Origin of the sequence: Microbacterium sp. MEJ108Y, from assembly GCF_000834175.1 — a bacterium.
Classification (GTDB): domain Bacteria; phylum Actinomycetota; class Actinomycetes; order Actinomycetales; family Microbacteriaceae; genus Microbacterium; species Microbacterium forte.
In genome coordinates, this window is the sequence record NZ_JXQX01000019.1 from 1 (window position 1) to 55,576 (window position 55,576).

Sequence of the window (55,576 nt, forward strand, 5' to 3'; positions counted from 1 at the left end):
GCTCGGAGATGTGGATGCCGGGAACGCTGAAGTGCTTTCCCTCGTGGCCGATCGGGTGCACCTTCGCCGGGTCGGTGAAGATGCCGCGCTCGCGGTCTTCGACGACGGCGTCGTCTTCCCACGATCCCTCCCACAGCTTGTAGAGCACCTCGACGTACTCGTCGGCGTGGTCGTAGCGGTCGTCGTGCGCGAGCTGATCGTGCTGGCCCATGTTGCGGGCGGCGCTGGGCAGGTACCCGGTGACGACGTTCCAGCCGACGCGTCCGTTGGTCAGGTGGTCGAGCGTGCTCAGACGCCGTGCGAACGGATAGGGGTGCTCGAAGGCGGTGCCGGCGGTGATGCCGAAGCCGAGGTGCTCGGTGACCGCCGCCATCGCGCTCACGAGCAGGATCGGGTCGTTCACGGGAACCTGTGCGCCGTTGCGGATCGCCGCCTCGTTGGTGCCGCCGTAGACGTCGTAGGTGCCGAGCACGTCGGCGATGAAGATGCCGTCGAAGGTCGCGCTCTCGAGCAGCTTCGCAAGATCCGTCCAGTACGAGATGGTGTTGTACTGGCGCGAGCGGTCGTCCGGGTGTCGCCACAGACCGGACGACTGGTGGGCGACGCAGTTCATGTCGAAGGCGTTGAAGCGGATCTGACGGGTCATGGGGTCAAGCAAAACCTGCGGAGGCGCCCCGTGTCAGCCCCCGCGACACGGGGCGACACATTCGTCGGTCGAGTCCGGCCGGGTCAGCTCCGGTCGCCGTCGACGGTCTTCGTGGTGGAGGTGATCGGGCGCGGGTCGGGCATGATCGTCTCGACCTGCGGTTTGGCGTTCGCCTGCGCTCGGCACCAGACGACGAATCCGACCGCGGTGAAGACGCCGTAGAACACGTACATGAGCCCGGTGGCGTAGAAGCCCGAGCTGAACAGCAGCGGCACGCCCACGACGTCGACGGCGATCCAGATCAGCCAGAACTCCGTCCACCCCTTGGCCATGCCGTAGGTGGCGAGCAGGGACCCGACGAAGGTCCACGTGTCGGCCCACACCGGCTCCCACGAGCCGAGGGCGCGGAACAGGGGAGTGAGGGCGATCGTGCCGATCACCATCACGAGCACCAGGCCGATGCGCGCGCTGTTCGGTGCCCACCGGGGCGTGACGCGACCACCCGACGACGAGGCCTGCCGCCAGCGCACCCACCCGTAGATCGCCACGATGATGAACATGACCTGACGACCGGCCTGGCCGAGCAGGTGCGGCAGCTCATGATCGGGATTGAGGATGGATCCGAGGAAGACGGTGAGCAGCAGCACGTTGCCGACGATGCCGACCGGCCACGCCCAGATCTTGCGCTGCATGCCGCCGAGTGCGCTGGCGAGGCCGAATGCGTTGCCGACCACCTCGCGCACGAGCAGCACCTGGCCGCCGGGCAGCATCCACTGCGAGTTGAAGGCGTCGACCAGCCAGAGGAAGACGTTCACTTCGTCTCGTCGGGGAAGGGCCGCTGATCGAGCACCAGCTGCAGGAACGTGAGGTCGAGCCAGCGATCGAACTTGGTGCCGACCTGCGGCATGCGCCCGACCTGCATGAAGTCGAGGCGCTTGTGCATGATGATCGACCCCGTGTTGCTGCTCTCGATCGCGGCGACCATCACGTGCTTGCCGAGGCTGCGGGCGCGGTGGATGAGCTCGATCATCAACGCCTTGCCGATGCCGCGACCCCGCTGGCCGTCGCGCACGTACACCGAGTGCTCGACGGTGTGCCGGTAGCCGCTGTGCGGGCGCCAGTCCCCGAAGGTCGCGTACCCGAGCACGCCGGTCTCGTCGACCGCGACGATGACGGGATAGCCGCGGCCCGTGCGCTCCGCGAGCCAGGCGGCGCGGTCTTCGACCGTGACCGCCTCTTCATTCCAGATCGCGGTGGTGTTCAGCACCGCGTCGTTGTGGATCGCCGTGATCGCTTCGAGGTCGGCGGTCTCGGCATCCCGGATCTGGGGGTCGCTCATCGGCTGTCTCCTGCATCTGCGCTCGGGTGCGCACTGCACGACGGTAGCAGGATGCCGGGGCGGGGGCTCTCGGGCACCCGCTTCGCCTCACTGCGACGAGTTCCAGTAGGTGAGCTTGGCGGGGTTGAGCACGATCCACAGCTGGGTGATCACACCCGCCTCGACGTGCAGGTTCATGACCGAATGCACGTTCTCTCCGTCGCGGAACACCAGGCCGAGACCGTCGCCGAAGTGCTTCTCCTCGGCGGTGAAGTGTGGGTTCTTGGCCGCGATCCCGAGCAGGAAGCGCGCGACGTTGTCAGCGCCGCTCACGACATTGCGGGCGGCGCTGACCACGCCGCCACCGTCGCTGCGCAGTTCGACGTCTGGTGCCAGGAACTTCAGCAGCGGAGCGACCTCGCCCGTGCGCGTCGCCTGCTGGAAGGCCCGCACCACGCGGTCGTGCTCGGCGCGAGGCACGGCGGTCGCCCGGTTCTCGCGCACGTGACGACGAGCGGATGACGCGAGCTGCCGCACCGCCGCGGAAGATCGCCCCACGGCCTCGGCGATCTCGTCGAACGGCACGGCGAAGACGTCGTGCAGCACGAAGGCGACGCGCTCGGCGGGAGTCATCGCCTCGAGCACGACCAGCAGCGCGGTCGAGACGTCGTCGTCGAGAGTGATGCGATCGAGAGGATCTTCGGGCGTCGAGGCCGTGCGCGATCCGATCGCTCCGGCGAAGAGCTCGGCCGGAACGGGCTCGGGCAGCCACGGCCCGACGTACTGCTCGCGCCTGTGGCGGGCGGAACCCAGAAGGTCGAGGGCGACGCGTCCTGCGACGGTGGTGAGCCAGCCGGCGGGGTTCGCGATGGTCTCGCGCTCAGCTTCGGTGAGCCGGTACCAGCGCAGGTAGGTCTCCTGCACGACATCCTCGGCATCCGCCAGAGTGCCGGTCATCCGGTATCCGAGGGCGAGCAGGCGTCGCCGCTCGCGGAAGACGTCGTCGAGGTCGTCATCCATGGGGTGCCTTTCGGATGCGGGTGCGAGTGTGCTTTCGCAGGATATGACGACGGAGCAGGGTGGAGTGTGAGGCCTCACGTTCTCGGGTGCTGATTCGTCATCTGGTGCAGGAGGCGTGGACGTCGCCCCGGAGCGGAGAGGGAATCGGATGAGGATCGCGGTCGCAGGAGGAACAGGGGTCGTCGGTCGGCACGCCGTGGAGGCGGCGCGAGCGGCCGGTCACGAGGTGGTGGTGCTGTCGCGGTCGTCCGGAGCCGATGTGCTCACCGGCGCCGGACTGGCCGAGCGGATGCAGGGGGCGGATGCCGTCATCGACGTCACGAACACGACCACGCTCTCGGCTGCGAAGGCGGTGAAGTTCTTCGAGACGGCGACCCGCACTCTGCTGGCTGCGGAGTCGCGTGCGGGTGTCACGCACCACGTCGCTCTGTCGATCGTGGGGATCGATGGCATCGACGCCTCGTACTACGCGGGCAAGCTGGCGCAGGAACGCGCGGTGGCTGCAGGGTCGGTGCCGTTCACGATCGCGAGGGCCGGTCAGTTCCACGAGTTCGCCGGACAGCTGCTGTCGGGGATGTCCGGCCCGGTGGCGGTGCTGCCGAAGCTGCTCATGCGGCCGGTGGCTGCGCGCGAGGTCGGGGAGCATCTGGTGCGTGTCGCCGAGGGCGCGCCGGCCGGGCGTGCGTCCGACCTGGTCGGGCCGAGAAACGAGGTTCTCGCGGATGTGGCGCGGAGGCAGCTGGCGTTCGACGGAGTGCGCCGGCGGGTGCTGGGGGTGCGGCTGCCCGGCGCCTATGGGCGAGGGCTGGCGTCGGGGTCGCTGCGCGGAGGGGCGGATGCTCTGCAGGGTCGGATCACGTTCGATGAGTGGCTGCGGGGTGACGACCACCTGCCTTCATGAGCTCGATCTCCTGCTCCAGCGGATTCCGGCATCTCGCTCGATATTCGAACATCTGTTCTAAAATGGAGACATGCCCTCATCCCGCCTGATGCCGCTTCTCGAGGCCTTCGAGCGCCTCGGCGACGTCTGGGGTGACGCCGAGGAGTCGGCGGAGCTCTCGCGCATCGAGCTGCTCGACGCGCATCGTGCGGTGAGCCAGGCGCAGCGATGCCTCGACGGGCTCCACGCCGAGCTCGCGGCGACGATCGCGCACGAGTCGCGGTCGGAACTCGGCCCTGACGGGTTCGCGAAGCAGCATGGATACCGGAGTGCTGCGGCGATGATCGCCGCGCACACGGGTGGGTCGGCCGGCGACGCCAAACGACTCATCGCGGTGGGGCAGGCAGCGGCGCCGCGGACGAATCTGTTGGGTGAGGTCCTGCCCGCGCGGTATCCGGCGCTGGCGTCGGCGCTCGCCGCAGGGGAGATCTCCGTCGCGGCCGCCGCGCTCATCGTCAGCCTGCTCGAGCGGATCCGACTCAAGGTGGGGTCGGCTCGGGTCGAAGAGGCCGAGCGTCTCCTCGTCGGCAGGGCAGCGGGGATGTCCCTCGCCGACGTCGGCAAGCTGGTGGCCCGTGCCGAAGCCTGGCTCGACCCAGACGGCGTCGCACCCAGAGAGCGAGAGGCCCGCGACCGCCGTTCCCTGACGATGTTCGAGCGCGACGGCTCGCTTCACCTCGTGCTGCAGACCGACATCGCCTCAGGGGCGCCGATCAAGGCCGCGATACAGGCCTACGTGGCGGCGTCGTTTCAGTCGCGGATCACCGCGACAGACCCTGACGCGCCGGATGCCGATCGCCGTTCGGTCGCGATGATCCAGGCCGATGCGTTGACCGCCATCTGCGAGCACGCGATCGCCTGCGACAACGGCGGGATGCCCGCATCGGGTGCGACAGTGGTGGTGCGCGTGAACCTCGACCAGCTCATGTCGGGCGAGGGCCGCGCGACGATCGACGGCAGCGACCAGCCCGTGAGCGTCAGCACCTGGCGTCGCATGGCTGCGGGTGGCGGCATCATCCCGGTGGTTCTCGGATCAGCGGGGGAGATCCTCGACTGGGGGCGCGAGAAGCGGTTGTTCACCCGGGCGCAGCGATTGGCACTCGTCGAGCGAGACGGCGGCTGCGCCATGTGCGGTCTCCCTCCGCAGATGACCAAGGCCCACCACATCAGGTGGTGGCAGCGAGACACCGGACCCACCGACCTGAACAACGGCGTACTGCTGTGCGAGTCGTGTCACCATCGCATCCACGACAACGGGTGGGATATCCGCATCGAGGGGATCGGAGCCGCGGCACGGGTATGGCTGATCCCGCCGCGAAGCATCGATCTCGCGAGGGCTCCGCGCCTCGGGGGTCGGGCCCGCTATGACATCGCTGCCTGACGTCGATTCCGTGGTGCGCGGTTCAGACGTGCACGTCGGCGGGCGATTCCTCGCCCTCGTGGAAGTTCGGCTTCTTGCCGATCAGGCGGCCGATGCCCAGGATGATCCCGACGATGATCAGACCCGCGATCAGGCCGGCGATGGCCGAGAAGAGGGTGTCGCCGATCCAGACGATGACAGCGCCGAGGGGCTCGAGCGCGTGCTCGATGGCATGCAGGATGTCCTCGCCGAAGTGCACGCCCACCTCGCCCAGGTTCACGAGCAGCAGGTGGCCACCGACCCACAGCATCGCCACGGTGCCGAGGATGCTGATGAAGCGGAAGACCGCCGGCATCGAGCGCACGATCCGCATTCCCGTGTGGCGGACGCGTGCGACCGGGTTCTTGGCCATCTTCAGACCGATGTCATCGATCTTCACGAGCAGGGCCACGGCGCCGTAGACGACGCCCGTCATGAGCAGGGCGATCACCGCGAGGATCGCGAGGGTCGTCCAGATGTCGAGACCGGCCTCGAGGTTCGCCAGCGAGATCAGCATGATCTCGGTCGAGAGGATCAGGTCGGTGCGCACGGCGCCGAGCACCAGCTTCTTCTCGTCGCGGGCGCCTTCATCGGCGTGACCGTGCTGCACGCCGAACCACTCGAGCACCTTCTCGGCGCCTTCGAAGCACAGATAGGCACCGCCGAGGATCAGCAGGTACGGCAGCACCCACGGCGCGAAGGCGGTGAGCACCAGCGCGATCGGGATGATGATCACGAACTTGTTGACCAGCGAACCGAGCGCGATCTTCGCGACCACAGGCAGCTCGCGCGCCGGCGTGATGCCCTGCACGTACTGCGGGGTCACCGCGGCATCGTCGATCACGACGCCCGCGGCTTTCGCCGAGGCCTTCATCGCCGCGCTGAGGATGTCATCGACGACGGCGAGCAGTCCAACCGACATGTGCGTCTCCCTGTGGTGTGTGTGGCTGAGCAACTCTATCGACTCCTTTCAAACTCACAGCCCGCTCACAGTCCTGCGGGACCAAAACAGGCGCCCGCCTGGTTCTCCTCTAAGACGCTGCAGCCAGCCGCGTCGGACAAGGAGTCAGATCATGTCGAACGAGTACCGCAAGAACCCCGCGGCGGTCAGCGACCTCACGCACCTGCAGTACGAGGTGACGCAGGAGGATGCCACCGAGCCGCCCTTCCGCAACGCGTATTGGAACAACCACGACGACGGCATCTACGTCGACGTCGTCTCGGGCCAGCCGCTCTTCGCGTCGACCGACAAGTTCGACAGCGGAACCGGATGGCCGAGCTTCACCAAGCCCATCGAGGCCGATGCCGTGACCACGCGCACCGACCGCAAGCTCTGGATGACGCGCACCGAGGCGCGTTCCACCGGCGCCGACAGCCACCTGGGGCACGTCTTCGACGACGGACCCCGCGATGCAGGAGGGCTCCGATACTGCATGAACTCCGCCGCCCTGCGCTTCATCCCGGCTGACAGCCTGGAAGATGAGGGGTACGGTCGCTACCGTCACCTCTTCCCCACCACCCCCACCTCTGAGGAGCAGTCATGACCGACACCGGAACCATCACCCGCACCCCCGGAGCCGAGACCGCCCTGCTGGCGGGCGGCTGCTTCTGGGGCATGGAAGACCTGATCCGCCGCCAGCCCGGCGTGCTCGACACCCGTGTCGGCTACACCGGCGGCAGCAACGACCACGCCACCTACCGCAACCACCCGGGTCACGCCGAGGCTGTGGAGATCGTCTTCGACCCCACCAAGACGACGTACCGCGACATCCTCGCGTTCTTCTTCCAGATCCACGACCCGTCGACGAAGGACCGTCAGGGCAACGATGTCGGCTCGAGCTACCGCTCGGCGATCTTCCCGCTCAGCCCCGAGCAGGAGGCCGTCGCCCGCGACACCATCGCCGACGTCGACGCCTCAGGCCTCTGGCCGGGCAAGGCCGTGACCACGATCGAGCCCGCGGGCCCGTTCTGGCAGGCGGAGGAAGAGCACCAGGACTACCTGATCAAGTACCCCAACGGCTACACCTGCCACTTCCCGCGTGCGGGATGGGTGCTGCCGAAGCGCGAAGAGAACGCGACGGTCTGACCGTCACCCCGAGAGCCCTTCGTCACCTCGTGACGGAGGGCTCTTCTCGTGCCTGCGGTCAGCCCTCCGACAGGAACGCCAGCGCTGCTTCCTTGAACGCGCGGGACCCCGGAGCGTTGAAGTGGTTACGATCCGGGATCTCGAAGAACCGCCCCTGAGGGGCTGCGGATGCGAGCGCGCGCGAGCCTTCGATGATCGCGTCCTTCGAGCCCGTCGCGAACAGGATCGGGCTCGAGGGGGCGTTCGACGGATCGGGGTCGATCGTCCGTGACGACCGCATCCCCTCCGCCAGTGCCACCAGGGCTCCGAGGTCGTTGCCCGGCACGCGCTCGGTCAGCGTGATGTAGTTCTGCGTCGTCGCATCCGACACGGGCGTGCCGTCCGCCAGGTACGCGCGCACCTGATCGAGATCGAGCCGGGCGAGAGGGATGCCGTCGGGCACGCCGCCGAGCACGGCACGACCGATGCGATGCGGAAGATCACGCACGACCTCCCAGCCGACCCGCGCGCCGAGCGAGTATCCGACGTAGACGGCTTCATCGACGAGGTATGCGTCCATGACCGTCTCGACGTCGGTCGCGAGGGTGCGGATGCCGTACGCGTCGGCCTGATGCGGCTTCTGACTGAGGCCATGGCCCCGCTGGTCGAGCGCCAGCACGCGGTATCCGGCCTTGGTGAGTTCGCGCACCCAGCCCGTGAGCACCCAGGTGTCGCGGGCGCTCGACGCGAAGCCGTGCACGATCACCACCACCGGCGCATCGATCTCGCCCCATGTGTACGTCGCGAGGCGAGTGCCGTCAGCGGCGTACACCTGCTGGGGTTCGGGCATGTTGGTCAGGTCGGAGAGAGGAACAGCCACGGCATCCATTGTCCTCCTCCTGCGATGCCCGGAGACGCCGAGACCCACCGGCCCCGAGGGAACGGTGGGTCTCGGTCGTCAGCAGCTCCGGCTCAGAAGCGAGCGCGCAGGGCCTCGCCGAGCGAGCCGTCGACGTTCGTCCAGTACTGGAAGAAGCGCTCGCGGATCGCGTCGATCGTGATGGCCTGTCCCTGACCGGTCAGCGTGTCGAGGAAGCGCGCGCGCTGCTCGTCGTCGAAGACCGTGCGGTACAGCGTGCCCGCCTGACCGAAGTCGTCGTCATCGAGGTGCAGGGTCGCCGCGGCGCGGATCAGCTCGCCGTCCGACTCCCAGCTCGCCTCGACACCGGCGGCCGGGTCGGCCGTCGGTCCACCGGCGGGGCCGTACGAGTTCGGCGTGTAGACGCGGTGCTCGGCCGGGTTGAACTTGTACTGCATCTGGCCTTCGTGCATGTAGTTGCGCACCTCGGCCGCATGCGGCTGGTTGACCGGAAGCTGGTTGTAGTTCGCGCCGATGCGGTAGCGCTGTGCGTCGGAGTAGGCGAACACCCGAGCCATGAGCATCTTGTCGGGCGAGATGCCGGTGCCGGGAACCTGGTTGCCGGGCGAGAAGGCGGCCTGCTCGATCTCGGCGAAGAAGTTCTGCGGGTTGCGGTCGAGCGTGAACGTGCCGACCTTGATGCGCGGGTAGTCCTTCTTCGACCAGGTCTTCGTCAGGTCGAACGGGTTGAAGCGGTAGGTCTTGCCCTCGTCGTAGGGCATGACCTGCACGTAGACATCCCAGGAGGGGGCGTCGCCGCTCGCGATCGCGTCGAACAGGTCGCGACGGTAGTAGTCGGCATCCGATCCTGCGAGCTTCTCGGCCTCTTCGGCGCTCATCGCCTCGACGCCCTGCTTCGACAGGAAGTGGTACTGCACCCAGAAGCGCTCGCCTGCGGCGTTGACCCACTGGTAGGTGTGCGAGCCGTAGCCGTTCATGTGGCGCCAGCTGCGCGGCAGGCCACGGTCTCCCATCAGGTACGTGACCTGGTGGGCGGACTCGGGAGAGAGGGTCCAGAAGTCCCACTGCATGTCGGCGTCGCGCAGACCCGAGTCGCCGAGGCGCTTCTGCGAGTGGATGAAGTCAGGGAACTTCATGGCGTCGCGCAGGAAGAAGGTCGGGGTGTTGTTGCCGACGATGTCGAGGTTGCCCTCGGACGTGTAGAAGCGCAGCGCGAAGCCGCGCACGTCGCGCCAGGTGTCGGGCGAACCCTGCTCGCCGGCGACCGACGAGAAGCGCAGCAGCGTCTCGCTCTGAGCGCCGGGCTGGAAGGCTGCGGCACGGGTGTAGGCCGACACATCCTCGGTCACGGTGAAGGTTCCGAAGGCTCCGCCGCCCTTGGCGTGCGGGTTGCGCTCCGGCACACGCTCGCGGTTGAACGACGCGAGCTTCTCGACGAGGTAGCGGTCGTGCAGGACCGTGGGTCCGTCTGCTCCGACGGTGAGCGAGTGGGCGTCGCTCGCGACGGGAGTGCCCGTCTGGGTGGTGGTCGATGGGTCGGTCATGTTCTTCTCCTTCTGCGCACAGGGACGACGATCACCCCGGGTGCCCGGGATCGGACGTCGGATGCTACTGCGCGGCGTTCTGGCAACTGGGGCACAGGCCCCAGAAGGTCACTTCGGCTGTCTGGACGGTGAATCCCCCCGCCGAAGACGGGGTGAGGCACGGCGCTTCGCCGACGACGCAGTCCACATCGCCGATCGCACCGCACTGGGTGCACACGATGTGGTGATGGTTGTCGTCGATGCGCCGTTCATAGAGCGCCGCGGAGCCTGCCGGTTCGATCCGGCGGATCAGACCCGCCGTCGTCAGGTCCGCGAGGATGTTGTGCACCGACTGGATCGACGTCGTCGGAAGCACCTCGGAGACGGCGCGGAAGACCCGCTCCGCATCCGTGTGGGCCATGGATTCCAGAGCCTCGAGAACGGCGACGCGGCCCGCGGTCGCACGCAGCCCGGCACCGCGAAGTGCCGAGTCGAGTTCTGTCTCCATGCCTCGACTCTAGCGTCTCTTTTGAGTAATTCAAAAGAATGGCGTGTCGGCCGCGCGGGTGGCATCCTGCACACGTGCACGTAGCGTGAAGGGATGTCTACGACAAGAGCGGCAGCAGTGGGACTGATCCTGATGGCGGGCGTCGCGCTCGCCGGATGCAGTGGCGAACCCTCAGGGTCGGGCGAGGGGTCCCCGTCGCCCTCCGCCTCGGCGTCGAGCCCCACGCCGACCCCGACTCCGGACGCCGAGGCGGATGAAGCGCTGCTCCCGGTGCCGGTCGAGGAGATCGCCGACTGGGCGAAGACTGCCGTTGCCGGCGGAGACGCCGACGGATACGTCTTCGGCTTCTCCGGGTGGATGAGCGAGAACAGTTCGGCCCACGACGTGACGTCCTTCACGTCACTCCCGCCGGGGTCGTACCAGGCTCAGTTCGCCTGCAGGGGTGACGGCACCATCACTCTCGTGACCAGCGAGCTGGACGAGGGAGACCCGACAGAGCCGGTCGTGTGCGCGAACGAGACGATCGCCTTCGACGTCACGAATGCTCGCACCGGGATTCGATTCGCACTCGCTCTCGAGGGCGCCCCCACGGTCCACGCGCTGTCGCTCGTCGAGGCGTCCTGAGCGCGCGGTCGTCCGGATCCACTGCGGGCGTCAGGACTCCGACGGCGCGAGAGGCAGCTCGAGGCCGTAGTTCCAGGTCAGGATCGCCGGCTGCTCGCGGTAGAAGCTCAGCACCGACACCGATCCGGCGTCCAGCGTGATCTGAGCGCCGAAGCGCGGCGCGAGGCGCAGATAGACCGCGGTGAGGATGCGGAGGAAGTGCCCGTGCGCGACCAGCGCCACATCACCCTCGGTCAGCTTCGGCAGAACCCGGGTGAGCACGCGGGATGCGCGGGCCGCGACCTCCTCGACGGTCTCGCCCGGCGTGGCGCCTCGGATCACTCCGTGAGTGAATGCGCTCCAGTCGTAGCCGAGCTCCTCGCGGATGTCCTTCGTCGTGCGGCCCTCGTATCCGCCGTAGTCCCACTCGACGAGCAGCGGATCGATCTCGGCGTGCAGACCGGCGAGCTCGGCCGTGCGCCGGGCGCGCTCGAGCGGCGACGACAGCACGAGCGAGAAGTCGTAGTCGGCGACCAGCTGTCCGGCACCCCGGGCGAGGTCCTCGCCCCGCGCTGTGAGCGGGATGTCCGTGAGGCCGGTGTGCAGGCCGGCCTTCGACCACTCGGTCTCGCCATGGCGCAGGAGCACGAGCTTTCCCGTCGGGTTGTCGGGCGCGGGGCGGTCGGGCAGCTGGTCATAGACAGGGATCGCAGGCACACCGCAACCGTAGCCCGACGTCGGGGCCCGGTCACTGCGTGATCGTGAACCCGCCCCCACGCACGCGCACCTTTCCGCCGGCGACGGCCTGGCCGCGCTGCGATCCGTCCGCCTCGTAGGCTCGGCCGGCACCGGGTGCGAGCGCAGCGACCCGCTGGTCCCGTCGAGTCCCGTTCGCATAGAGCACCGCCGCGCCGGAGGTCGTCGAGTACACCGCGTTCGCGACGGCCGGCTGGATCACGAGAGCATCGAGCCGCACGTCGCCGGTGCTCGTGCATCGCACGGTCACCGCCTCCGCAGGCAGCTCGCCACCGAGCAGCTGCGGCACCAGCATCCCGTCGGCTTCGGTGAGTCCGCGCTCGCCGGTGCCACCCGCGGGCGTGCGAGTGCTCCACAGACGCCGGCGACCGCGAAACACCTCCCACACCGCTTCGCCCGCATCCGCCGCCTGTCTCCAGACGAGGCCGTGCAGGATGCCGTCGGCCTCGGTCACATCGAACTCAACCGACTCGCCCGCGGGAACGCGCACGTACGCGCCACCCGAGAGGTTTCCCTCGCCGGTCCAGGCGCCGCCCTCGGGGCGCACGACCACGCAGCCCGCCGAGAGCCGGGCGCCCCCGGCATCGATCACTCGCAGCCCCGAGAACGACGACAGCCCGGTGATCGACGTCGCGATCCGGGCGATGTCACGGTTCGCATCCAGCAGCAGCATCGTGAGCAGTCCGTGGATGGTGGACTCGGCTCCGGAGTTCCGATTCACCCGTCCATCCGTCTCGACACCGTCGAAAGTCACACCGGTGGCCGGGTCGTAGACAGGGATACCCGCCGTGTTCGCGCCGAAGAACCACCCGGCGGCGAGTCCTGCGAGCACCCGCAGTCCCTCTCCGCCGACGGATGCCGCCTGCACCGCCGCCGCGACGCGACCGTGCGCGCCGTAGGCGATCTGCGCCTCCGCGGGCAACGGCGCCCAGGCGTTGTGCGGACCCCCCGAAGCGAGCACCTGCGGGGTGAAGGTCCCGGCATCCGCCACGGCCGCCGCGGTCCACTCGCGACGTCGCAGCAGCGCACCGGCGCGAGCGAGGGCCTCGGGGGCGGCCGCACCCCAGGCGTGCCAGAATCCCAGCGACCCGGTCCAAGGCAGCACGGCGCCGAACGGCCAGCCCTTCGCAGGATCAGTGGCCATCGCCGCGACACCTTCTCCATACGTCTGCAGAGCCTGTCGGCTTCGGGCGTCTCCGGCCTCGGTCGCGGCGGCGAGTCCGAGCATGGCCTCGGCCGTGGCATCCGCTCCACCGGCGATCAACCAGGCGGGCAGGTCGCGTCCGTCGCTGCGCACCCACTGCCCGGCGCGCGACAGCGACTCGCGACCGAGCGCATCGAGGGCCAGATGCAGCCGCGAGAGCAGGAACGCCGCGAACTCGGCATCCTCCCGTCGGAAGGCCGCGTAACCCTCACCGAACGCCCACACCGTGCGCGCCAGCCAGTACGACTCGGCGGAGTCCGACGGATCCGGCAGTTCGACGGGGATCGCGCTGGGATTCAGCGTGCCGTCCTCCTGCTGCCACAGCACCACGCGGCCGGCATTCGGCCCGCTGGTCGTCTGCAGGAACGCCAGCGACCGCAGCACATCGCGTGCCTCGTCGCGGGCCTGCGCGTCGCCGGTCGCCTTCCATTCGCGCAGGAACACGATCGCGGCTCGGGCGATGTCATCCGCGTTGTACGCGCCCTGTGTCCAAGAGCCGGTCACGGCGTCGCGAGTGCCGCCACCCACCGGTCGGTAGCCCCCGGCGCCGTCGGCGTCGGCATACGTCCATGGCGCGAGCACGCGCGGCGAGATGTCGATGTCGAACGTGGTGTGCGTGACGCTCGCCACGACCGGCACCTCCGCGAGCAGAAAGCGCAGGTGTGCGAGGTTCGTGAGTCGCGCCCCGGCACCCGCCCCCGCAGGCGGAGACCCGAGAGGCAGTCCGGCAGCGGACGCCGATGCCTGCGCCCCGGCCGAATCCAGCGGCAGGAGCGCCAGCGCCGAGGTGGCGGCTGCCGCGGTCAGGAAGGTCCGTCGGGAGATGGCCATGGTCTCATTCCTCGCCCGTGTTCGAGTCGGCGCCGTCTCGCAGTGCGCGGCCCCACGGCTGGGCGGGGTCGTGGATGGCGACGGCCAGCGTCGTGTCCGACTGCCCGTAGTACGCGAACCACCGGCCCTGGAACTTCACGAGTCCCTCGACGAAGGTCACGTTCGAGACGAGCCCGTGCATGTCCTCGAAGGTCTGCGGACGCAGCCACGGCTCCTGCAGCCGCGCGAGCACCTTGGTCGGCTCATCGGGGTCGATCGCGATCTGGCCGCAGCGGTAGTCCACGTCGACCGAACCGTCTTCGTGCACGGTCCTGGTCGCCCCGTTCGTGAGCATCACGAGCAACCCGTTGTCGGTGACGACAGGCGAGGTGCCGATCTCGACGAGCGCTTCGTCCCAGGTGCCGGGGGTCGGCGAGTACATCGGCTCGGTGTCGGGGGTGCCGGGCGTCCAGCGGAGGAGGTCGTCGCTGGTGGCCCAGTAGATGCCGCCCTCGCCGAAGTACATCCACCACTTGCCGTGCATCTTCTGCGGCACGATGACCCCCGCCTTCGACCAGTTGAACCCGCGGGGGTCCATGGTCTTGAACGTGTCGAAATCGTCGAACAGCGGTCCGTGCTTGGTCCAGGTGCGCAGATCGGTCGAGGTCGCGAGGCACAGCTGCGCGCTGCGCCGATCCCAGCCGGTGTAGGTCAGGTAGTAGGTGCCGTCGATCAGCGCGATGCGCGGATCCTCGCATCCGTAGCGCTCGTAGTCCTCGGAGGGCGAGAGGATCGGTGCGTCCTCGCGGGTGAAGTTCACGCCGTCGCTCGAGCGGGCGATGCCGATGTGCGAGACGATGTCGTCGGCGTGCGCCCGGTAGAGCAGCACCACTTCGTCGCCGTCGACGAGAGCCGCCGGGTTGTAGAGATTGGCCGACTCCCAGCTGTCGCCCTTCGGACGCAGGATCGGGTTGCCCTCGTAGGGGGTGAACGGGCCGAGGGGGAAGGATGCTCCGGTGAACATGGGGGTCCTTTCGGGGATTCTGGGGAGGGGCCGGTCAGCCCTTGACGGCCGCACCGAGGTCGGTGGCCCGGAAGAAGCGCTGGAAGACGATGAACAGGATGACGACGGGGAACGCCAGGGCGGTCGCTCCGGCGAGGATCGCGCCGTTGGGGTTCGCCGTGGACTGCGCCACGTTCGAGATGTAGTTCGCGAGGGACACGGCGAGCGGTTGCAGCGATGCGTCCTTCGTGATCAGGAACGGCCAGAGGAACTCGTTCCACGGGCCGATGAAGGTGACGAGCACGACGGTCACGAGCACCGGCTTGATGAGCGGGATCGCGACCGAGGTGAGCAGGCGGATCTCGCCGGCGCCGTCGATGCGGGCGGCCTCGAAGATCTCGACGGGCAGCGCTTTGAAGAACTGCACGAAGATGAACACCGCCGTCGTGTTGATGAGGAACGGCAGGATCATGCCCATGTACGAGTCCCCGAGCCCGTAATTGCGCGTGATCTGCACGTACAGCGGGATCATGAGCAGCTGGAACGGCACCATCTGCACCAGCAGCATGAGCACCCAGATCACTCCGCGACCGCGGAAGTCGAGCCGTGCGATCGCATACCCGGCGAGCAGTCCGAACACTACGGTGCCCAGCAGCACGCCCGCCGTGAAGATCAGCGAGTTGAGCAGCGAGCCGACCAGGTCGATGCGGGAGTCGATCGCGAGGAAGTTGTCGATCGTCCAGCCGCTCGTCGGGAAGAGCTCGTCGGGCGAGTTCGTCGGGTTCTCCTGGAACGCCCCGACCAGCATGAAGTAGAACGGGAACGCGAATCCGATCGCCGCGACCGTGAGCAGGATCACGCTCAGGATGCGGGGCAGTGAACGCTTGCGTCTCATGGTCATCGCTCCCTGGTGGCGCGGTTGGCGGCGAGCGACAGCATGCCGACCAGGATCACGAGGATCATGCCGATCGCGGCCGCGGTGTCGGGGTTCTGCTGCTGGATGCCCAGCTGGTAGATGAGCAGCACGGGTGTCGAGGAGGCGCCGTCGGGGCCGCCGCCATTCGTGAGCAGGTACGGCTCGGTGAAGAGGTTCGCTCCGGTGATGATCGACAGGATCAGCACGAGCGTGGTGGCGCTGCGCACACCGGGAACGGTGACGTTCCAGAAGCGCGAGAACGCGCCCGCGCCGTCGGTCTCTGCCGACTCGTAGAGCTCCTTCGGCACGTTCTGGAGTGCGGCGAGGTAGAGCAGGATGTAGAACCCCAGCTGCTTCCACGTGACGTACAGCGCGATCATCGGCATCGCGAGACCGCTGTTCACCAGCCACGACGGATCGGGGGCGAGTGGCCCGAGGATCGTGTTGATCAGGCCGTTGCCCGAGAACAGCAGCATCCACACGCCGACGAGCGAGACACTGGCCGTCAGATACGGCACGTAGAACGCCACCCGGTAGGCGGCGACCCAGCGGATGCCGGTGTTCAGCGCCGCCGCGAGCACGAGCGAGAGAACGGCGGTGAGCGGCACGTTGATGACGAGGAAGATCAGGGTGTTGCGGAACGATCCGAGCACCCTCGGGTCGGTGAGCACGGTGACGAAGTTGTCGAAGCCCACGAACGGCCGGTCGACGTCGACATTGGGTGCGGTGAAGAAGTAGTCGTGGAAGGCGATGTAGACCGCGAATCCCAGCGGGAACGCGAAGATCGCCAGCACGAAGACCAGATACGGCAGGGCGAAGAGGCCGCCGATCGGCTGTGCACCCAGCAGTCGGTTGCGTAACCGCGCCCTCGGTGACCGGCCCGCGGACGGGGCCGGGGCGGTGGTGCCCCCGGCCACGTCCGCGACGGCGTCGTCTCGGAGAGTCATATGCGGCTCATCACTCGGCGACGAGATCGTCGATCTTCGTCGCGGCGTTCTTCAGGAAGTCGTCGATCGACTCCTTGCCGAAGATCACGGCGGCGGAGTACTCGTCGCGGAACGCCTGCCAGGCCTCCACGGAGTTCGGGATGCTGGGCACGTCTGCCGTGGCCTCGGCCTGCTCGGCGAACGCCACGTAGTTCGGGTTCGCGTCGAAGTAGTCGGCGTAGGTCTCGGTGAGGTCGGTGCGCATCGGCATCTGGCCCGTCGCCTCGAGCAGCTGACCGTCGCTGTCGACGCTCGTCGAGAATTTCAGGAACTCCCATGCGGTGCCCTGGTTCTCGCACGCGGTGAACATCGAGACGCTCTTCGAGTCCGCGAACGTCGTCGGGTTCTCGCGACCGTCGCTGGTCGGCACGGGCATGAACCCGACGTCCACGGTCTCGGCGTACGAGGGGATGGCCCACGGACCGGCGAGCTGCATGGCGGTCGTCCCCGCGGACATCGCGTCATCGGTCGACGCCTCGTTGGGCGAGAGCTTCTCGTCGTAGAAGGTCTTCCAGAACTCCGCGACCTCGCGCCCGGCATCCGAGTCGACCGTCGCCGCGCCGTCTTCGACGAGCATGGTGCCGTCGGTCTCGGCGAGGTACAGGGGATAGAAGTCGAACCAGGGCTGGTAGAACTCGCTGGTGGGTGCCGGCCAGATCGCACTCTGCACTCCGGATTCGACGATCGCGCGTGACCCGGCGAGGAACTCGTCGTACGAGGCCATCTGGGGGTCTTCGGGATCGATGCCTGCAGCCTCGAACAGGGCCTTGTTGTACATCACCATGACCGGGTTCGACTTCCACGGCAGCTGGTAGAAGCTTCCGTCGGTGGCATACGAGTCGACCTCACCACCGCGCTCGGTGATGTAGTCGCTGCCGCCCTCCATGGTGCTGAGGTCGACGAGCCCGCCCTGCTTGACCCAGCCCGAGACCGCCGCCGGAGCCACGTTGTAGACCAGGCAGGGTGCGGTGCCGGCGGTGATGGCGGCGGTGATCGCCTCTTCCGACGACGAGCCGGCGGGGATCTCCTGCGCGTTCACCTTCTCGTCGGGGTGCTCGGCGTTCCAGGCCTCGACGACGGCGGTGCCCCAGGCGACCTCCTGCTCGTTGTTCGACAGCCAGATGTCGATCGAGCCGGTGCCCTCGCCCGAGGCATCGCCGCCTCCACCTCCGGATGAGCATCCGGTGGCGACGAGCGCGACGGCTCCCAGGAGCGCTGCTGCGCGGATCTTCTTCTTCATGTTGTCCTCCTTGACGCGATGGTTCGGGTGATCGTCTAGCGGGCTGTGCTCTCCCGGAAGTGCACGACGTTGCAGTCGACGACCTCTGTGCGCGGCTCGGCGCCGAGGATGTCGGCCTGAATCAGGCGGGCGGCAGCGCGTCCTCGCGCGGCGGGGCCCGACGAGACGCTCGTGAGTGCGGGGGAGAGGTGGGCCGAGAGATGGTCGTCGTCGAAGCCGGCGATCGCGAGATCGCGGGGGATGCTGAGGCCGCTCGACCGCGCGAACGACAGCCCGGCGATCGCCATGGTGTCGTTGGAATAGAGGATGGCGGTCGGGCGATCGGGCAGCGCGAGCAGCTCGGCGGTGCGCTCCCGGCCACTCGAGGCGGTGAAGTCGCCCTCGCGCAGCAGGGCATCGCCGCCCACGGCATCGGTGTAGGCATCGGCCCGCACGCGCGAGTGCACGTAGTCGAGCGGACCCGAGACATGAGCGATGCGTTCGTGGCCCTCGGCACTCAGGTGAGCGATGATCTCGCGCACGGGCGCATCGTCGTCGGTGCGCACGCACGAGAATCGGGTCGGCTGCTCGTAGGCGCCGACCAGCACCGAAGGGAGGTCGAGCTCTTCGAGCAGCGGCACGCGCCAGTCGTCGTTCCGCAGGTCGAGCAGCAGGGCGCCGTCGGCGCGCCCGTGGCTGAGCGACCGGTAGGCCCGCTCCTCGGCCGCCCGATCGGGAACGACCTGCAGGATCAGCGCCGTCTCGGTCTCAGCCAGCACCGATTCGACGCCAGCGATGAACGCGGGGAAGAACGAGTCGTTGGCGATGACCTCGGGGTCACGGGCCAGCACCACGGCGATCGCATTGGCCTTCTGCGTAGCCAGCGCGCGGGCGCTCTGGCTCGGCACCCAGTTGAGCTTCTCGGCGGCGGCGAGCACCTTGGCCCTGGTGTCGTCGGAGATGGGCCGCTTGCCGCTCATCGCGTGCGAGACGGTGGCCTTGGTGACGCCGGCCTCGCGGGCGACGTCGGCGATCGTCGTGCGGCTCATGCCACCTCCTCGTGGAACTTCCGGGTTGATCCCTGAACACTCGACACGGCACGATTTAACCGGTTTGACGAATGCGGGTGAAGCGAGTGTAAACCGGTTTGACAACCGCGGTCAAGAGCGGCGGTCGATCTCAGGGATCCGTGTCAGACGAAGGTGACGGTCTGCTGCAGGCGTGTGCGCACGTCGAACAGCTCGTTGCCGCCGATGGCGCGGGCACCGGGGACTCCCTGGCGCAGCACCATCGCGAGCGCGCTGCGACGCACGACGACCACGGGAACGCCGCGGCTGCTGCCGAGCGGGGTGACGGCCTGCGCGAGATCGTCGTCGGGGAGCACCATGATCAGTCCGCCGAACTTCACCCGCGCGGCCTTGGCCACGGTGCGCATGCGCGAGAGTGCGGCGGTGACGGGCGCGCGTGTGCCCAGACTCGGGCCCGTGATCTCGCCCCGACGGAACCCGACGACTCCGCCGAAGTCCTCCGACATGACGCCGTAGAGGCCCGAGGGGCTGAGCACGACATGGTCGAGCTTGTCGTCGGCATCCGCTCCTGTGGCGACGTCGTGCCACACCGTGAAGCCCATGCCGAGCGCGCTCACCGTGCGGGCGGTCGCCTCTTCGGCGAGAGCATCGGCGAGCAGGCGTCGCAGGTCGCGCGGGGCCGAGCGCACGAGCGCCGGGTCATAGGGGTCGGGCACCTCGACGCCACGGCCGGCCCATTCGCGGATCAGCGACAGGTAGCGCTCGCGGCGCCAGCCGCCGGGATGCCCGTACGAGCGAGCTCGGGGGCGGGTGTCCGTGCGGGCGGCCGACTGCGGTCGCCAGCCGTTCCACTCAGGCTCGGCCGGGATGCCGGGGTGCGCACCCGAGCGACGGTCGTAGGCGGCGCGGCCCTCAGGGGTGCCGATCAGCTCCCATGCTCGCTGCACCTGGATGAAGACGGCCGCGTCTCCGCCCGTGTCCGGGTGGGTCTGCCGCAGGCGCAGGCGATACGCACGCCGCAGCTCGCCGTCGTCGACGGTCGGGTCCACGCCGAGGATCTCATAGGCGGAAGCCGAGAGCGGGCTGTCGAACATCGCTCTCCTTCCGAGATCGCGGCATCCAGAATATCCGGATGCTGTTGTGGATCAGCCGGGCGCGTCGGCCGGGGTCAGGCCGGCACGTCGACGACGCGCTCCACGCCGATCACCGGCACCACGGAACCGGCGGATGCCGCTGCGATGTCATCCGCGAGCCGGTCGAGCTCCTGCGCAGGCACCCACACCTCGAGAGTCGCCAGCGCTGCGTACCGGGGCTCGCCGAGCGTCGCGCCGTGACGCGGCACCCAGTCGCGCAGAAGGTTGTCGAAGCGTCCGGCATCCGCCTGCGCGACGTCGATCGTCACCTGGGTCAGAGACTGCCGGTGCACGAGCGATGCGAGATCGAGGGCTTCCGAGACAGCGGTCGAGTAGGCCCGCACGAGCCCGCCGGCGCCGAGCTTCACGCCGCCGAAGTAGCGGGTCACCACTGCCACGACGTCCGTCAGCTCGCGCCGTCTGAGCACTTCGAGCATCGGCACCCCCGCAGTGCCGGACGGCTCACCGTCATCCGACGAGCGGGCCTGATCGCCGAGCAGGCCGGTGACCATCGCGCTGCAGTTGTGCCGCGCATCCCACCACTGCTTGCGCAGGCGTGCGATCACGGCATCCGCGTCCTCGACCGAGGTGACCGGCTCGACGGTCGCGATGAACCGCGACTTCTTGATGATGAATTCATGCTCCACGGGCGCGGCGATCGTGGCCGGGTAGGTGCGGGGCGGAGTCATCCGCCTCAGACTACCCAGCGCACGCCGCTGCTCAGCGGTCGACTCAGATGTCGACTCAGCGGTCGACGAACGACATCTGCTGCGGGTTGTACCGATCTCCCTGCACGCCGACCCGGTCGGCGAGCTGATCGAGGTCGGCGAGTTCGTCGGCCGACAGGGCCACCGTGGTGGCTCCCGCATTCTCGGCGATCCGCGACGTGCGCCTCGTGCCGGGAATCGGCACGATCCACGGCTCCCGAGCGAGCAGCCACGCGAGGGCGATCTGGCCGGGGGAGGCCTCCTTGGACTCCGCGAGCGAGGCGACGTGGCCGACCAGCGCCTCGTTCGCCGCCCGGTTCTCCTCGCTGAAGCGCGGGATCGTGCCGCGGATGTCACCGTCAGCGAATGAGGTGGTGCGATCGACCGTGCCGGTGAGGAACCCCTTGCCGAGCGGGCTGAACGGCACGAAGCCGATGCCGAGCTCGCCGAGTGTGGGCAGGATCTCGGCCTCAGGGTCGCGCGTCCACAGCGAGTACTCGCTCTGCAGCGCCGTGACGGGCTGCACGGCATGGGCCCGGCGGATCGTCGAGGCCGATGCCTCGGACAGCCCGAAGTGCCTCACCTTGCCCTCGGCGATGAGCTCGGCCACCGTGCCTGCGACGTCGTCGATCGGCACATCCGGGTCGACACGGTGCTGGTAGAAGAGGTCGATCACGTCGGTGCGCAGGCGACGCAGCGACTGCTCGGCGACGCGTCGGATCTGCTCCGGCCGGCTGTCGAGCCCGACGCTCTTGCCGTCTTCGATGCGCCAGCCGAACTTCGTCGCGATGACGACCTGGTCGCGGATGGGCTCGAGAGCCTCGCCGACCAGCTCCTCGTTCACATAGGGGCCGTAGACCTCCGCGGTGTCGAAGAAGGTGACGCCGAGGTCGAGAGCCGACCTCAGCACGCCGATCATCTCGTCGCGGGTGCCCGGGTTCGGCCCGTAGCTCTGCGACATCCCCATGCATCCGAGCCCGACGGCGGAGACCTCGAGGCCCTGTCCGAGTGTGCGAGTGTGCATTGCGTGTCCTTTCGTCGAGACCGACGCTACGCGCGGCCCCGACGATGAGGGAGGGGCTGTCAGAACCTCCCTCGGCACGAGCAGGACTACTCCGGGGAGTCGTCGCGCAGGTACGCGATGTGCTCCGCGTGACGGGTCAGATGGTTCTGCGACGTGCGCACGAACATCCAGGCGACGAGCAGCAGCACGAACCAGATCGGCGTCACGAGCAGCGCGATCAGGGTGTCGGGCTGCGTCGTGAGCGCCCAGAGGATGAACACGAAGAACGCGAGCACCACGTAGACCATGAAGATGCCGCCCGGCATGCGGAACTTCGACGCTGCGACCTTCTCCGGCCGCCGACGGCGGTACACGAGGTAGCTGCAGAGGAAGATCGTCCAGACGAACATGAAGCACACGGCTGAGACCGTGGTCACCATGTCGAACGCGGTGCCGATGTCCTTGCCCGCGTAGAGCAGCACGACGCCCGAGAGCAGCAGGATGCACGACAGGAACAGAGCGTTCTGCGGCACACGTCGCTTCGACAGCCGGCCGAAGATGCGCGGGGCGTCGCCGTCCTGCGCGAGGCCGAACACCATGCGCGACGTCGAGTAGATGCCCGAGTTGGCGCTCGACATGGCCGAGGTCAGCACGACGAGGTTCACCACCGTCGCGGCGATGCCGAGACCCGCGAGGGCGAACATCGCGATGAACGGGCTCTCGCCGGCGACGTACTCGGTCCACGGGGTGACCGCCATCAGGATGATGAGCGCGCCCACGTAGAAGAGCAGGATGCGGATCGGGATCGCGTTGATCGCCTTGGGCAGGTTCTTCTCGGGGTCCTTGGTCTCGGCCGCGGCGGTGCCGACGAGCTCGACGCCGACGAAGGCGAACACGGCGATCTGGAACCCGGCGACGAAGCCCATGAAGCCGTGCGGGAACATGCCGCCGTGGTCCCACAGGTTGCTGAAGCTCGCGGTTCCCGCATCGTGCTGGAAGCCGGTGAAGATCATCACGAGACCCGTGACGATGAGCGCGACGATCGCGATGATCTTGATCAGCGCGAACCAGAACTCCATCTCGCCGAACGCGGCGACCGTGGGCAGGTTCAGTGCGAGCAGGATGACGATCACGAGGACGCCGGGGATCCACAACGGGATGCCGGGGATCAGCGCATCCGTGTACCCCGCGATCGCGATCACATCCGCGACTCCGGTGACGACCCAGCAGAACCAGTACGTCCATCCGGTGAAGAAGCCGGCCCACGGGCCGAGCAGGTCGCTCGCGAAGTCGCTGAACGACTTGTACTTGAGGTTCGACAGCAGCAGCTCGCCCATCGCCCGCATCACGAAGAAGAGCATGAAGCCGATGATCATGTAGACGAAGATCACCGAGGGGCCGGCGACCGAGATCGTCTTGCCGCTGCCCATGAAGAGGCCGGTGCCGATGGCGCCGCCGATCGCGAGCAGCTGGATGTGACGGTTGCTCAGGGCCCTCTTCAGGTGCTGGTCGTCGCCGTCGGCGGTTCCGTCCACCCCGACGGATCCCCGTGTTCTCTCTGTCGTCATCGCTCGAACCTCCGGTGTTGGGCGCCGCGTCCCGCTGCGGCATCCTTCCGACCGTAATGGCCGATCGGGGATGGCAGTTAACCGAATCGATTCGATATCCTGGTCCGACCCCCGATCATCCCCCCAGTTCTGCGAGCCGCTCCCACCATGGCCACCTCTCTCACCACGGGCCGCCCGTGGCGTGTCATCCTGTCGTTCTCGATCCCCCTGCTGCTCGGCAATGTCGTGCAGCAGATGTACCAGTTCGCCGATGCCGTCGTCGTCGGCCGGCACCTCGGTGTCGAGTCCCTCGCCGCCGTCGGCGCGACCGGCAGCCTGCTGTTCCTGCTGATCGGCTTCGCCTGGGGCCTGACGAGCGGTTTCGCTATCCCGATCGCGCAGGCGTTCGGCGCGGGAGACGGCGCAGCGGTGCGTCGCTCGGTCGCGACGGGCGTGATCCTGACCGGCATCACGAGCGTGGTGCTCACGATCGTCGCGCCGCTGATCGCGGCGCCGACGCTCGCCCTGCTGCAGACGCCTGACGAGCTCATGGCCGAGGCGACGATCTTCACGCAGATCAGCTTCATCGGCGCCAGCGCGACGATGTTCTTCAACTTCCTCTCGGCGATCATCCGTGCCATCGGCGACTCGCGCACGCCGCTGATCTTCCTCACGGTGTCGTGTGCGCTCAACGTCGGCCTCGTGATCCTCATGGTCGGCCCGCTCGACTGGGGCGTGGCCGGTGCGGCTCTCGCGACCGTCGTCGCCCAGGCCGTGTCGGTCGTGCTGTGCCTCGAGTTCGTGCGTCGCCGGCTGCCGATGCTGCAGCTGCGTCGTGCCGACTGGCGCGTCACCCGCGACGACATCCGAGAGCACCTGCGCCTCGGCCTGCCGATGGGCTTCCAGGCCTCGATCATCGCGATCGGCACGCTCGTCGTGCAGGTGGCCCTCAACACCCTCGGCTCCGAGGCCGTCGCCGCCTATACGACGGCGTCCCGTGTCGACGGCCTCGCCGTGGCCTTCCTCTCGTCGCTGGGTCTCGCCTCGTCGATGTACACGGCGCAGAACCTGGGCGGACGCCGACCCGACCGCATCCGCCGCGGTGTCGTGGAGGGCACCTGGATGGCGATCGCCGCCGGCATCGCGCTCGGAGGCGTCATCATCGCGTTCGGGGCGCCGCTGGTGCGGCTGTTCGTCGGCGAGGGCGCGGCGGCGGATGGGGTCGTCGAACTCGCGCACCTCATGCTGATCATCAACGGATGCGGATACTGGGCGCTCGGCGTGCTGTTCGTGCTCCGTGGTGCGCTGCAGGGCCTCGGCCACACCCTGGTGCCCACCGTCACGGGTGTGATCGAGCTGGTGATGCGCGTGGGCGCCGCGATCGTGCTCGGCGCGCTCATCGGCTTCGAGGGCGTCGCGCTCAGCAACCCTCTCGCCTGGCTCGGCGCGATCGTGCTGCTGGTGCCGGCGTACGTGCGTGCGCACCGGTCGCTCGGCCGCATGCGCGTCGACCCCGTCGAGGCCACCGAGACCTCGGCGATGGCGATCATCGGACCCACCGACGGCTCGATGGTCGTGGACGCGGTCGTCACCCAGCCGGTGCGAGTGATCAGGACCTCGCGTTTCGCGCGGTTGACGCGCCGCTGAACAGCTCGTCACAGTTGCAGAACATCATCCTTGAGATGGATGCCCGGCATGCCGACACTTCGTAATGTTGGTGATGCGGAGATTCCGCAGACCGGGGGGTCGTGATGACATCGTCAAGGGTGGCAAGCGAACTGGCATCGATTCTGGTGCCGATCGGAGTGGTGGGGGCTGTGCTCGCAGCGCTGTGTGCGCTCATCGCAGGAATCGCGATCATGCGCGGAGCGGCGGGTCTCGCCGGCGGAGCGGTCGGTCTGTGGATTCCGAGCGCGATGCTCAGCTCCACGGCATCGTTCGCGAATCAGTGGACGCCGCTGCTGATCTCAGGCGCCGCGCTCGTCGCGATGCTGGTGATCGGAGCCGTGGGTCGCGGCATCGTGAACACGGGTGAGCCGGCACGAGAAGCGGCCCGTGCCGCGCGCGTCCAGGCGCTCATCGACGCACCGGACCCGGTCGTCGTGCCGCGCGGCACGACGGTGACGCCGAGCACAGGCAGTCAGCCCGCGCTGGCAGGCTGAGAGCTCGTCAGCGGTAGTCGCGGTCGCGGTGCTGTGCGGCCTCGTCTCCTGAGGTCACGCGCTCGGCCTCTCTGGCGCGCAGCTCGACGCGGCGGATCTTGCCCGAGATCGTCTTGGGCAGCTCGGGAACGAACTCGATGATCCGCACCCAGAGGTGCGACGACAGGCGGTCGTGGGCGTAGGCGAAGATCGAGCGGGCGGCGTCGGCTTCGGCGCCGACCGCGTCGGGGTGCAGGCACACGTACGCCTTCGGAACCGCGAGTCGCGTCGGGTCGGGGCTCGGGATCACCGCCGCCTCGATCACGAGGTCGTGCTCCAGCAGCACCGATTCGAGCTCGAACGGCGAGATCTTGTAGTCGGAGGCCTTGAACACGTCGTCCGCCCGGCCGATGTAGGTCAGGTATCCGTCGGCATCCCGCTGGGCGATGTCTCCGGTGTGGTGGAAGCCGCCGACGCGGGATTCGGCCGTCTTCTCCGGATCGTCGTAGTACCCGGCCATGAGCCCGACCGGAGGGTGGGCCAGGTCGAGCGCGATCTCGCCCTCGTGCTCGGCGATCTCTCCGGTGGCGGGGTCGAGCAGCACGACCGGGTACCCGGGCAGCGGGCGCCCCATGGAGCCGACCTTCACGACCTGACCGGGGGAGTTGCCCACACAGGCCGTCATCTCGGTCTGCCCGAAGCCGTCGCGGATCGTGCCGCCCCACGCCGCGCGCACCCGGTCGATGACCTCGGGGTTCAGCGGCTCGCCCGCTCCGACCAGCTCCCGCGGCGGGTGGGTGAGTCGTGCGAGATCGGCCTGGATCAGCATCCGCCACACCGTCGGCGGAGCGCAGAACGTGGAGACGTGGTGGGTGTCCATGACCTGCATCAGGGTGTTCGCGTCGAACCGGTCGTAGTTGTAGACGAACACCGTCGCCTCGGCGAGGAACGGCGAGTAGAAGCTCGACCACGCATGCTTCGCCCAGCCGGGTGACGAGATGTTGAGGTGCACGTCATCGGGTCGCACGCCCAGCCACCACATGGTCGACAGGTGTCCGACGGGATACGAGACGTGCGTGTGCTGCACGAGCTTCGGGCGGCTGGTCGTGCCGCTCGTGAAGTAGAGCAGGGCCGTGTCGTCGGCCGGTGTGGCGGCGTCGGGCTCGAAGGTCGTCGGGGCGTCGGACGAGCCGTCGAAGCGGGTCCATTCGGCGGGGATGCCGTCGCCCACGCCGATGCGCAGCACGTCGGCGTCGATGTCGGCGATGCGCTCGGCGAGGCTGCCGAGCGTGACGATCGCGCGCGCCCGGCCGTGCTCGACGCGGTAGGCGAGGTCGGATGCCGAGAGCAGTGTCGACGTCGGAATCGACACCGCGCCGATCTTGGTGATGGCGAGCATCACCTCCCACAGCTCGATGGTGTTGCCGAGCATCACGATGACGTGGTCGCCTCGTCGGATGCCGAGGCCGGTCAGCCAGGCCGCGACCTGATCCGAGCGGGCCGACAGCTCTCCGTATGTCCACGACTCGAGACTGAGATTGGCCGAGACGATCTGCACGGCCGGGCGGTCGGGCGTCTCGCCCGCGATGACGTCGAACCACTCGAGCGCGAAGTTGAACTCCGTGGGCGTCGGCCAGACGAACCCGTCTCGCGCCGCCGCGTAGTCGGTGGCATTCGCGAAGAGGAAGTCGCGCATCTCTCTGATCGCGGACGTGGCTGCGGTGGCGCTGCGGCTCATTCTGGGCTCCCTTGCTCGGCAGACGTGTCCATCCTCGCCCACGATCCGCTCAGCGCGCGAGCAGGCCGGCGCCGTCGCGGAGCTCGAACACCAGCTGCGTCTCGGTGCCGCGGACGACGGGGTGGATCGTGATGTGCTCGAGCACGATGTCGCGCAGGGCGGTGGCATCCTGCACCGCGACGTGCACGAGGAAGTCGTCGACGCCCGCGACGTGGAACACCTGCAGCACCCGCGGGATGGCCGCCAGCGCGTCGAAGAGCGCGGTGACCTTGGGGCCCGTGTGATTCGCGAGGCGCACCTTGATGATCGCCTGCAGAGGCAGTCCGAGAGCCGATCCGTCGACCCGGATCCGGGTGTCGCGGATGATCCCGCGCTCGCGCAGTGCGCGCACGCGGTGGGCGCATGTCGACTCGGCGAGACCCAGCCCGTGCGCGAGCGCCTTGTTCGTGACCTCGGCGTCGCGGGTGAGCACGGCGAGGATCTCGAGATCGATCTCGTCGAGCTGTGCTTTCGCCAATGCCCGCACCTCCTCGTATCGCTTCCTTGCTCAGAATATCGAGAACGAGCCAGAATCCGACGGATACTGTCGAATCCCTGCGCATCCATCGCGTTTCGGGCAACGTGGCAGACATGACTGCACCGTTGCATCCAGACACCGTCGCCGTGCACAGCGGCCGCTCAGACCTCGAGGCACTGGGAGTCCACGCACTGCCGATCGACCTGTCGACGACCAACCCGCTGCCCGACATCGAGCGCGGCGGCGACTCGTACGAGGCGATGGCGACGGGTGGGCGGCCGCCCGCCGACGGCAGCATGGTCTACGCGCGGCTCTGGAACCCCACCGTGGGGCGGTTCGAAGACGCCCTCGCCGAGCTCGAGCACGCCGAGGCCGCCGTCGCCTTCGCATCGGGCATGGCGGCGATGACCGCGGTGATCCTCGCGCACGGCCCCGCAGCGGGGAAGAACCACGTCGTGGCGGTGCGTCCCCTCTACGGCGGCACCGATCACCTGCTCGGCTCCGGCCTGCTGGGTGTGGAGACCACCTATTGCCACCCTGCCGAGGTCGCCGCATCGATCCGTCCGGACACGGGACTCGTGGTGGTGGAGACCCCCGCCAATCCGACGCTCGAGATCGCCGACATCGCCGCCGTGGTGGCGCAGGCGGGAGTCGTGCCGGTGGTCGTCGACAACACCTTCGCGACGCCCTTGCTGCAGAATCCCCTTGACCACGGTGCGGCGATGTCGCTGCACAGCGCCACGAAGTACCTCGGCGGACACGGCGACGTGATCGCGGGCGTGGTGGCCTGCGACGAGCAGACCGCGGAGGCGCTCCGCCGTGTGCGTGCCGTGACCGGCGGTCTGCTGCATCCGCTCGGCGCTTACCTGCTGCACCGTGGGCTCGCGACCCTCCCCGTGCGCATGCGCGCGCAGCAGGAGAGCGCTCGCCGCATCGTGCAGTGGCTGATCGACCGCCCCGAGATCGCCGAGGTGTTCTATCCCGGACTCGACGACGACCCGCAGGGCATCATCCAGCGTCAGATGCGGGGCACCGGGGCCATGATCGCGATGCGGATGCGGGGCGGGTATGCCGCGGCATCCGCCGTCACCTCATCGACGTCGCTGTTCACCCACGCCGTCTCGCTGGGCGGGGTCGATTCGCTGATCCAGCATCCGGCCGCGCTCACGCACCGGCCCGTGCCGGCGGAAGCGCGCCCCGACGCCGATGTGCTGCGACTGTCGATCGGTCTCGAGAACGTCGACGACCTGATCGCCGACCTCGCGCAGGCATTCGCTGCACTGTCGCGAGTGGAGGGCGCCGTGGCATCCGGCCGTCCGTGGGCGTGAGGTCGCGACGTTTGTCGAACAGCTACAAGGAACTGAGTCTCACTATGAACGGGATCTAGTTCCGAGGAGCAAACCTGTGCGAATCCTGAGAACCCGCCCATACACTCGCCGGTGGCAACGACGCCACTGACCCCGGGAGTCCTCAATGACGAGTGCAAAGCCCCACGCGCACGGAATCGGAATGCGCATAGCCGTGATCGTGCTCAGCCTGCTGCTGGCCGCGATGGTGATCCTGTTCTTCCTGACCACGGGCAAGATCGCGGCCGGTGCCGCGGAACTCGCCGACGGCACCACCACCGCACGAGACGGCTCGGCCGACCTCGCCGCAGGTGCCGGTGATCTCTCTGCGAGCGCCGACGAGCTCGCCGCCGGCACGGAGCAGCTCGCGGCGGGAGCGACGAGCGCCCACGTCGGCTCCGAGAAGGTCGCCACGGGTGCGCAGAGCGCCTCCACCGGCGCCGCCGCGCTCGCCGTAGGTGCCGACACTCTCGCGATCGGCGCCTCGAACGCCGCGTCCGGGGCTGCTCGGCTGAGCGCCGGAGCACTGTCGGCGCTCACAGGTGCCGAGCGTCTCGAATCGGGACTCACGACGGCGGATGCCGGTGTGCAGTCTGCGCTCGACGGTGCGCAGAAGGTCTCGGCCGGTGCGCAGCAGATCGACTCAGGAGCCCGGGCCGCACTCGACGGCGCTCAGCAGGTGGCCGCAGGAACGCAGCAGGTCGACGGCGGAGCCCAGTCGCTCGTCGACGGCGCTCAGGACCTCACGACGGGCGCGCTGCAGGTCGACGCGGGAGCCCAGTCGGTGCTCGACGGGGCGACGAATCTCGCCGCCGGGGTCGCCGGCGCGCACCAGGTCGCGGGGCAGGTGCTCGACGGGGCGAACCAGCTCAGCTCGACGATCACCGGCGCCGTGACGCCGCAGCTTCAGGCGCTCGCCAGCCCGGAGAACGCCGCGGCGATCACCGAGGCGGCCAACGGTGCCCCCGCGAACGCGCAGCAGCTGGCCGATGCGCTCTCCCAGCTCGCTGCGGCAGACCCGACGAACGCTCAGATGCAGCAGCTCGCTGCTCTCGCCGCCGGAGTGGATGCTCAGGTCGACGGAATCGCCGGAGCGGCCGCCGCGGCACCCGTGCTCGCGCAGGGGACGATCCAGGCCGCCGCCGGAGCGCAGCTGGTCGCCGGCGGTGCGAATGCGCTGGTCAACGGCGATGCGGCGCAGGGATGGCCGGGAACGGTCGCGCTGGCAGACCCGACCGCAGGGGCCCCGGCATTCGTCACGGGGGTGCAGCAGTTGAAGGCCGGCACTTCCGGTCTCGCCGCCGGCGCCTCGACGCTCGAGTCCGGTGTGGGCACGCTCAAGGCAGGCGCCTCAGCGGTATCGGCCGGTGCGTTGAAGCTCGCCGACGGCGTGCAGCCCCTGAGCGACGGAGCCTCGCAGCTTTCGGGAGGCGCGCTCGCGCTGGCCACGGGACTGCAGCCTCTGAAGGCGGGCACCGCAGAACTGTGGGCCGGCGCGGATCGGCTCGCCGCTGGTCTCGACACTCTCGCCGATGGCGCCGTGTCGCTGCAGGACGGTTCGGCGCGGCTCAGCGCCGGTGCGGCCAGCCTCGACGAGGGCGCGACCGCGTTGGCCGAGGGCACCGAGACGCTGAAGGTCGGTGCGTCAGACCTGAGCACCGGCGTCGGCGAGCTCTCCGAGGGTGCTGCCACTGTGGCCGAAGGCACCGGCGAACTGGCGGAGGGCGGTGACAAGCTCGAGGCGGGTGCATCGGAACTCGCAGACGGCAACGGCCTGATCGCCGACGGCTCCGGCACGCTCGCGACCGCGACGGCGGGCGCTGCGCCGTCGATGCTGCCCTGGATGCTCGTCGTCACACTGGCAGGACTCATCGCGGTCGGCTTCTGGATCGGCCACCGCGTCAGTCACCGTCGGAGCGTCTGAGCGGCATCCCGGACTGACGCCGCGCGCATCGAAGGAGATCTCTCGTTCCGAAGGACCCGATCCGCACGATCGTCCTTCGATACGGGAGATCTCCTTCCGCGCGCGTGAGACGCAGGGCGAGAGGATGCCGGAGCCTGGCTCTACGGCAGGCGGATCGTGCCTGTGGCGATCCGCTCCGTCGGCATCCGATCGCGGTTGTAGGTGATCTCGTCGTACCCGTGAGGGGTCGGCGTGCCGTCCTCGTCGAGGCTCACGAACACGATCTTCTCGATCGTGAGGATGCGCTTGCGGGTGATCATGTTGCGGGCGACCGCGCGCATGGTCAGCGAGGTGGTGCCGAAGTGGGTCGCCTGCAGGCCGATTTCGATCAGGTCGCCCTGCACGGCTGAGGCCTCGAAGTTGATCTCGGAGATGTGCTTGGTCACCGCGCGGTAGTTGCCCAGCTGCACGATCGCGTAGATCGCGGCCTCCTCGTCGATCCACTTGAGCAGGCTGCCGCCGAACAGAGATCCGTTCGCGTTCAGGTCCTCCGGCTTCACCCATTTGCGGGTGCGGAAGTTGATGCCGTCTTCGGACCACTGCCACTCGGGTGTCTGCTGTTTCGCCATGCTTCGAGGGTAGGAGCATCGTGAGTCGGTGGTGTTACGCGTGCACATCCGTGCATGTCGACGGTCGCTCGGTCTCGGGTCGCTCTGTCTCGGGTCGCTCTGCCTCCGGCGGATCTGCCGAGGGCGGATTCGGTTCCGAACGGACTCGACACGGCGGATGCTGAGGCCATGAGCGAAGAGACCCCCATCCCGCACTTCGGACCCGAGGCCAGGCGAGCGCTGTTCCACGAGCGCGTGCTCGTGCTCGACGGCGCCCTCGACGACGACAACGGCACGCTGCTGATGACGCAGCTGCTCACCCTCTCGGCCGAGGATCCGACGACCGACATCGCCCTGTGGATCCACTCGCCCGGCGGCTCCGTGCCGTCGATGCTCGCGATCCGCGACCTCATGACGCTGGTGCCGAACGACGTGTCGACTCTCGCGCTCGGACTCGCATGCAGCGCCGGGCAGTTCCTGCTCTCGGCGGGCGCGAAGGGCAAGCGCAGGGCGCTGCCCCACGCGCGCATCCTCATGCATCAGGGTTCCGCCGGCATCGGTGGGTCGGCGGGCGAGCTCGAGACCCAGGCAGACGACCTGCGGCACATGCGCGACACGGTGCTCGGGCTGATCGCCGCCGACACCGGGCAGCCCGTGGATCGCATCTTCGAGGACTCGCTGCACGACCGCTGGTACACCGCAGAGCAGGCGAAGGACTACGGGTTCATCGATGAGGTCCTCGACTCGCTCGCCGACCTCATGCCCCGTCGCCGGGCCCGCGTCGGGCTGGGGGCGAGCGCATGAGCGGCTACACGATCCCGAACGTCATCGCGCAGCATCCGCGCGGCGAACGCGTGATGGACGTCTACTCGCATCTGCTCGCCGAACGGGTCATCTATCTCGGCACCGGCATCGACGCGGGAGTGGCAAACGCCCTCATCGCGCAGCTGCTGCACCTCGACGCCGACAGTCAGGACGCGGGCGTGCAGTTCTACATCAACAGTGAAGGCGGCGACCCGGGGGCGGCGCTGGCGATCTACGACACGATGGAGCACATCCGCCCCTCGGTCGCGACGACCTGCGTCGGGCAGGCGATCGGACCCGCCGCACTTCTCGTCGCCGCCGGAGCGCCGGGTCAGCGGGCCGCGCTCGCCCACGCACGCATCGTGCTGCATCAGCCGGCGGGCCAGTCGCGGGGGGCAATTCCAGACCTCATCCTCGCGGCCGACGAGGTCGTGCGCGTGCGGGCAGACATGGAGGCGATCCTCGCCAGGCACAGTGGGCGCTCGCTGAGCGAGCTGCGCGCCGACACGGACCGGGATCGCGTCTTCACGGCATCCGCCGCTCTCGACTACGGGCTGATCGACACCGTTTTGGGCGAGCGGGCCGTCTGACCCGATGCCCGGCCGGCCGTCTGCAGGATCGAAGCACGGATGCGGGGTGATTCTGCCGATCTGCTCCTGCAGACGTGCCGTGGTCCTGCAGACGGGCCAAGGACACGGGCCGCGGCCGAAGATCTGGCCGACGCCCCGGCCCGAAGACTCCGGCCGGGGATCCCGCGATGGCTCAGGCAGCGAGGGCGAAGGCCCCGCGTGCGGCCGAGACGGCGGCGGATGCCGGAGCGGCCGTCACCTGACGCAGCTCGTCGGCCACAGCGCTCGTCAGTTCGATCAGCGAGGTGTCGAGGGCGCCGGCGATCGCCGCGATCATCTCACTCGACGGTTCTTTGAGTCCGCGTTCGACCTCCGAGAGGTACTGCGGCGACACTCCGGCATTCTCGGCCGTCTCGGTCAATGTCTCGTCGCGATCATGTCGTCGCCGCCGCAGCTGGTCCCCGACCATCTGGCGCCACAGGGGTTCGGGCTCACTGGGGCGAGGGCGGGACGGGCGAGGTGCGCGGGAGAACGGGACGAGGTCGGCCATGCCTCACGATATGCCGCCGTCGTGCGCGGGTTCGAGCGGTTCTGCTCAGAGCAGAACCGTCGCGCTCAGGCCTCGGTGCGCTCCGGCGACACGGTCTCGGGCTCGGCGACGGACGCGTCCGTCGCCGCCCAGCTCGCCAGCATCCGCAGCTTGTCGGCCGACGCTGTTCCCGGCTCTGCCGTGTACGTCGACATCTGCAGCCCGGCGTCGGCGGGCAGCTCGAACGCCTCGTAGGTCAGCTCCATCTCGCCCACGACCGGGTGGTTGATGCGCTTGACGCCGCTGCGATGGAAGCGCACGTTGTGCGCGGCCCACAGGGTGCGGAAGCGCTCGCTGCGCGTCGACAGCTCGCCGACCAGATCGGTGAGCTTGCGGTCGTAGGGGTTTCGTCCGGCTTCACCGCGCATCGCCGCGACGAGCTCCTGAGTGTTGCGCTCCCACTCGGGGTAGAACTCCTGGGCGGCCGGGTCGAGGAACGCGAATCGCGCGCTGTTCGGCACCGGAGTCGTGAAGAGCGGCGAGTAGAGAGCGCGGCCGAGCGCATTGGCGGCCAGGTAGTCGAAGTAGTTGTTGCGCACGATCGCGGGTGCCTCGGTCATCGCATCGAGCAGGCGCAGGATGCTGGGGCGCAGCACCTCGACCTTCTTGCGCGGCGTGCGGGCGACCGGCGACGCATTCGCCGCGCGGGCGAGGTCGAACAGGTGCGCCGTCTCGGCCTCGTCGAGCTGCAGGGCGCGGGCGAGCGCGTCGAGCACGCTGTCGGAGACGCCGGACAGATCGCCCCGCTCGAGTCGCGTGTAGTAGTCGACGCTGACGCCGGCGAGCAGCGACACCTCCTCACGCCGGAGTCCCGGTACGCGGCGGTTGCCGCCGTACGCGGGCAGGCCGGCCTGGTCGGGGGTGATGCGGTCGCGCCTCGACGAGAGGAATTCGCGCACCTCGCTGCGGGTGTCCATGTCATCGACGGTACGCGCCCTCGCGCTGTCGAGGGGGGTTCTGGCAGTACCGGGAACGCTGACCGGCGTCGCCTTCAGAGCGCGGCGGCGACGCCGGGCAGCAGCTTCGTGAGGATCGTGCCGAGCTGCTCCCGCTCGTCGGCGGTCAGGGGATCGAGGATCAGCTCGCGGATCTGCGCCACATGAACGGGCGCCGCCGCACGGAGCAGCTCGCGACCGGCATCCGTCAGCGCTGCCGTCAGCGTGCGCTTGTCGGTGCTGCACGAGGTGCGCGTCACCCAGCCGAGATGCTCGAGCGAGTCGATCGCGTGGCTGAGGCGCGAGCGGCTGAGGCCGGCGATCTGGGCGAGCTCGGTCATCGGGATCGCGCGGTCTCCCTGACCTGCCAGCGTCACGAGGATCGCGTAGTGCGAGTGCTTGAGTCCGGTCTCGGCCTTCAGGGTGCGGTCGAGCACCTGCGGCAGCAGCTGGACGAACCGGATGGTCGGCAGCCACGTCTGCATCTCGTCGTCGTCGAGCCGCCGATCGCTCATCGTGCCTGCCTCCCTCACGGCCGCCGCCATCACGCGGCGGAGAGGTCGAGCGTGTGCGAGGTGTGATCGCGCTTGGCCTCGAGGTAGCGGTGGTTCGCGTCCGAGAGGTGCACGCCGGTGCGCACCTGCTCGGTGACGCGGATGCCGAGCGCCTCGAGCTGCGCAGCCTTGTCGGGGTTGTTGCTCAGCAGGCGGATGCCGTCGACGCCGACCGCCTGCAGCATCTGCGCGGCGATCGTGTAGTCGCGTTCGTCTTCGCCGCGACCGAGAGCCACGTTCGCCTCATAGGTGTCGAGCCCTGCATCCTGCAGCGCGTACGCATCGAGCTTGGCGTAGAGGCCGATGCCCCGGCCCTCCTGGCGCAGGTAGAGAAGGAACCCGCCGTCTTCCGCGATGCGCTCGACGGCCTCCCGCAGCTGCGGGCCGCAGTCGCAGCGCTCCGAGCCGAACACGTCTCCGGTCAGGCATTCGCTGTGCGGGCGCACGAGGGGTGCGTCGCCGCCGTCGGCCGCCCGCTCCATGGCCGCCCTCCAGTCTCCGAGCCCGAGCAGCAGGTGCTCGCGGCCGTCGATCAGACCGTCGAAGGTGACGACATCCGCCGTGGTGGAGAATCCGTCGGCGAAGCGCATCGGCATGCGCACGCGCGTCCGCTCGGTGGCGACCGGAACGACGGTTGAAGTTTCAATCATGTCGGGTGCAACGCGCCGACGTCGCCGATATTCCCGTGAGTGACTACTCGTTCGGGCGGCGCCGCACGGGCGTGAGCTCACTGGCCAGGATGCCGAGCACGACGAGCGCGCCGCCGATCAGCGCGGCGAGGGGCAGGCGCTCGCCGGCGATGCGCCCGATCACGGCGGCCCAGACCGGCTCGCCCGCGTAGATGATCGTGGCGCGGGTCGGCGACACGGACTTCTGGGCCCAGTTCATCGTGAGCTGGATGATGCAGCTCGCCGCCCCGAGCCCGACCGCGCAGCCGACCCAGATCCAGGAGAACTCCGGCAGTCCCTCGCCGACGAGGGGCATGGTCAGAATGCCGAGTGCGCCCGCGGTGAGGAGCTGGACGATCGTGATCCGGCCGAGGTCGATCCTCCCGGCGAAGACGCTGATCAGGATGATCTCGGCCGCGATCGGCAGCGTGCTGACGAGCGTCAGGATCTCACCGGATCCGAGGGTGAGCGCGAAGGCGTCGGGGCCTGCGATGAACAGCAGACCGAGGAACGCGAGAGCGGCGCCCACGAAAGCCATAGCGGGCGGGCGCTTGCGGAACACGGCCCACTGCGCGAGCGGCACGAGCGGGATGTACATGGCCGTGATGAACGCCGACGTGCTCGAGTCGATGGTCTGCAGCCCGACGGTCTGCAGCCCGTATCCGAGGTAGATCATCACGCCGATCGCGACGCCGGCGCCGATGTCGCGCCAGCGCATGCCTCGCAGCGCCCGGCGGAAGATGACGACGCTGATCAGACCGGCGATCAGGAACCGGATGCCGACGAAGAACCACGGCCCCGAGTGCTGCATCGCCCAGTGCACGAGCAGGAACGTGCTGCCCCATACCGCGGTGACGGCGATGAGGGCGATCTCCTGCCGACGCAGGCTCATGGAGCGGAGTCGAGTGGACATACTGTCCTTTCTCGACGTGACCGGCTCGAGCCTAGCGCCGTGCGCACCCCCGTTCCGAATCGTGCGAACAGCCCGATATGACGACGGAATACAGCAAGGTGCGTGATTCGAAAGGCCGATCGATAGCCTCGCCTCATGAGCAATTTCGTGAGCGCCGCCGAACTGGACGAACTGCTGAGGTCCGAGGCGCCCCTTCGTCTGATCGACGTGCGGTGGCGACTCGACCGGCCGGACGGCCATGCCGACTATCTCTCAGGGCACATCCCCGGGGCGGTCTTCGTGCCGCTCGCGACCGAGCTGGCCACGCACGGAGAGCCGTCTGAGGGCCGTCATCCGCTGCCCTCCACTCAGACGCTTCAGGATGCTGCGCGCCGATGGGGCGTCAACCAGGGCGACATCGTCGTCGCGTACGACGACGCGAAGGGACTCAGCGCATCGCGCGCCTGGTGGCTGCTGCGCCAGGGCGGAGTCGATGTGCGCGTGCTCGACGGCGGCATCCGCGCCTGGACGGCCGCGGGCCTCCCGGTCGCAGGCGATGACGTGCAGGCGGAGCCGGGTGATGTGGTCCTCGACGAGATCGGCGGCGACGCGATCTCGATCGACGAGGCCGCCTCGTTCGCCGACTCGGGTGTGCTCCTCGACGTGCGCGCTCCAGATCGCTATCGCGGAGAGCACGAGCCTCTCGATCCCGTCGCCGGACACATCCCGGGAGCGCTCAACGTGCCGATGGCCGCTCATCTCGACGCCGAGGGCCGGATCCTCGACATGCACACCCTCCAGGCGACCTTCGCGGCCGTCGGCGTGACCGAGGGCACCCCTGTCGCGGCGTACTGCGGCTCGGGCATCACTGCGGCGCACACCGCTCTGGTGCTCGACGAGATCGGCATCGAGGCGAAGGTCTTCCCCGGCTCGTGGAGCCAGTGGTCGAACACGCCGGGGCGCCCGGTCGCGGTCGGCGATCAGCCCGGCTGAGGGGTCAGGCGCCGGCGGTCAGGTGTCGGCGGTCAGGCGTCGGCGGTCAGGTTCCGGGGATCAGCGTCGTCCGCGTAGCTCCAGGCGACGCCGAGAAGCCCCGGGCCGAACGCGCGTCGCACCTGGTGCACGGACGTGCGGCCCTCCAGAGACAGTTCGGTGAGCTTCGAGCCGTCCGGGGTCTCGACGCGCTCCTCGATGCGGTCGGGGAGTGCGTCGGGGTGGAACCGCGTCCACACCAGCAGCTCTCGGCACTGCCGGGCGACGGCGTGACCCGTCTCCCGCTGCGGCGGATAGTCGGGCGGGTAGGCGACCGACCACTCCACCATCGCGGTGCTCGGCGCGGTCAGTGGCACGTCGAGCTCGAACAGGACGCCGTGCACCTCGCCGTTCGGATGCGAGTAGCGCGCGGAGATGCGTCCCCCGGCCACAGCCTCGATGAAGGGGGCTGGCGTGCTGATGCCCGGCGTCATCTCCAGGAACGGGATCGACACGACCGTCCCGACGGTCGACTGCACGATGCTGCGGGTGATGGAGTACGACACGTTGCCGGCGGCATCCACGTCCGTCACGGAGTGCGTCGTGAGTTCGCGTGACGTGTCGGGGTATTCGGCGCCGAGGGCGGCGAACGCCTCTTTGACGGCCTCCTCGAGTTCCCGCTCGTCGAGGGGGAACAGATTGGGGCCGAGGGGGCCGGTGCGGTTCGTCGTGCCGAGCAGCGCGGTGAGCGAGCCGGGCTCGAGGTGCAGAAGCTGCTCGATGTCGCCGAGGGCGGCCATCGACTGGGCACCTTCCGGGCGGCGTGCTCCGGAGCGCCAGTAGCTGAGCGTCGCCATCGACACGCTGTTGCCGCGAGCGCGCAACTGCTCGTGCAGCCGGGCGAGGGTCAATCCACGTGCATTGATCGCGTCTCGGAAGGACGCCGCGAATACATCGGCATATCGGCGAATGCCACTTTCCATGCTCATCACAGCACCCCCTCCGGTATGTGAAGAATCGCGTTCTAGAGTGAGCTTACGACCACACCAGCATCGCGTAGGGGACGAGGTGCTATTTCTGGGGTCTACTGGGCTGAGTAATCGTGAGCAGGGTACCCGACCTCACGGCGTCTCGGTCCACAGCGCAGTGTCGCCCCCGTCGCTGCGTTCTGTCGCGGGGCCTGGTGATCGATCTGGGGAGATCCATCGGGCCCCGCGAACACCTCTCCGGTGGCGGCGCCCACTCAGCGCCCCCGCGTAGACTGGGGGGAACACCCCCGGAGGATTCTCGATCTTCATGTCTGCCCCTGCCCGCGCGTTCACCGTGCGTCACGTTCAGCTGCTGCGCGCGCTCTTCGCCGCCGCCGCAGCCGTGATGATCACCTTCTCGCCCGATCACTCGGCGGCCGTCGGTCTCTCCGTCTTCAGCGGGTTCGTGCTCACGACCGGCCTCGTGATGATCGTCGCCACGTGGCTCGTCTATCCGGCCGGCCAGCGCTGGCCGTCCGTCGTCTTCGCGCTGCTGAGCTTCGTCGCCGGCATGACGGCCGGTGTGCCCGCATGGCGAACCGAAGACGTCTTCTTCGTCGTCGTCATCGCCTGGTCGGTGACGACCGGCATCCTCGAACTCGTCGTCGGGCTGCGTGCGCGCAGAGCCGGCGAGGCGAACGCACGCGACTCGATCACCCTCGGCGCGTTCGGGCTGCTCTTGGCCGTGCTGCTGATCGCGATCCCGGCCGGCTTCGTGCAGCCGTACGAGATCGACGGAGCCGGTGCGTTCCAACTCACCGGCATCATCCTCGGCGTCGGCATGTTCGGCGGATATGCGGCGATCGTCGCCGTCTTCCTCGGCATCGCCGGTCTCACCCCGAAGCGAGCGGATGCTGTCGCCGAGGGTCGCACGACCGAGAACGACCCCGCCCCCGCCGGGCACGGAGGAGAGCGATGAGCGACGAGAAGCCCACCCGGCGCGACATCCTGCGCCCTCTGCACCTGCTGGGAATCGCTCTCGGCTGCGGAATCTTCGCCGCCGTGGTGACGCTCGTGTCGACGGGAGCGTTCACCGCCCGCGTCAACAACGCGATCGCCAGCGGCACCTACGACGGTCTCACTCCGATCGCGCTCGGTCTCGTGGTGGGCGGCGGGGCGTTCATCGTCACGCTGCTGTTCCTGGCGATGCTGATCCTCGTGGTCGACCCCGCCGACGTCGCCAAGACGGTCGACCGTCCCGTGCTCTTCGACCCTGAGTCGTCAGACGAACCCGACTCCGACAAGCCGGACCGCACGTCGTCCTCCTCCTGACATGATGATCGCGGGTTTCTCCGACCCGACCGGAATAGCCCCGGGCTGATGCGTGGCCCGCCCGATGCGTGGTCAATAAAGCGTCCGAATCGTCCGATTGCGATGCGTTTTTGACCACGCGCCGACTATGCGGTGCGTTTTCGACCATGCACGGTGCGGCGCACTCCGCAGAGCCGCGCCCGTAGCGTTCGGCGGGTTACTTCGCGAGCTGCTCGGCGATGCCGGTGTACGACGCGGGGGTGAGTGCGAGCAGACGCTGCTTCGCGGCGTCGCCGATCTCGAGCCCGTCGACGAACTTCGCCAGCTCTGCAGCGCCGACGCGGTGTCCTCGGGTCAGCTCCTTGAGCAGAGCGTAGGGGTCGGTGATCGACGAGCGACCGGCGACGACCTCGGCGCGGATGACGGTCTGGATGGCCTCTGCGAGAACCTCCCAGTTCACGTCGAGATCGGCGAGCAGCACGTCGCGCGAGAGCGAGATCGCGTTCAGTCCGCGGCGCAGGTTGTCGATCGCGAGCAGCGAGTGACCGAAGGCGACGCCGATGTTGCGCTGCGTCGTCGAGTCGGTGAGGTCGCGCTGCAGGCGGCTCGTGACGAGGGTCTGGCCGAGCGATGCGAGCAGAGCACCCGAGATCTCGAGGTTCGCCTCGGCGTTCTCGAACCGGATCGGGTTGATCTTGTGCGGCATCGTCGACGAGCCGGTCGCACCGGCGACGGGGATCTGTGCGAAGTAGCCGAGCGAGATGTAGGTCCAGATGTCGGTCGCGAGGTTGTGCAGGATCCCGCCGGCGTGACGCACCCGGTCGTAGAGCTCGACCTGCCAGTCGTGCGACTCGATCTGCGTGGTCAGCAGGTTGAAGCCGAGACCGAGACCCTCGATGTACTCACGCGAGATCGTGGGCCAGTCGGCGTCGGGGTCGGCCGCGAGGTGCGCAGACCAGGTGCCGGTCGCGCCCGAGAACTTGGCGAGGTAGTCGGATGACGCGATCTGGGCGCGCACGCGCTCGAGACGCCACGCGAAGACGGCGATCTCCTTGCCCATGGTCGACGGGGTGGCCGGCTGTCCGTGGGTGCGGGAGAGCATCGCGGCATCCGCGTGCTCGGCGGCCAGTTCACGCAGCTTGGCGATCACGACGTCGAGCGCGGGGAGCCAGACCTCTTCGACCGCGCGCTTCACGGTGAGCGCGTACGAGGCGGAGTTGATGTCCTCACTCGTGCAGGCGAAGTGCGTGAGCTCGGCGATGCTGTCGAGGCCGAGCGCGCTCAGGCGATCGCGCACCAGGTACTCGATCGCCTTGACGTCGTGCTGGGTGACGGCTTCCTTCTCGGCGAGCCAGTCGATCTCGGCCTGTCCGAAGTCCCGGTAGAGGGCGCGCAGCCGCTCTTTGTCGGCATCCGACAGCGGGCTCGTCTCGAAGAGCGAGCGGTCGGTGAGCGCGATCAGCCACTCCACCTCGACCTCGACCCTGGCGCGGTTCAGACCCGCCTCCGAGAGGAAGTCGGCGAGGCCGGTGACGGCGCCGCGATAGCGACCGTCGAGGGGGCTCAGGGGCTGGGGCGGGAGCGAAGGCTGGAAAGTCAGGGGAGTCCTCCTGATCGGGCCCCGGGAGTGCGGGGCGTGCGGGGCTGGCGAAGAGCCGGCTCGAGCTGGCGGAACAGCCCGCGAGTCGCGGTCTCAATCATACCGAGCACCGAATCGAACATCTCGGCGCCGGCGTAGTAGGGGTCGGGCACATCCTGACTCCGGGCATCGGGGTCGAAGGCGAGCAGCAGGGTGACTTTGCCCTCTTCGTCCTCATCGTGCGCCCACTCACGCAGGATGCGCTCGTGCGTGCGGTCGAGGGCGACGACCAGATCGTTCTCCGAGAAGGAGGCGAAGGTGAACTGCTTCGCGCGATGCTGCGAGCCGTCGTAGCCGCGGCGGGCGAGGGAATCGAGCGTGCGATGATCGGCCCGTTCGCCGAGGTGCCAGTCACCCGTTCCGGCGCTGCGCGACACGATCCGCGAGCCGAGTCCCTGTCGCTCCGCGAGATCGCGGAACACCACCTCTGCCATCGGAGAGCGGCAGATGTTCCCCGTGCACACGAAGATCACGCGGAAGGGATCCGGGGATGTCACCGTCCTATTCTGCCCGTCGAAGGCCGATCGTGCGATGCCGGGTATCCCGGCCGGGCGTGGTGCACCCGTTCTGCACCACCGCAGGGGTCGAGCGATCCCCCCACGGTCTCCGCCGATCCGGGCGACTCCGATCTCGGACTCGGCGGGCCATGGCGGATGCTGGGCGCATGTACTCCTTTGCACTCACGCAGACCGGCGCGGGCGAGAGCGCCTGGGCGAGGGCGCAGACCCTGGCAGCCCTCCGCACCGCCGTCGAGGCGCTCGACGACGTGCGCGCGTCGCTCGCCGTCCTCGCCTCCGACACCGACTGGCACTCCGACGGAGTGCGCGCGATGCAGCGCTCGCTCGACGAGCTTCGACAGGGCGCTCGTGTCGAGGCGTCCGAGATGCGCAGCCGCGAATCCGAGGCTGAGCGGATCGACGCCTCGTGAGCGGGCTGACCATCGATCACGGCGGAGCGATCTCGGTCGACCCCGACGCGCTGCGCGACGTCGCTCGACGCGTGGATGCCGTCGCCTGCCGCTATGACGATGCGCACTCCGCGATCATGCGGGCGCATCGGATCATCGTCGACACTCCGGGCTTGAGCGCGCACGTCGACACGGTCGGGCTGTGGGCGTCGGGTCAGCATGTGTCTCGCCTGCACTCCGAGTGCCGGGAGACCGCCAGCTCCACCCTGCTCATGGCCGATGCCTACGAGTACGTCGAGCTGCGAGCCGAGGCCGAGATACTCGCGCAGACCGATCCGAGCACGGCGCAGCGGCTGTTGCGCCGTGCAGATCGGCTCGCGGCGTCGGATGACCGCATCCGGGCGACGGCCGATGAGGTGATCGCCCAGTGGCGCGCCGAGCGCTTCGAGGGACTGACCGGCAACCTCGTGACACCCGCGCTGTATGACGAGGTGTTCAGGACCGTGGCGATGGTGGGGGTGGTGTCGGGCTTGGGCAAGGTGCTCCCCGGCGAGACTCTGCGGGGCAAGGCCGACCCCGTCTCGGTCTCGCCGGTCAAGACGTCGTCACCCACCGGTGCGCCGTCGGGCCTGGCGGGAGCCTTCGGGCGCATGCCGACCACCGCGGGGGCGCAGGTCGCCGTCGAGAAGTACTCCTTCGCCGACGGCACGACGAAGTTCGTCGCCTATCTGGAGGGAACGCAGAGCGTCGGGTGGGGAGGAAAGGAGCCGTGGGACTCGAAGTCCAACCTCCAGCTCTACACCGGGCAGCGATCGGCGTCGTATCAGTCGACCCTCGACGCGCTCAAAGCTGCGGGTGCCGAGCCGGCAGACGAGGTCGACGTCGTGGCTCACTCGCAATCGGGGATGGTCGCCGCGCACCTCGCGATGGAGAGCGAGTTCGATGTGCAGATGCAGATCACCGCGGGGAGCCCGGTCGAGCCGACCCTCGACGACGATCAGACCATCATCCAGCTGCGTCACACGAACGACCCGGTCTCGGCGCTGGCCGGCGGAGGGTCACCCGAGGGCACAGGGTCGGACGGCAGCGTCACCATCTCGACGGAGGCGAACCCGAATGACACGCTCGATGACCTCGTGGTCGACGCGCATCACCTGGAGACGTACAGAGACACCGCGAGGTTCGCAGACGACCTGAGCGATCCCCGGATGGACGCGGTGGACGAGTTCTGGAGAGAGCTCGACGCGGCCGAGGTGATCGAGCGCACCGAGTATCAGGCCGAGCGCATCGAATGAGGGACGCGCCGGGGATGCGCGGGTCTCTCCGTCAGTCGCGGCGCTGCTTCTTGCTCTGCGGGCGCAGGATGAAGCCGAAGACGCCGTTGATCAGCGAGATGATGAGCGCGGCGAGCACGCCCCACCAGAAGCTGCCGACCGTGAGACCCCAGTCGAAGCTGCTCGTGATCCAGGCGGTGAGCCACAGCAGGAACCCGTTGATCACGAACCCGATGAGACCGAGGGTGAGGATGTACAGGGGGAACGCGACGATCTTCACCACCGTGCCGATGAAGGTGTTCACGAGCGCGAAGATCGCGGCGACCGCGAGCAGGGTCAGCACGAGCTGCAGGGTCTCGCCCGGCGCGAACGCCGTGATCTGCACCTGCAGGGCGGGGATCAGCGTCACGACCCACAGGGCGAACGCGTTGACGACGACTCGGATGATGAAGCGCATAGTCATCCCAGTCTTCCATGCGAGGTGCACGAAGACACTCGCCAATCTCTCGACCGCTATCGGTCGCCTGCGGCACCGGGAAGGCGCAGAATCTAGACTCATCCTTGTGACCGACCCGATCCTGCCGCGCATCCGCCCCGCCATCGCCGCCCTGGCGCCGTACCGACAGGGCAAGCAGGCGGGCCCCGACGCCTACAAGCTCTCGAGCAACGAAAACCCGTTCGAGCCGCTTCCCTCCGTCGCCGCGGCGCTGCAGCACACGACGCCGATCAACCGCTACCCGGATGCCACCGCCGGTCGGCTGCGCGAGCGGCTGGGCGTCCGCTACGCGGTCGCTCCCGAGCAGGTGCACGTCGCCGCGGGCAGCGTCTCGATCCTCCACCAGCTGATCCTCGCCACCTCTTCGGTCGGCGACGAGGTCGTCTACGCGTGGCGCTCGTTCGAGGCCTACCCGAGCCTGCCGCTCGTCGCCGGTGCGACCGGAGTGCAGGTGCCTCTGACCGCCGACTCGCGCCACGACCTCGACGCGATGGCCGATGCGGTGACCGAGCGCACCCGCGCGGTCATCCTGTGCACCCCGAACAACCCGACCGGGCCGATCATCACGAGCGACGACTTCGCGACGTTCGTCGAGCGCGTCCCCACCGACGTGCTGATCATCCTCGACGAGGCCTACGCCGAGTTCGTGACCGCGCCGGGCGCGGTCGACGGCCTCGCAGAGCGCGTCTTCGAACGGCATCCGAACGTCGTGGTGCTGCGCACCTTCTCGAAGGCCTACGGTCTCGCGGGCCTGCGCATCGGCTACGCGATCGGCAACGAGAAGGTGCTCGACGCCGCGCGCACCACCGGCATCCCGCTCTCGGTGACGTCGGCGGCCGAGAACGCCGCGATCGCCAGCCTCGATGCCGAGTCCGAGCTGCTCGAGCGCGTCGCGGTGATCGTCGAGCGCCGCACCCGTCTGGTCGAAGGCCTCCGCACGCAGGGCTGGGACGTGCCCGACAGCCAGGCCAATTTCATCTGGCTGCCCACCGGCGAGCGCACGGTCGAGGTCGCGGCGGCGTTCGTCTCGGCCGACCTCATCGTGCGCCCTTTCCCGGGCGACGGCATCCGCATCTCGGTCGGCGAAGAAGCATCGGTCGATCGCGTTCTCGAGGTCGCCGCGACGCAGCTCTGACGGGCTCGGGGCGCCCTGTTCTCCGGTTTCCCGGCAGATGCGAGGACGTCCTAGGTATGCGTGCCCGAGCATGCGCACGGCGGTAGCGTGGCACCGTGACCTTGCCAGAGACTGAACTCGTACGCGTCCTGGATCAGGACGGCCGCTTCACGCCGAGTCCGGCTGCCGAGCAATACCTGTCGCTGATCGAGGCGATCAGCGACGCCGAGCTCGAGCAGTTCTACCGCGACATGGTGGTCATCCGCGCGATCGACACCCAGGCGACCAACCTGCAGCGTCAGGGGCAGCTCGCCCTGTGGCCGCCGAGCCGTGGGCAGGAGGCCGCTCAGGTCGGTTCCGCCCGCGCCGCCCGCGCGCAGGACACCATCTTCCCGTCGTATCGCGAACACGCCGTGACGCGGATCCGCGGGGTCGACCCCGTCGACATCATCAAGCTCATGCGCGGCGTCTCGCATGGCGGCTGGGACCCGACCGACCCGAAGAACGGCAACACCCGCCTCTACACTCTCGTTCTCGGCTCGCAGGTGCTGCACGCCGCCGGATTCGCCATGGGGCTCAACTTCGATGAGCGATCCGGCACCGGCGACCTCGACAAGGACGAAGCGGTCATCGTCTACTACGGCGACGGGGCATCGAGCCAGGGCGACGTGCACGAGGCGATGGTCTTCGCGGCGAGCTACCAGGCGCCCACCGTGTTCTTCCTGCAGAACAACCACTGGGCGATCTCCGTGCCCGTGTCGACGCAGTCGCGGGTGCCGCTCGTCGAGCGCAGCGCCGGCTACGGCATCCCCAGCGTGCGCGTCGATGGCAACGACGTGCTCGCCAGCTACGCCGTCTCGCGAGTCGCCCTCGACGAGGCCCGCAGCGGTGGGGGTCCCCGTGCGATCGAGGCGGTCACCTACCGTCTCGGCGCGCACACCACCAGCGACGACCCCACGAAGTACCGCGGCTCCGACGAAGAGCAGTCATGGGCGCAGCGCGACCCGATCGATCGCATGCGCGCGTTCCTGGAGAACAGGGGAGCGGCCGGGCAGTTCTTCACCGATGTGGACGCCGAGGCGGCAGACGCCGCCGAAGACCTGCGTTCGCGCAGCGTCGAACTCGGGTCGCCCACCGCAGACCTGATCTTCGACCATGTGTACAGCGACCCGCATCCGCTCATCGCGGAGGAGAAGGCCTGGCACAGGCAGTACGAGGCATCGTTCGAAGGAGACAGCAAGTGACCCTCGAGACGATGCCCCTCAGCAAGGCCCTCAACTCGGGCCTGCGCCGGGCCATGGAAGACGACTCCAAAGTCCTGCTCATGGGCGAGGACATCGGAAAGCTCGGCGGCGTCTTCCGCGTGACCGAGCACCTGCAGCGCGACTTCGGCGACAAGCGCGTGCTCGACACGCCGCTCGCCGAGTCGGGGATCGTCGGAACGGCGATCGGGCTCGCGATGACCGGGTTCCGCCCGGTGATCGAGATCCAGTTCGACGGATTCGTGTTCCCCGCGTTCGACCAGATCACGACACAGCTCGCCAAGCTCACCAACCGGCACGAGGGCAAGCTGAGCCTGCCGATCGTGATCCGCATCCCCTACGGCGGACACATCGGTGCCGTCGAGCACCACCAGGAGAGCCCGGAGGCGTACTTCGCGCACACTCCCGGACTGCGGGTGGTCTCGCCCTCCACGCCGAACGACGCGTACTGGATGATCCAGGAGGCCATCGCGTCGAACGACCCGGTCATCTTCATGGAGCCCAAGAGCCGCTACTGGCAGAAGGGCGAGGTCGAGCTCGACGCCTCGGCCGCCCCGCTGCACTCGTCTCGCGTCGTGCGCACCGGCTCGGACGTGACGCTCGTCGGACACGGCGCGATGGTGACGACGCTGCTGCAGGCGGCCGCGCTCGCCGAGGCCGAGGGCACCAGCTGCGAGGTCGTCGATGTGCGTTCGCTGTCGCCGGTGGACTACGAGCCGATCCTGAGCTCGGTGCGCAAGACCGGACGCATGGTCTACGCGCAGGAGGCGCAGGGCTTCGTCAGCATCGGCAGCGAGATCGCGGCCACGGTCATGGAGCGTGCCTTCTATGCACTCGAGGCCCCGGTGCTGCGGGTCTCGGGGTACGACACCCCGTTCCCGCCCGCGAAGCTCGAGGGCACCTACCTTCCGGATGCCGACCGCATCCTCGAGGCCGTCGACCGCTCCCTCGCCTACTGATCTCACCCCGATCTCGCCGTTCCGAAAGGACCGCACATGAGCACGCAGAACTTCAACCTCCCCGATGTGGGCGAGGGCCTGACCGAGGCCGAGATCGTGGCGTGGAAGGTCGCGCCCGGTGACACCGTCGCCATCAACGACGTGATCTGCGAGATCGAGACGGCCAAGTCGCTCGTCGAGCTGCCCTCGCCGCACGCCGGCGTCGTCGGTGAGCTGCTCGCCGCAGAGGGCGCGACGGTCGAGGTCGGCTCGCCGATCATCACCTTCGTGACGGATGCCCGTGACGATGCCGGTCCGGGCGTGATCGCCACGGCTGAGGCTCCCGCGCCCGAAGAGGGTGGCGGCTCGGTGCTCGTCGGCTACGGCACGGGCGGCGGTGCAACCTCCCGTCGCAAGCGACCGGCCGAGCGCCCCGTCCGCTCGTCGGTCGGTGTGATCGCGAAGCCGCCGATCCGCAAGCTCGCTCGCGACCTGGGCGTCGACCTCACGACCGTCACGCCCACCGGCGCCGACGGCGAGGTCACCCGCGACGACGTGATGACCCACGCACAGCAGGCCAGCGTCTTCCGCAACATCGAGACGCCCGAGTGGGGTGCCGTGCGCGAGGAGACCGTGCCCGCGCCGCAGAGCACCCCGTCGGGTCTCGCCCGCGGGCTGTCGCCGGCGCCGGCATCCGCCTCCGGCCGGAGCGACGATCGCACCGAGTCGATCCCGGTCAAGGGAGTGCGCAAGGCGACCTCGTCGGCGATGGTGCAGAGCGCGTACTCCGCCCCGCACGTGACGGTGTGGAAGGAGATCGACGCGAGCCGCACGATGGAGCTCGTCAAGCGTCTCAAGGCGTCGCCCGACTACGCCGACATCCGCGTCTCCCCGCTGCTGATCATGGCCCGTGCCGTGATCTGGGCTGCGCGTCGCACGCCGATGGTCAACGCCGCCTGGATCGAGACCGAGGGCGGCGCCGAGATCGCTGTGCGCCACTACGTGAACCTCGGCATCGCCGCGGCCACGCCTCGCGGTCTGCTCGTGCCGAACATCAAGGACGCGCAGGATCTCAGCATGAAGGACCTCGCCCGCGCGCTGAATCGGCTGACGCTCACCGCCCGCGAGGGCAAGACGAGCCCGGCCGACCAGCAGGGCGGCACGATCACGATCACCAACATCGGTGTCTTCGGGATGGATGCCGGCACGCCGATCATCAACCCCGGCGAGGCGGGCATCGTGGCGATGGGCACGATCAGCCAGAAGCCGTGGGTCGTCGACGGCGAGGTGCGCCCCCGCTGGGTCACCACGGTCGCCGGATCGTTCGACCACCGCGTGATCGACGGCGACGGCATGAGCCGGTTCATCGCCGACGTGGCATCGGTTCTCGAGGAGCCCGCGCTCCTCGTCGAGTGAGGTCCTCCGGCGTCCGCGCAGGGGAGACCAGGAGCATTCCCGCGGATGCCGGTGCCTCGCGCCCCGACATGTCGGCGGCTGCTAGACCGCTTCCGTTCTCGGAACGCGTGCCCGCTAGAGCCGTAGCTCCGCGAGGGTCGTGACGGCGGCGACGTCGGGGTCCCAGCGCCGCACCGCATGTGCGTGACCGTGGATGTCGCCGCCGATCAGGTCGAGCGCCGCCGCGAGGCCCGGGACCCGCAATCTGCGGGCGAGCGCGACATGCGGCATCCACTCGCCCGGCGCGGTGTGCGGGGCATCATCTCCGGGCCCGACGGCGGCGAGGATACTCTCGCGGAGGTCCAGCAGTTCCGCACTGGGAACGACGCTCCGGGCCAGCACGCGACGCTCGCCGCTGCCGAAGAGCAGGGGCGCCCCGAGTGTCAGGGGGAAGGACGCGATGTCTGCCAGGCGCCCCAGGTCCACTTTCGACAGGCCGATGCGTGCGACCAGCGTGACGTGAGGGCGGTTGCTCGCGGATGTGTGCCCCGCCAGGCTCGAGAGCCCGCGTGCGGCGAGGGCATCCCACTCGGCACGGACGGCGGCCTCCGCATCCGGGTCGAGGAGCAGCTCGATCGACGAGGGGGAGTGCCGAGGCTCTGGTTCCTGCACTGCGCTCAGCCGACCGCGCTGAGTCGCCGCTCCGCCAGCAGCGGCACGGCCACCTCGCGGGCGGCCATGCGGGCGGTGGTGACGGCCCCGATCGAGACGACCTCGGCGCCGAGCGTCGAGGCGAGGATCTCGGGCGCCGGCAGGTGCAGTTCGGTCGGCACGACCTCGCGCGCGGCGGCGATCACGGGAGCGACGCTCTCGGCGACTGCGCCGCAGACGATCACGCGCGTCGGGTCGTACATGCTTCCCAGAACGCCGACCACCCGAGCGAGGGTGGCGCCGACGCGCGAGGTCGCGAGCAGCGCATCGGCATCACCCGACGCGGCGGCTGTCAGCACGACGCGCGGATCCACGCGGTCGTCGTCGGCGAGGCGTCCGATCGGCGAGGTCGCGTCGACCTCGCCACTCGCGACGGCGGCACGCACCTCGTCCTGCAGGGCGTAGCTCAGACCGAAGGCCGATCCCACGCCCACGATGTGGTCGAACACGATGCCTTCGCCGACGCCGCCGTGCGCGCCGTGCAGCACGTGGCCGTCGACGACGACGCCCCCGCCGAAGCGCTCGCCGGCGAGCAGCGCGACGTAGTCCCGGCATCCCACTGCGGCCCCGACCGAGCCCTCGGCGATCGCGGCGAGCTGAGCGTCGTTCTTGATCTCGACGGCCGGCGCCCAGTCGGCCAGTGCGTCGGCGAGGCCCGGGTTCGTGCGCTCCCAGAAGCCGTCGGGATGCGGGGGAGAGACCCCTGCGCGATTCACGGGAGCGGCGACGCCGACGCAGATCGCGAGGATGTCATCCTTCGAGACGCCCGCCTCGGTGAGCGCCTGCTCCATCCGGCCGAGCACCGTCGCGCGCCGCGCCGCCGCCGATTCGGTCGAGTCGATGTCCGTGCGGTGGTGCACGAGTGTGCGGTCGAGCAGATCGGAGACGGTGACGGCGACATGGTTGTCACCGGCATCCACGCCGAGCACGACACCGAGATCGGATGCCAGCACGAAGCGTCGCGCGGGGCGCCCTGCGCGGTAGCTGCCTGCGGCCCTCGCGTTCGGAAGCTCACGGAGCACGGCCGCGCTGACGAGGGTGTCGATCGCGTCGATGGCCGTCGAGCGCGTCAGAGACGTCGAGGCCATGACGTCGGTGGCGGTGAACTCGCCCGCCGCCCAGGCGAAGTCGAGCACGGCGCCGACGCTGGCTCGCCCGGTGCCCAGACCTGCGGAGACTTCTGTCACGGGTCTTGACCTCACTCTCGTCCACATGAGACAGTACCGTTCATCGAAGTAAATTCGCTCACTAGATTTAGTCTGCGGATCTACAGGACGAAAGGACAACGGTGTCTGTGAAATCCCCCTCCGTCGCACGAGTGGCCGGTGCTGCCATGGCGCTGGCGCTCGTCGGCTCCGCCCTCACCGCCTGCGCACCCGGCGGCGGCACCGAGACCATCCGCTTCACGTTCAACAAGCGTGAGGCGATCGGCTTCATGACCGACCTCGTCGCCCAGTTCAACTCGTCGCAGAGCGACGTGCGGGTCGAGATCGACACCTCGGGGCCGGACGTGATCTCGGCCAGCTTCGTGCGGGGCAATCCGCCCGACCTCATCCTCGGCAACTACAACTACGAGATCGCGCGGTTCGTGCAGCGGTGCACCCTGACCGATCTCTCCGACACCGACGCCGCCGCATCCGTCCGCGACGATCTGCAGCCGCTCATGGACCAGTACGGGTCGTGCGAGGGCCGCACCAGCGCCTTGCCGTACTCGGTGATGGCGGCATCCGTCATCTACAACAAGGAGATCTTCGACGCCCAGGGGCTCGAGGTCCCGCAGACCTGGGACGAGCTGATCGCGGTCTGCGACCAGCTGAAGGACGCAGGGATCGACCCGTTCTACGCGACGTTCAAGGATGACTGGACCGTGGGCCAGGGGTGGTATGACTACTCGATCGGAGGATCGGTGGACACGATCGAGTTCTTCGACGCGATGGCCGACGAGGGTGCCGCCGTCGGCCCCGACTCGCCCGTCTCGTTCGAGAAGGACTTCGCCGAGCCCATGGATCAGATGATGCAGCTCGCGAACGACTACACGAACGAGGATGCCGAGAGCCGGGGATACGGCGACGGCAACCTGGCGTTCAGCAAGGGCGAGGCTGCGATGTACATGCAGGGCCCCTGGGCGTTCAGCGAGATCGCGAAGACCGCACCCGACCTCGAGCTCGGCACGTTCCCGCTGCCGATGACCGATGATCCGGCCGACCTCGGTGTGCGCGTGAACATGGACCTCGGCGCGATGATCCCCGAGGGATCGAACCACCAGGAGGCGGCACGCGAGTTCCTCGAGTACCTCTATCTGCCCGAGAACATCGAGGCGTACAACGCATCGCAGCTCGGCTTCACCCCGACGAAGGGTGCACCGGCTCCGGATGATCCCCGGATCGAGGGGATGATCGAGTACTACGAGAACGGGCAGATCTACCAGGGCCCCTCAGTGCTCGTGCCGAAGACGATCCCGGTGATGAACTACGCACAGGCGATGGTGCTCGGTGCCTCGACCACTTCGATGTTGCGCACGATGGACGCGGACTGGGCTCGCATCGCCTTCCGCGCACCGATCCCCAAGACCGATGATGCGGCAGCCGGCGAGACAGAGGAGTCCGCACCGTGAGCACCACCGCAGCCGCGAATGTGACGCGGCCGAACAGCCCGACCACCGACACGACCTCGATCGTCACGGGACAGGGCCGCAAGCTCCGTCGTCGCAAGGGGCGCGTCGAGCCGATCTACTACCTGTTCCTGCTTCCGACCCTCGTGATCTTCACCCTGGCGATCACCGTGCCCGCGGTCATGGGCATCTTCTTCAGCTTCACCGACTCGATCGGCATCGGGGAGTGGAGCTTCAGCGGTCTCACGAACTACATCGCGATGTTCAGCGATCCGGCCATCCTGCAGAGCTACCTGTTCACGTTCGGCTTCTCGATCGCCACGGTGATCGTCGTCAACGTGATCGCGTTCCTGCTCGCGGTCGGGCTGACCTCCCGCATCCGCTTCAAGACGGGGCTGCGCACGATCTTCGTGATCCCGATGGTGATCTCGGGCATCATCATCGCCTACGTCTTCAACTTCCTCTTCTCGAACTCCATCCCGGCCGCGGGCGCCGCCACCGGCATTCCGTGGCTGTCGACCAGCCTCCTCGCCAACCCCGATCTCGCCTGGGTCGCGATCGTGATCGTGACCGCGTGGCAGGCCGTTCCCGGCACGCTGCTGATCTACATCGCAGGTCTGCTCTCAGTGCCGAGCGAGGTCTACGAAGCGGCGAGCATCGACGGGGCGAACAAGAGGCAGCAGCTGTTCCGCATCACGCTGCCGCTCGTCGCCGGATACGTGGTGATCAACGTGATCCTCGGGTTCAAGGGCTTCCTCAACGCCTACGACATCATCGTCGGCCTCACCAACGGCGGTCCCGGCACCGCCACTCGCAGCGTCGCGATGACCATCATCGCGGGCTTCAACGGCGGCGACTACGCCTACCAGATGGCCAACGCGACGATCTTCTTCATCGTCGCCGTGCTCATCTCCCTGCTGCAGCTCTCGCTGACCCGCGGAAGGAACGCACTCTGATGTCGACGCAGACACTCACCACCATCCCCGCCTCGGGCAAGAAGCCGAGGGTCCGCATGGAGCGCGTCAACTGGTCGGGCACGATCATCCTGATCCTGTGCGCCGTCACGGTGCTGCTTCCGCTGTACGTGACGATGTCGATGGCGTTCAAGACCACGGGCCAGGCGGTCGACGGCAACGCCTTCTCGCTGCCGGCTCCGTTCAGCATCGACGGCTTCGTCGAGGCGTGGAACCTGACGAAGTTCCCCGTCGGAGCGGGCATCTCGCTGCTCGTCACGGCGGGCACGGTCATCGCGACCATCGTGCTGGCCGCGTTCGCGTCGTATGCGATCGTCCGCAACTGGGACCACCGCCTGTTCCGCTACTCGTTCTTCTACCTGCTGGCCGCGATGTTCATCCCGTTCCCGGTCGTGGCGCTGCCGCAGATCCAGCTGACCGGCTGGGTCGGTCTCGACAACCCGTTCGGGGTCATCATCCTCGCGACGATGTTCCAGCTGAGCTTCAGCGTGCTGTTGTTCACTGCGTTCCTGCGCTCGATCCCGATCGAGCTCGAGGAGAGCGCGCGCATCGACGGCGCCAGCACATGGCAGACGTTCTGGCAGCTGATCTTCCCGCTGCTCGCGCCGATGAGCGCCACGGTCGGCATCTTCGCCTTCCTCTACGCGTGGAACGACTTCATGATGCCGTCGCTGATCATCTCGGACCCGGCCATGCAGACCCTCCCGGTGCGGCAGAACCTATTCCAGACCCAGTTCAGCAACAACTACAACGTGTCGTTCGCCTCATACCTGATGGCGATGGCCCCGGCGATCCTGGCGTACCTGTTCACGCAGCGCTTCGTCATGGAAGGCGTCACGCAGGGCGCCGTCAAGGGCTGACGCCATCGCCATCGCGCGGACCGGCGAGAGTCGGTCCGCGCGCACCCCAGACCGCAACACGAAGGAGCAAGACCCCTCATGACCGATGCGCTTCTCACCGAGACCCGCGACGACAAGACGGCAGCATGGTGGCGACAGGCCGCCGTCTACCAGATCTACCCCCGCAGCTTCGCCGATGCCAACGGAGACGGACTCGGCGACATCCCGGGCATCGTCTCGCGCGCCGACTATCTGCGCGACCTGGGCATCGACGCGGTGTGGCTGAGCCCGTTCTACCCGTCGGCGCTGGCCGACGGCGGATACGACGTGGCCGACTACCGCAACGTCGATCCGCGTCTGGGCACGCTCGAGGACTTCGACGAGATGGTCGCCGCGCTGCACGAGCGCGACATCCGCGTGGTCGTCGACATCGTGCCGAACCACTCGTCCGACCTGCACGAGTGGTTCCAGGAGGCGCTCGCCGCCGGCCGCGGGTCGGCCGCCCGTGAGCGGTACATCTTCCGCGAGGGCAGCGGTCCCGACGGCTCGGAGCCGCCGACCGACTGGACCGCCGCGTTCGGCGGATCTGCATGGGAGCGCGTGGCGGACGGGCAGTGGTTCCTGCACAGCTTCGCTCCCGAGCAGCCCGACCTCAACTGGGACCACCCCGAGGTGCGCGAGGACTTCCTGAAGACCCTGCGTTTCTGGTCGGACCGCGGAGTCGACGGCTTCCGCATCGACGTCGCCCACATGCTCACGAAGGACCTCACCGAACCGCTGCCGAGCACCGCCGAGCTCGAGCTGCTGCCGCACGACGGCAACCACCCGCTGCACGACCGTGACGACGTGCACGAGGTGTATGCCGAATGGCGTCGGGTCTTCAACGAATACGACCCTCCCCGCACGGCTGTCGCCGAGGCCTGGGTGAGCACGCCCGAGCGTCGGGCGAAGTACGCCTCGGCTGAGGGGCTGGGTCAGGCGTTCAACTTCGATCTGCTCGTCGCCGACTTCGACGCGACGCAGTTCCGCACCATCATCGCCGACAACCTGGCGCAGTCGCAGGCGACGGGCTCATCGACGACGTGGGTGCTGTCGAACCACGACGTCACGCGTCACGCGACGCGCTACGGACTGCCGCAGCTCGGGGGACGCACCGGAGTGAAACAGGGTGTCGAATGGGTCTCCGCCGGGGGCCCGGAGGGCCAGCTCGACCGTGAGCGCGGCCTGCGCAGGGCACACGCCGCGACACTGCTGCTGCTCGGCCTTCCCGGCAGCACCTATCTCTATCAGGGCGAGGAGCTGGGGCTGCACGAGGTCGCCGATGTCGCGCCCGAGCAGCGTCAGGACCCGGCGTTCTTCCGTGGGGCCGTCTTCGACGGCCTGGGAAGGGACGGATGCCGTGTGCCGCTGCCGTGGACGGCATCCGGTCCCTCGTTCGGATTCGGCTCCGGCGACGCGCACCTGCCGCAGCCCGCCTGGTTCGCCGAGTCCGCGGTCGATGTCGAGGCGGCCGACCCCTCGTCGACACTCGCGCTGTACCGCGAGGCGCTGCGCCTGCGCCATGAGCTGCAGACGGAGGAGAGCCTCGAGTGGATCGAGACCGGGCGCGCCGACGTGCTGCGCTTCGCTCGCCCGAACGGCTGGCAGATCGTCACCAACTTCGGCTCGGAGCCGTTCGACCTCGGGG

Annotated in this window: 57 protein-coding genes (1 of these 57 cut by a window edge); 24 read left to right on the plus strand and 33 right to left on the minus strand. The window is 68.6% G+C overall.

Features of this window, described 5'->3' with window-relative positions:
• From RU09_RS10665 to sigJ, 4 genes are all read right to left on the minus strand, one after another.
• Positions 1 to 646: NtaA/DmoA family FMN-dependent monooxygenase (locus RU09_RS10665; protein ID WP_042540412.1), on the minus strand; the 646-nt coding region annotated here is incomplete at its 3' end.
• 83 nt (positions 647 to 729) lie between these two features.
• On the minus strand, positions 730 to 1,416 hold the full coding sequence (gene pnuC, locus RU09_RS10670) for a nicotinamide riboside transporter PnuC (protein ID WP_042540537.1): 687 nt from the start codon (positions 1,414 to 1,416) through the stop codon (positions 730 to 732).
• A 41-nt stretch (positions 1,417 to 1,457) separates the two neighbouring features.
• Positions 1,458 to 1,985 (minus strand): GNAT family N-acetyltransferase, encoded by a 528-nt coding sequence (locus tag RU09_RS10675; protein WP_042540414.1) that lies wholly within the window; start codon positions 1,983 to 1,985, stop codon positions 1,458 to 1,460.
• A gap of 87 nt (positions 1,986 to 2,072) precedes the next feature.
• Positions 2,073 to 2,984 (minus strand): RNA polymerase sigma factor SigJ, encoded by a 912-nt coding sequence (gene sigJ, locus RU09_RS10680; protein WP_042540416.1) that lies wholly within the window; start codon positions 2,982 to 2,984, stop codon positions 2,073 to 2,075.
• 148 nt (positions 2,985 to 3,132) lie between these two features.
• Between sigJ and RU09_RS10685 the strand changes: the two genes are divergently transcribed.
• On the plus strand, positions 3,133 to 3,885 hold the full coding sequence (locus tag RU09_RS10685) for an SDR family oxidoreductase (RefSeq protein ID WP_042540418.1): 753 nt from the start codon (positions 3,133 to 3,135) through the stop codon (positions 3,883 to 3,885).
• 70 nt (positions 3,886 to 3,955) lie between these two features.
• Entirely contained in the window at positions 3,956 to 5,305 is a 1,350-nt protein-coding gene (locus RU09_RS10690; protein ID WP_042540420.1) for an HNH endonuclease, read from the plus strand.
• Positions 5,306 to 5,327: 22 nt separating this feature from the next.
• Here the strand turns inward: RU09_RS10690 and RU09_RS10695 are convergent, their stop codons facing one another.
• The gene (locus tag RU09_RS10695; protein ID WP_042540422.1) at positions 5,328 to 6,245 is read right to left on the minus strand and encodes a DUF808 domain-containing protein; all 918 of its coding nucleotides are present in this window, start codon (positions 6,243 to 6,245) and stop codon (positions 5,328 to 5,330) included.
• 151 nt (positions 6,246 to 6,396) lie between these two features.
• Between RU09_RS10695 and msrB the strand changes: the two genes are divergently transcribed.
• Positions 6,397 to 6,867, plus strand: a complete 471-nt coding sequence (msrB, locus tag RU09_RS10700; protein ID WP_042540424.1) for a peptide-methionine (R)-S-oxide reductase MsrB — start codon at positions 6,397 to 6,399, stop codon at positions 6,865 to 6,867.
• Positions 6,864 to 7,409: a peptide-methionine (S)-S-oxide reductase MsrA gene (msrA, locus tag RU09_RS10705; protein ID WP_042540426.1), complete on the plus strand. Its 546-nt coding sequence runs from the start codon at positions 6,864 to 6,866 to the stop codon at positions 7,407 to 7,409. Before msrB ends, msrA begins: the two co-directional genes overlap by 4 nt.
• 58 nt (positions 7,410 to 7,467) lie before the next feature.
• On the opposite strand, the gene RU09_RS10710 is transcribed toward msrA, so the two are convergent.
• The 3 genes from RU09_RS10710 to RU09_RS10720 all read right to left on the minus strand — a co-directional run bounded on the left by RU09_RS10710 (position 7,468) and on the right by RU09_RS10720 (position 10,299).
• Positions 7,468 to 8,277, minus strand: a complete 810-nt coding sequence (locus tag RU09_RS10710) for an alpha/beta fold hydrolase (RefSeq protein ID WP_042540428.1) — start codon at positions 8,275 to 8,277, stop codon at positions 7,468 to 7,470.
• Positions 8,278 to 8,360: 83 nt separating this feature from the next.
• Positions 8,361 to 9,812 carry a catalase gene (locus RU09_RS10715; RefSeq protein WP_042540430.1) on the minus strand — a complete coding sequence of 484 codons (1,452 nt, stop codon included), beginning with the start codon at positions 9,810 to 9,812 and terminating at the stop codon, positions 8,361 to 8,363.
• Between the two features lie 64 nt (positions 9,813 to 9,876).
• Complete coding sequence (locus RU09_RS10720; protein ID WP_042540432.1) at positions 9,877 to 10,299, minus strand: Fur family transcriptional regulator; 423 nt, start codon at positions 10,297 to 10,299, stop codon at positions 9,877 to 9,879.
• Positions 10,300 to 10,392: 93 nt separating this feature from the next.
• On the opposite strand from RU09_RS10720, the gene RU09_RS10725 reads away from it, so the two are divergent.
• Positions 10,393 to 10,923 (plus strand): hypothetical protein, encoded by a 531-nt coding sequence (locus tag RU09_RS10725; RefSeq protein WP_153302267.1) that lies wholly within the window; start codon positions 10,393 to 10,395, stop codon positions 10,921 to 10,923.
• A 30-nt stretch (positions 10,924 to 10,953) separates the two neighbouring features.
• Here the strand turns inward: RU09_RS10725 and RU09_RS10730 are convergent, their stop codons facing one another.
• From RU09_RS10730 to cycA, 11 genes are all read right to left on the minus strand, one after another.
• Complete coding sequence (locus tag RU09_RS10730; protein WP_228385721.1) at positions 10,954 to 11,610, minus strand: histidine phosphatase family protein; 657 nt, start codon at positions 11,608 to 11,610, stop codon at positions 10,954 to 10,956.
• Positions 11,611 to 11,650: 40 nt separating this feature from the next.
• Entirely contained in the window at positions 11,651 to 13,693 is a 2,043-nt protein-coding gene (locus RU09_RS10735; protein ID WP_042540437.1) for a hypothetical protein, read from the minus strand.
• Positions 13,694 to 13,697: 4 nt separating this feature from the next.
• Positions 13,698 to 14,696, minus strand: a complete 999-nt coding sequence (locus tag RU09_RS10740) for a glycoside hydrolase family 130 protein (RefSeq protein WP_052492939.1) — start codon at positions 14,694 to 14,696, stop codon at positions 13,698 to 13,700.
• Positions 14,697 to 14,730: 34 nt separating this feature from the next.
• On the minus strand, positions 14,731 to 15,570 hold the full coding sequence (locus RU09_RS10745; RefSeq protein ID WP_042540439.1) for a carbohydrate ABC transporter permease: 840 nt from the start codon (positions 15,568 to 15,570) through the stop codon (positions 14,731 to 14,733).
• Positions 15,571 to 15,572: 2 nt separating this feature from the next.
• Positions 15,573 to 16,538, minus strand: a complete 966-nt coding sequence (locus tag RU09_RS10750) for a carbohydrate ABC transporter permease (protein WP_042540441.1) — start codon at positions 16,536 to 16,538, stop codon at positions 15,573 to 15,575.
• 10 nt (positions 16,539 to 16,548) lie between these two features.
• Entirely contained in the window at positions 16,549 to 17,817 is a 1,269-nt protein-coding gene (locus tag RU09_RS10755) for an extracellular solute-binding protein (protein WP_042540443.1), read from the minus strand.
• 35 nt (positions 17,818 to 17,852) lie between these two features.
• Positions 17,853 to 18,845, minus strand: coding sequence for a LacI family DNA-binding transcriptional regulator (locus RU09_RS10760; protein WP_042540445.1), 993 nt, complete (start codon positions 18,843 to 18,845; stop codon positions 17,853 to 17,855).
• A gap of 143 nt (positions 18,846 to 18,988) precedes the next feature.
• On the minus strand, positions 18,989 to 19,918 hold the full coding sequence (locus RU09_RS10765) for a J domain-containing protein (protein ID WP_042540447.1): 930 nt from the start codon (positions 19,916 to 19,918) through the stop codon (positions 18,989 to 18,991).
• A 74-nt stretch (positions 19,919 to 19,992) separates the two neighbouring features.
• A complete protein-coding gene (locus tag RU09_RS10770; protein WP_042540449.1) occupies positions 19,993 to 20,646 on the minus strand; it encodes an IMPACT family protein in 654 nt (217 codons plus the stop codon).
• Positions 20,647 to 20,701: 55 nt separating this feature from the next.
• The gene (locus RU09_RS10775) at positions 20,702 to 21,688 is read right to left on the minus strand and encodes an aldo/keto reductase (RefSeq protein ID WP_042540451.1); all 987 of its coding nucleotides are present in this window, start codon (positions 21,686 to 21,688) and stop codon (positions 20,702 to 20,704) included.
• 86 nt (positions 21,689 to 21,774) lie between these two features.
• Positions 21,775 to 23,235 carry a D-serine/D-alanine/glycine transporter gene (gene cycA / locus RU09_RS10780; protein WP_042540453.1) on the minus strand — a complete coding sequence of 487 codons (1,461 nt, stop codon included), beginning with the start codon at positions 23,233 to 23,235 and terminating at the stop codon, positions 21,775 to 21,777.
• A 147-nt stretch (positions 23,236 to 23,382) separates the two neighbouring features.
• On the opposite strand from cycA, the gene RU09_RS10785 reads away from it, so the two are divergent.
• Positions 23,383 to 24,861 carry an MATE family efflux transporter gene (locus RU09_RS10785; RefSeq protein WP_042540456.1) on the plus strand — a complete coding sequence of 493 codons (1,479 nt, stop codon included), beginning with the start codon at positions 23,383 to 23,385 and terminating at the stop codon, positions 24,859 to 24,861.
• Positions 24,862 to 24,980: 119 nt separating this feature from the next.
• Positions 24,981 to 25,376: a hypothetical protein gene (locus tag RU09_RS10790; RefSeq protein ID WP_042540458.1), complete on the plus strand. Its 396-nt coding sequence runs from the start codon at positions 24,981 to 24,983 to the stop codon at positions 25,374 to 25,376.
• A 7-nt stretch (positions 25,377 to 25,383) separates the two neighbouring features.
• On the opposite strand, the gene RU09_RS10795 is transcribed toward RU09_RS10790, so the two are convergent.
• Positions 25,384 to 27,093 (minus strand): AMP-binding protein, encoded by a 1,710-nt coding sequence (locus tag RU09_RS10795; RefSeq protein ID WP_042540460.1) that lies wholly within the window; start codon positions 27,091 to 27,093, stop codon positions 25,384 to 25,386.
• A 49-nt stretch (positions 27,094 to 27,142) separates the two neighbouring features.
• The gene (locus tag RU09_RS10800) at positions 27,143 to 27,610 is read right to left on the minus strand and encodes an Lrp/AsnC family transcriptional regulator (protein WP_052492940.1); all 468 of its coding nucleotides are present in this window, start codon (positions 27,608 to 27,610) and stop codon (positions 27,143 to 27,145) included.
• 113 nt (positions 27,611 to 27,723) lie between these two features.
• Between RU09_RS10800 and RU09_RS10805 the strand changes: the two genes are divergently transcribed.
• Both RU09_RS10805 and RU09_RS10810 read left to right on the plus strand, forming a co-directional pair.
• The gene (locus RU09_RS10805) at positions 27,724 to 28,938 is read left to right on the plus strand and encodes a trans-sulfuration enzyme family protein (RefSeq protein WP_042540464.1); all 1,215 of its coding nucleotides are present in this window, start codon (positions 27,724 to 27,726) and stop codon (positions 28,936 to 28,938) included.
• 145 nt (positions 28,939 to 29,083) lie between these two features.
• On the plus strand, positions 29,084 to 30,880 hold the full coding sequence (locus tag RU09_RS10810; protein WP_156145905.1) for a hypothetical protein: 1,797 nt from the start codon (positions 29,084 to 29,086) through the stop codon (positions 30,878 to 30,880).
• A gap of 140 nt (positions 30,881 to 31,020) precedes the next feature.
• Here RU09_RS10810 and RU09_RS10815 read toward each other — a convergent pair whose 3' ends face one another.
• Positions 31,021 to 31,488, minus strand: coding sequence for an acyl-CoA thioesterase (locus RU09_RS10815; protein WP_082041096.1), 468 nt, complete (start codon positions 31,486 to 31,488; stop codon positions 31,021 to 31,023).
• Between the two features lie 168 nt (positions 31,489 to 31,656).
• Here RU09_RS10815 and RU09_RS10820 point away from each other — a divergent pair, with 168 nt between their 5' ends.
• Together RU09_RS10820 and RU09_RS10825 are read left to right on the plus strand one after the other, a co-directional pair.
• Entirely contained in the window at positions 31,657 to 32,271 is a 615-nt protein-coding gene (locus RU09_RS10820) for a ClpP family protease (protein WP_042540545.1), read from the plus strand.
• Positions 32,268 to 32,861 carry a ClpP family protease gene (locus RU09_RS10825; RefSeq protein WP_042540468.1) on the plus strand — a complete coding sequence of 198 codons (594 nt, stop codon included), beginning with the start codon at positions 32,268 to 32,270 and terminating at the stop codon, positions 32,859 to 32,861. The genes RU09_RS10820 and RU09_RS10825 overlap by 4 nt, the downstream gene beginning before the upstream one ends.
• 172 nt (positions 32,862 to 33,033) lie before the next feature.
• Here the strand turns inward: RU09_RS10825 and RU09_RS10830 are convergent, their stop codons facing one another.
• From RU09_RS10830 to RU09_RS10850, 5 genes are all read right to left on the minus strand, one after another.
• Positions 33,034 to 33,390, minus strand: coding sequence for a helix-turn-helix domain-containing protein (locus RU09_RS10830; protein WP_042540469.1), 357 nt, complete (start codon positions 33,388 to 33,390; stop codon positions 33,034 to 33,036).
• Positions 33,391 to 33,455: 65 nt separating this feature from the next.
• Entirely contained in the window at positions 33,456 to 34,346 is an 891-nt protein-coding gene (locus RU09_RS10835; protein ID WP_042540471.1) for a helix-turn-helix transcriptional regulator, read from the minus strand.
• Between the two features lie 74 nt (positions 34,347 to 34,420).
• Positions 34,421 to 34,879: a MarR family winged helix-turn-helix transcriptional regulator gene (locus tag RU09_RS10840; protein WP_042540547.1), complete on the minus strand. Its 459-nt coding sequence runs from the start codon at positions 34,877 to 34,879 to the stop codon at positions 34,421 to 34,423.
• Between the two features lie 29 nt (positions 34,880 to 34,908).
• Positions 34,909 to 35,568, minus strand: a complete 660-nt coding sequence (locus RU09_RS10845; protein ID WP_042540473.1) for a GTP cyclohydrolase II — start codon at positions 35,566 to 35,568, stop codon at positions 34,909 to 34,911.
• A gap of 43 nt (positions 35,569 to 35,611) precedes the next feature.
• Positions 35,612 to 36,499: a DMT family transporter gene (locus RU09_RS10850; protein ID WP_042540475.1), complete on the minus strand. Its 888-nt coding sequence runs from the start codon at positions 36,497 to 36,499 to the stop codon at positions 35,612 to 35,614.
• 135 nt (positions 36,500 to 36,634) lie between these two features.
• On the opposite strand from RU09_RS10850, the gene RU09_RS10855 reads away from it, so the two are divergent.
• Complete coding sequence (locus RU09_RS10855) at positions 36,635 to 37,471, plus strand: sulfurtransferase (RefSeq protein WP_042540477.1); 837 nt, start codon at positions 36,635 to 36,637, stop codon at positions 37,469 to 37,471.
• Between the two features lie 32 nt (positions 37,472 to 37,503).
• Here the strand turns inward: RU09_RS10855 and RU09_RS10860 are convergent, their stop codons facing one another.
• On the minus strand, positions 37,504 to 38,439 hold the full coding sequence (locus RU09_RS10860; protein WP_042540479.1) for a hypothetical protein: 936 nt from the start codon (positions 38,437 to 38,439) through the stop codon (positions 37,504 to 37,506).
• Between the two features lie 307 nt (positions 38,440 to 38,746).
• Here RU09_RS10860 and RU09_RS10865 point away from each other — a divergent pair, with 307 nt between their 5' ends.
• Both RU09_RS10865 and RU09_RS10870 read left to right on the plus strand, forming a co-directional pair.
• Positions 38,747 to 39,397: a hypothetical protein gene (locus RU09_RS10865; protein WP_042540481.1), complete on the plus strand. Its 651-nt coding sequence runs from the start codon at positions 38,747 to 38,749 to the stop codon at positions 39,395 to 39,397.
• Positions 39,394 to 39,750, plus strand: a complete 357-nt coding sequence (locus RU09_RS10870) for a hypothetical protein (RefSeq protein ID WP_042540483.1) — start codon at positions 39,394 to 39,396, stop codon at positions 39,748 to 39,750. The genes RU09_RS10865 and RU09_RS10870 overlap by 4 nt, the downstream gene beginning before the upstream one ends.
• A gap of 196 nt (positions 39,751 to 39,946) precedes the next feature.
• Here RU09_RS10870 and purB read toward each other — a convergent pair whose 3' ends face one another.
• Entirely contained in the window at positions 39,947 to 41,329 is a 1,383-nt protein-coding gene (purB, locus tag RU09_RS10875) for an adenylosuccinate lyase (protein ID WP_042540485.1), read from the minus strand.
• Entirely contained in the window at positions 41,326 to 41,865 is a 540-nt protein-coding gene (locus RU09_RS10880; RefSeq protein ID WP_194285977.1) for a low molecular weight protein-tyrosine-phosphatase, read from the minus strand. The genes purB and RU09_RS10880 overlap by 4 nt, the downstream gene beginning before the upstream one ends.
• Before the next feature lie 167 nt (positions 41,866 to 42,032).
• Between RU09_RS10880 and RU09_RS10885 the strand changes: the two genes are divergently transcribed.
• On the plus strand, positions 42,033 to 42,296 hold the full coding sequence (locus tag RU09_RS10885) for a hypothetical protein (protein ID WP_052492941.1): 264 nt from the start codon (positions 42,033 to 42,035) through the stop codon (positions 42,294 to 42,296).
• The gene (locus RU09_RS10890; RefSeq protein ID WP_042540491.1) at positions 42,293 to 43,570 is read left to right on the plus strand and encodes a hypothetical protein; all 1,278 of its coding nucleotides are present in this window, start codon (positions 42,293 to 42,295) and stop codon (positions 43,568 to 43,570) included. Before RU09_RS10885 ends, RU09_RS10890 begins: the two co-directional genes overlap by 4 nt.
• 31 nt (positions 43,571 to 43,601) lie before the next feature.
• On the opposite strand, the gene RU09_RS10895 is transcribed toward RU09_RS10890, so the two are convergent.
• The gene (locus RU09_RS10895) at positions 43,602 to 44,006 is read right to left on the minus strand and encodes a phage holin family protein (protein ID WP_042540493.1); all 405 of its coding nucleotides are present in this window, start codon (positions 44,004 to 44,006) and stop codon (positions 43,602 to 43,604) included.
• Between the two features lie 106 nt (positions 44,007 to 44,112).
• On the opposite strand from RU09_RS10895, the gene RU09_RS10900 reads away from it, so the two are divergent.
• From RU09_RS10900 to RU09_RS10915, 4 genes are all read left to right on the plus strand, one after another.
• On the plus strand, positions 44,113 to 45,180 hold the full coding sequence (locus RU09_RS10900; RefSeq protein ID WP_042540495.1) for a histidinol-phosphate transaminase: 1,068 nt from the start codon (positions 44,113 to 44,115) through the stop codon (positions 45,178 to 45,180).
• Between the two features lie 95 nt (positions 45,181 to 45,275).
• Positions 45,276 to 46,403 carry a thiamine pyrophosphate-dependent dehydrogenase E1 component subunit alpha gene (locus RU09_RS10905; RefSeq protein ID WP_042540497.1) on the plus strand — a complete coding sequence of 376 codons (1,128 nt, stop codon included), beginning with the start codon at positions 45,276 to 45,278 and terminating at the stop codon, positions 46,401 to 46,403.
• A gap of 11 nt (positions 46,404 to 46,414) precedes the next feature.
• On the plus strand, positions 46,415 to 47,380 hold the full coding sequence (locus tag RU09_RS10910) for an alpha-ketoacid dehydrogenase subunit beta (protein WP_042540549.1): 966 nt from the start codon (positions 46,415 to 46,417) through the stop codon (positions 47,378 to 47,380).
• Positions 47,381 to 47,416: 36 nt separating this feature from the next.
• Complete coding sequence (locus tag RU09_RS10915) at positions 47,417 to 48,775, plus strand: dihydrolipoamide acetyltransferase family protein (protein ID WP_042540499.1); 1,359 nt, start codon at positions 47,417 to 47,419, stop codon at positions 48,773 to 48,775.
• A 114-nt stretch (positions 48,776 to 48,889) separates the two neighbouring features.
• On the opposite strand, the gene RU09_RS10920 is transcribed toward RU09_RS10915, so the two are convergent.
• Both RU09_RS10920 and RU09_RS10925 read right to left on the minus strand, forming a co-directional pair.
• Positions 48,890 to 49,426, minus strand: a complete 537-nt coding sequence (locus tag RU09_RS10920; RefSeq protein WP_156145906.1) for a 2'-5' RNA ligase family protein — start codon at positions 49,424 to 49,426, stop codon at positions 48,890 to 48,892.
• A 5-nt stretch (positions 49,427 to 49,431) separates the two neighbouring features.
• Positions 49,432 to 50,652, minus strand: a complete 1,221-nt coding sequence (locus RU09_RS10925) for an ROK family protein (protein ID WP_042540507.1) — start codon at positions 50,650 to 50,652, stop codon at positions 49,432 to 49,434.
• 101 nt (positions 50,653 to 50,753) lie between these two features.
• On the opposite strand from RU09_RS10925, the gene RU09_RS10930 reads away from it, so the two are divergent.
• The 4 genes from RU09_RS10930 to RU09_RS10945 all read left to right on the plus strand — a co-directional run.
• A complete protein-coding gene (locus tag RU09_RS10930) occupies positions 50,754 to 52,079 on the plus strand; it encodes an ABC transporter substrate-binding protein (RefSeq protein WP_376708815.1) in 1,326 nt (441 codons plus the stop codon).
• 59 nt (positions 52,080 to 52,138) lie between these two features.
• Positions 52,139 to 53,032, plus strand: a complete 894-nt coding sequence (locus RU09_RS10935; protein WP_156145907.1) for a carbohydrate ABC transporter permease — start codon at positions 52,139 to 52,141, stop codon at positions 53,030 to 53,032.
• Positions 53,032 to 53,910, plus strand: coding sequence for a carbohydrate ABC transporter permease (locus RU09_RS10940; protein WP_042540511.1), 879 nt, complete (start codon positions 53,032 to 53,034; stop codon positions 53,908 to 53,910). The genes RU09_RS10935 and RU09_RS10940 overlap by 1 nt, the downstream gene beginning before the upstream one ends.
• A 78-nt stretch (positions 53,911 to 53,988) precedes the next feature.
• A protein-coding gene (locus tag RU09_RS10945; RefSeq protein WP_042540512.1) for a glycoside hydrolase family 13 protein crosses the window boundary here: on the plus strand, positions 53,989 to 55,576 show its 5' portion. 92 nt of this gene lie beyond the right edge of the window; the window shows 1,588 of its 1,680 coding nt (coding positions 1-1,588); its start codon is at positions 53,989 to 53,991; its stop codon lies beyond the right edge, outside the window.

What these genes read in the sequence shown, in the direction of transcription:
- RU09_RS10835 (WP_042540471.1), bottom strand. Translation starts at nt 34,346, where the DNA reads ATGGACACCCGCAGCGAGGTGCGCGAATTCCTCTCGTCGAGGCGCGAC.
- RU09_RS10785 (WP_042540456.1), top strand. Translation starts at nt 23,383, where the DNA reads ATGGCCACCTCTCTCACCACGGGCCGCCCGTGGCGTGTCATCCTGTCG.
- RU09_RS10885 (WP_052492941.1), top strand. Translation starts at nt 42,033, where the DNA reads ATGTACTCCTTTGCACTCACGCAGACCGGCGCGGGCGAGAGCGCCTGG.
- RU09_RS10690 (WP_042540420.1), top strand. Translation starts at nt 3,956, where the DNA reads ATGCCCTCATCCCGCCTGATGCCGCTTCTCGAGGCCTTCGAGCGCCTC.
- RU09_RS10850 (WP_042540475.1), bottom strand. Translation starts at nt 36,499, where the DNA reads ATGTCCACTCGACTCCGCTCCATGAGCCTGCGTCGGCAGGAGATCGCC.
- RU09_RS10815 (WP_082041096.1), bottom strand. Translation starts at nt 31,488, where the DNA reads ATGGCGAAACAGCAGACACCCGAGTGGCAGTGGTCCGAAGACGGCATC.
- RU09_RS10740 (WP_052492939.1), bottom strand. Translation starts at nt 14,696, where the DNA reads ATGTTCACCGGAGCATCCTTCCCCCTCGGCCCGTTCACCCCCTACGAG.
- RU09_RS10675 (WP_042540414.1), bottom strand. Translation starts at nt 1,985, where the DNA reads ATGAGCGACCCCCAGATCCGGGATGCCGAGACCGCCGACCTCGAAGCG.
- RU09_RS10870 (WP_042540483.1), top strand. Translation starts at nt 39,394, where the DNA reads ATGAGCGACGAGAAGCCCACCCGGCGCGACATCCTGCGCCCTCTGCAC.
- RU09_RS10940 (WP_042540511.1), top strand. Translation starts at nt 53,032, where the DNA reads ATGTCGACGCAGACACTCACCACCATCCCCGCCTCGGGCAAGAAGCCG.
- RU09_RS10765 (WP_042540447.1), bottom strand. Translation starts at nt 19,918, where the DNA reads ATGTTCGACAGCCCGCTCTCGGCTTCCGCCTATGAGATCCTCGGCGTG.
- RU09_RS10725 (WP_153302267.1), top strand. Translation starts at nt 10,393, where the DNA reads ATGTCTACGACAAGAGCGGCAGCAGTGGGACTGATCCTGATGGCGGGC.
- msrB (WP_042540424.1), top strand. Translation starts at nt 6,397, where the DNA reads ATGTCGAACGAGTACCGCAAGAACCCCGCGGCGGTCAGCGACCTCACG.
- RU09_RS10710 (WP_042540428.1), bottom strand. Translation starts at nt 8,277, where the DNA reads ATGGATGCCGTGGCTGTTCCTCTCTCCGACCTGACCAACATGCCCGAA.
- sigJ (WP_042540416.1), bottom strand. Translation starts at nt 2,984, where the DNA reads ATGGATGACGACCTCGACGACGTCTTCCGCGAGCGGCGACGCCTGCTC.
- RU09_RS10845 (WP_042540473.1), bottom strand. Translation starts at nt 35,568, where the DNA reads ATGATTGAAACTTCAACCGTCGTTCCGGTCGCCACCGAGCGGACGCGC.
- RU09_RS10855 (WP_042540477.1), top strand. Translation starts at nt 36,635, where the DNA reads ATGAGCAATTTCGTGAGCGCCGCCGAACTGGACGAACTGCTGAGGTCC.
- RU09_RS10720 (WP_042540432.1), bottom strand. Translation starts at nt 10,299, where the DNA reads ATGGAGACAGAACTCGACTCGGCACTTCGCGGTGCCGGGCTGCGTGCG.
- RU09_RS10915 (WP_042540499.1), top strand. Translation starts at nt 47,417, where the DNA reads ATGAGCACGCAGAACTTCAACCTCCCCGATGTGGGCGAGGGCCTGACC.
- RU09_RS10715 (WP_042540430.1), bottom strand. Translation starts at nt 9,812, where the DNA reads ATGACCGACCCATCGACCACCACCCAGACGGGCACTCCCGTCGCGAGC.
- RU09_RS10860 (WP_042540479.1), bottom strand. Translation starts at nt 38,439, where the DNA reads ATGAGCATGGAAAGTGGCATTCGCCGATATGCCGATGTATTCGCGGCG.
- msrA (WP_042540426.1), top strand. Translation starts at nt 6,864, where the DNA reads ATGACCGACACCGGAACCATCACCCGCACCCCCGGAGCCGAGACCGCC.
- RU09_RS10760 (WP_042540445.1), bottom strand. Translation starts at nt 18,845, where the DNA reads ATGAGCCGCACGACGATCGCCGACGTCGCCCGCGAGGCCGGCGTCACC.
- RU09_RS10695 (WP_042540422.1), bottom strand. Translation starts at nt 6,245, where the DNA reads ATGTCGGTTGGACTGCTCGCCGTCGTCGATGACATCCTCAGCGCGGCG.
- RU09_RS10820 (WP_042540545.1), top strand. Translation starts at nt 31,657, where the DNA reads ATGAGCGAAGAGACCCCCATCCCGCACTTCGGACCCGAGGCCAGGCGA.
- RU09_RS10805 (WP_042540464.1), top strand. Translation starts at nt 27,724, where the DNA reads ATGACTGCACCGTTGCATCCAGACACCGTCGCCGTGCACAGCGGCCGC.
- cycA (WP_042540453.1), bottom strand. Translation starts at nt 23,235, where the DNA reads ATGACGACAGAGAGAACACGGGGATCCGTCGGGGTGGACGGAACCGCC.
- RU09_RS10750 (WP_042540441.1), bottom strand. Translation starts at nt 16,538, where the DNA reads ATGACTCTCCGAGACGACGCCGTCGCGGACGTGGCCGGGGGCACCACC.
- RU09_RS10735 (WP_042540437.1), bottom strand. Translation starts at nt 13,693, where the DNA reads ATGGCCATCTCCCGACGGACCTTCCTGACCGCGGCAGCCGCCACCTCG.
- RU09_RS10825 (WP_042540468.1), top strand. Translation starts at nt 32,268, where the DNA reads ATGAGCGGCTACACGATCCCGAACGTCATCGCGCAGCATCCGCGCGGC.
- RU09_RS10865 (WP_042540481.1), top strand. Translation starts at nt 38,747, where the DNA reads ATGTCTGCCCCTGCCCGCGCGTTCACCGTGCGTCACGTTCAGCTGCTG.
- RU09_RS10770 (WP_042540449.1), bottom strand. Translation starts at nt 20,646, where the DNA reads ATGACTCCGCCCCGCACCTACCCGGCCACGATCGCCGCGCCCGTGGAG.
- RU09_RS10895 (WP_042540493.1), bottom strand. Translation starts at nt 44,006, where the DNA reads ATGCGCTTCATCATCCGAGTCGTCGTCAACGCGTTCGCCCTGTGGGTC.
- RU09_RS10685 (WP_042540418.1), top strand. Translation starts at nt 3,133, where the DNA reads ATGAGGATCGCGGTCGCAGGAGGAACAGGGGTCGTCGGTCGGCACGCC.
- RU09_RS10745 (WP_042540439.1), bottom strand. Translation starts at nt 15,570, where the DNA reads ATGAGACGCAAGCGTTCACTGCCCCGCATCCTGAGCGTGATCCTGCTC.
- pnuC (WP_042540537.1), bottom strand. Translation starts at nt 1,416, where the DNA reads ATGCTGCCCGGCGGCCAGGTGCTGCTCGTGCGCGAGGTGGTCGGCAAC.
- RU09_RS10755 (WP_042540443.1), bottom strand. Translation starts at nt 17,817, where the DNA reads ATGAAGAAGAAGATCCGCGCAGCAGCGCTCCTGGGAGCCGTCGCGCTC.
- RU09_RS10830 (WP_042540469.1), bottom strand. Translation starts at nt 33,390, where the DNA reads ATGGCCGACCTCGTCCCGTTCTCCCGCGCACCTCGCCCGTCCCGCCCT.
- RU09_RS10910 (WP_042540549.1), top strand. Translation starts at nt 46,415, where the DNA reads ATGCCCCTCAGCAAGGCCCTCAACTCGGGCCTGCGCCGGGCCATGGAA.
- RU09_RS10840 (WP_042540547.1), bottom strand. Translation starts at nt 34,879, where the DNA reads ATGAGCGATCGGCGGCTCGACGACGACGAGATGCAGACGTGGCTGCCG.
- RU09_RS10810 (WP_156145905.1), top strand. Translation starts at nt 29,084, where the DNA reads ATGACGAGTGCAAAGCCCCACGCGCACGGAATCGGAATGCGCATAGCC.
- RU09_RS10775 (WP_042540451.1), bottom strand. Translation starts at nt 21,688, where the DNA reads ATGCACACTCGCACACTCGGACAGGGCCTCGAGGTCTCCGCCGTCGGG.
- RU09_RS10795 (WP_042540460.1), bottom strand. Translation starts at nt 27,093, where the DNA reads ATGAGCCGCAGCGCCACCGCAGCCACGTCCGCGATCAGAGAGATGCGC.